Below are 57671 nucleotides of genomic sequence, written 5' to 3'. Positions count from 1 at the left end.
CCAGCGGCCCTTGTGCATGCGGGCCAGATTCTCGGCCAGTTCCTTGAGGACGCGCTCATGCACGGCTTCGCCATGACGCTCACGACCGCCACCGGCGTACCAGTGTTCGATTTCCTCGAAGCCGTCCAGGGACTTGGTGACCAGCAACGCACGCCATTTATGTACAGGGTCGCGCTGGGCGCCGCAGAACACCATTTCCGGCACACGAACGCCGAGCGCCGTCAGACCGATGAGCGCATCCTGCTCGCGCAATACGGTCGGTCGGCCGAAAGGGTGCAACCAGCTGCGGTAGATATGCCCGGTCTGACGCTTGGCATACAGCAGTTGCCCATCGCTGCTCCTGACGCGCTGCACGCCACTTTCCCCACCGCGACGGACGTTGGGTTCTTCTACCCATTCACCGCGCTGATTCCAGAAATAGTCGAAGCGGTCCTGGGAAGCGACTTCCGTTTCTGCTGCACATTGCACTGCCATCCTGTTACCTCTTGCGTAATACGTAAACTCGCCACATGGCATAGAGCGGTAAAAAGTCCAGTTGTTCCTGGATACGGAACCCCGCCTGTTCGAACTCCTTTTCAACCGTGGCGGCCGGTAACACAAAGCGATTTTGGTAACCTTCCTGCCCGCGCGCTTTCTCGGCACGCTTGCGTTTCCAGGCCTTGAAATTGCCGTCCACCCACAGCGAAATGATCACGCTGTCACGGGTGACACGCTCGAATTCGCGCAGGATGGCCAGTCGGTGCTCGGCTTCCCCGATGTGATGGAGCAATCGCATGCAGAAAATGCTGTCGACGGCGTTATCGGGCAAGGCAATGTCGAACGCAGAAGTGTGCAAGGGTTGTACCCGTTTTACCACTTCGGCTGGCTGCGACTGGGTCGCAATTTTCAACATTGACTCGGAGTTGTCGGCTCCGATGATCACCCGATTGGGTTTTTCCGCCAATAACGGCCAGAAACGCCCGGCGCCGCTGGGTAAATCGAGGACCAACCCGGGCTCACCGGCCAGGGTCAGCGCCTTGCGTGCCAATTGCTCGTCTCGCCAATGAGACAATCGACGACCGAGACCGTCCTGGTGCTTGCGCAGGTACTTTTGCGCGTGTTGATCGTCGTACTTTTCCGAAAAATCCAGTTTGATCGGGCCTGCCATCTCAAAGTCTCCTGAATTGCTGATGACAACCACCTTAGGTAGCGTCGTGTCAGCGTCAGGTCATGACTTTGTGAAAACTTCGTTGTGTACAATCGTGAAGTATTTCAGGGTTTTACAAGGATTGGATAGTGGCGCGGGGCCACCGCCGTTCAATCAGACCCGCGGCTTACCCAATTCCACTTCAAAACGGCAGCCATTCGGTTCCATGGTGGTCAGCCTGACTGTCCAGCCCTGGTTCTCACAAATCCGCTGCACCAGCGACAAGCCCAGGCCCAAGCCTTCGCCGCGATTCTCGCTGCCGCGCACAAAGGGCTCGAACATCGCCTCGCGCTTTTCCTCGGGAATACCGACGCCACTGTCCTCGACAATAAACCCGGTGTCCGTGAGGGTGAGGCGAATGAAGCCGGTTTCGGTGTAGTGCAGCGCATTACGCAACAAGTTACCCATCACCGCTTGCAGCAGGGTCGCGTTGTAGCGGTTGTTCAGCGCATTACCTGGCTCGAACTGCAGGGCCAGCCCTTTGTACGCGATCGGCTCACGCCAGAGATTGAGCAGCCCGTCGGCCACCTGGCTGAGCGTCTGCTGCGGGGACATGCTGGCGTCTTCATGCTGGGCGCGGGCCAGCATCAGGAAGGTTTGCACCAGTTCGCGCATTTCCTCACAGGCCCGGGCGATACGCTCGACCTGGGAACGACCGCGCTGGTCGATGCCAGGGTTTTCCAGCAGTAGTTCGCAGGAACTGGCCAGGACCATCAGCGGGGTGCGCAATTCATGACTGACGTCACTGGTGAACAGGCGCTCACGGGTCAAGGCCTGGCGCAGGCGCCCGAGCGTGGCGTCGAAGGCCACCGCCAGCTCGCCCACTTCGTCCGCGGCATAGTCGGGCGCCAAGGGCGGCGCCAAACCCAATAACTGATCGCGGTGGCGTACTTGCCGAGCTAGCCGTACCACGGGTGCCATGACCTTGCGCGCCAGGATCCAGCCGAGAAACACCGCCAATGCCAGGCTCAGGACGAATCCCACCAGGACCACGGCAAACAGCACTCGCTCCCGCTCTTCGAAATCACTCTGATCCTGCAACAGCACATAACGCCGGCCGTCGACGACTTCGACCATCGCGTGATACGACAGCTGTTCGCGAAAGACTTCGTGAAAGCCGGGTTCCAGGTGACGCAGGTCCTTGGGCAACTCGAAGTCCCCTGGCCCGCCGCTGAAATAGAACAGTTGGTCTGGCTCCGGGCGGTGGCTCCAGTCCGACACGCTGTCCATCAGCAACAGCCGTTGCAAGTCGCCACCCAGGCCGGCCGAAATCAGTTTCTCTTCCACCAGGTGCACGGTCGCCACGATGCCCATGGCGAAGGCCCCGGCCACCAGCGCGCTCATCAGCGCAAAGGCAATGATGATTCGTTGAGCAAGGCTCTGCTTAAACTCCATCTCGGCCCTCGGCCAAGCGGTAACCCACGCCGTGCACGGTTTGCAGCAAAGGCTTGGCAAAAGGCTTGTCGATCACCTGGCGCAGTTGATGAACATGGCTGCGCAGGCTGTCGCTGTCCGGGCAATCATCGCCCCACAGGGCTTCTTCGAGGATTTCACGCCGCAGCACATGGGGGCTTTTCTGCATCAGTACCGCCAGCAACTTGAGGCCGACCGGGTTGAGTTTCAGCAGGCGGCCTTCGCGGGTCACTTCCAGGGTATCGAGGTCGTAGCTCAGGTCACCGACCTGCAACGCACGGCGCCCGCCGCCCTGGGCCCGGCGCATGACCGCTTCAATGCGCGCTGCCAGTTCGGACAGGGCGAAAGGCTTGATCAGGTAGTCATCGGCGCCGGACTTGAAGCCCTGCAAACGGTCATCCAGCTGATCCCGGGCGGTGAGCATGATCACCGGTGTGTCGCGACGGGCGTCTTCACGCAGGCGCTTGCACAGGGTGTAGCCGTCAATGCCGGGCAGCATGATGTCGAGCACGATCAGGTCGTAATGCTCGGTGGCCGCCAGGTGCAGCCCCGACAAGCCGTCCTGCGCGCAATCCACGGTGTAGCCCTTGAGCCCCAGGTAATCGGCCAGATTGGCGAGGATATCGCGGTTGTCTTCAACCAATAGAATTCGCATGGGCACTCCTCCGTACACAGTAACGGCCGTCTTCGGCTCGCGCAGCTTACGGCCAAGTGTGGCTCACGGCTAGGGTTGTGTGGCCCTGTCCTTTCATCATTCTACCGACCGATGTTTTAACGAGTTTTTCACTCTCGATTCACAAGGCCACAACAGGATCGGGCGCAGACTCCGCGCGACTGCGCCCCTCAGAACTTGCTCACTGCTCAAGGAATTGCCATGGTTTCGACCTCTGCCCGCCCCGCCTCCCGCCCACTCAATTTCTGGGTATGTCTCGGGGTTCCCGCCATTGCGGCGATCGTTCTGGTGTTGCTCGAACTGACCGATCTGGACATGAATCTGGCTCGGTACTTTTATGATCCGGCGGCCGGTGATTTCATTGGCCGGCACAGTTATTTCCTCGAAGACATCCTGCATGACCGGGCTAAACAAGTGGTCATCGCTTTCTCGGTGTTTGCGGTGATCGGTTTTATCTGCGCGTTTTTTGTCGAGAAGCTCAAACCGTTCAAACGGGAGCTGGGTTGCCTGGTGTTGTCGTTGGGCTTGGCCACTTCATTTGTCACGCCGGTGAAAGTGGTGACGGCGGTGCAATGCCCCTGGAGCCTGGAACAGTTCGGTGGCCATGAAACCTACAGCGAACTGCTGAGCCCGCGTCCGCACACCGATAAGCCGGGCCGGTGCTGGCCGGGCGGTCATGCGGCCACCGGTTTTACCTTGTTTGCGCTGTTCTTTGTGCTGCGCGACCGTCGTCCTCGACTGGCGCGCAAGGCGTTTATCTTCGCTGCCGCTTTGGGCACGGTGTTTTCCATCAGCCGGATGATGCAGGGCGCGCACTTCTTCTCGCATAACGTGTGGACGGCGATTTTCTGCTGGCTGATTTGCCTGGGGTCGTATTACTACATCCTGTATCGACCGGCTTCCAAGGTTGAGCGGGTTGGCAAGGCAAAGCCGGTCAGCGTCTGAGCTGACGTCTGCACGGGCAATAAAAAACCCCGCCTGCTTAGCGCAGGCGGGGTTTTTATGTACGGGGTAAGGCTGGCTTACATCATGCCGCCCATGCCACCCATACCGCCCATGTCTGGCATACCGCCGCCAGCCGAGCCTTCTTCCTTGATCTCGGCGATCATGGCTTCGGTGGTGATCATCAGGCTGGCGATGGAAGCCGCTGCCTGAAGAGCCGAACGAGTCACTTTAGCCGGGTCCAGGATGCCCATTTCGATCATGTCGCCGTATTCGCCGGTAGCAGCGTTGTAACCGTAGTTACCCGAACCCTGCTTGACCTTGTCGACAACGACGCTTGGCTCGTCGCCGGAGTTGGCAACGATCTGGCGCAGTGGCGCTTCAACAGCGCGACGCAGCAATTGGATACCAACGTCCTGATCGGCGTTGTCGCCTTTCAGTTCGGAGATAGCCTGCAGAGCGCGAACCAGTGCCACGCCGCCGCCAGGTACCACGCCTTCTTCAACGGCAGCACGGGTAGCGTGCAGGGCGTCTTCAACGCGGGCTTTCTTCTCTTTCATTTCTACTTCGGAACCAGCGCCAACCTTGATCACTGCAACGCCGCCGGACAGCTTGGCCAGACGCTCTTGCAGTTTTTCACGGTCGTAGTCGGACGAAGTGTCAGCCACTTGCTGACGGATTTGCAGAACGCGAGCCTGAATATCAGTCTCAACGCCGGCGCCGTCGATCACGGTGGTGTTTTCTTTGGACAGGATCACGCGCTTGGCATTACCCAGGTGTTCCAGGGTAGTGCTTTCCAGGCTCAGACCGATCTCTTCGGAGATAACGGTACCGCCAGTCAGGACGGCGATGTCCTGCAGCATGGCCTTGCGACGGTCGCCGAAGCCTGGAGCCTTGACGGCTGCGACTTTAACGATGCCACGCATGTTGTTCACAACCAGAGTCGCCAAGGCTTCGCCTTCAACGTCTTCGGCCACGATCAGCAGTGGACGGCCGGCTTTGGCAACGGCTTCCAGTACTGGCAACATTTCGCGGATGTTGGAGATCTTTTTGTCGACCAGCAGAATCAGCGGACCGTCGAGCTCGGCAGTCATGGTTTCTGGCTTGTTGACGAAGTACGGGGACAGGTAGCCACGGTCGAACTGCATGCCTTCAACAACCGACAGTTCGTTTTCCAGGCCCGAGCCTTCTTCAACGGTGATCACGCCTTCTTTACCGACTTTTTCCATGGCTTCGGCAATGATGTCGCCGATGGAGTTGTCGGAGTTGGCCGAGATGGTGCCGACCTGAGCGATCGCCTTGGTGTCAGCGCAAGGCTTGGACAGGGCTTTGAGCTCTTTGACGATAGCGATGGTCGCTTTGTCGATACCGCGCTTCAGGTCCATCGGGTTCATGCCGGCAGCGACGGCTTTCAGGCCTTCGTTGACGATCGATTGAGCCAGAACGGTAGCGGTGGTGGTGCCGTCGCCTGCGTCATCGTTGGCACGGGAGGCAACGTCTTTGACCAGCTGCGCGCCCATGTTTTCGAAACGGTCTTTCAGTTCGATTTCTTTGGCTACGGAAACGCCGTCCTTGGTGATGGTCGGAGCGCCGAAGCTCTTCTCGATGATCACGTTACGGCCTTTAGGGCCCAGGGTCGCTTTTACTGCGTCAGCCAGGACGTTTACACCGGCGAGCATTTTCTTGCGGGCGGAATCGCCGAATTTAACTTCTTTAGCAGCCATGATCGATATTCCTTAAATACTTTGTAGTAGCGGGAAAATGAGCGGGGAATCAGCCTTCGACAACGGCGAGGATTTCGCTCTCGCCAATTACCAACAGGTCTTCGCCGTCGACTTTCACAGTGTTGCTGCCGGAGTAAGGGCCGAACACAACCTTGTCACCCACTTTCACGGACAGCGCACGCACTTCACCGTTGTCCAGCACTTTGCCTGGGCCTACAGCGAGGACTTCGCCCTGGTTTGGCTTTTCAGCAGCCGAACCTGGCAGGACGATACCGCCAGCGGTTTTCTTTTCTTCTTCGCTGCGACGGACGACGACGCGGTCATGCAGAGGACGAAGCTTCATTGTCGATCTCTCCTAATTGTGGTTTTCATCGGCCGGTGTATTCCCGGCGGGTTTAACAAATCCGGCGGTGCCGGGTGCGGTTCGTCGAGCGAACCGCGGAAGTCTGTCTGGCGTGATCGCCAGAAACCTTGCGGTGACCGTTACATAAGGGCGCATAAGCTTATTACAAGGGCGGGCAAGCAAATTTTTTCATGTTGTGGCCCGCAAACGAACACGGCACCCGAAGGTGCCGTGCAGCTGAAACGCTTTACTTGGGATCGTGGTGTTCGAACTCGCCTTCGATCACATCGGGCTCGCGGCCCAACGGCTGACGCGGGGCAGGACCGCCCCGCGGTTGCAGGTCATCGGCGAAGGCACGCTGACGGATCGCCGCCTCTTCAGCGCGCTGGCGCATCTTGTTCGCCAGCAAGCGGCGAGACAGCGGCAGCAGCATGATCAGGCCCAGCACGTCGGTGACGAAGCCGGGCAGGATCAACAGACCACCAGCCAAAGCCAGCATCAGGCCTTCGAGCATGGTCTGGGCCGGCAGCTCGCCACGGTTCAGGCTTTCACGGGCACGCAGTGCAGTGGCCAGACCGGCGATCCGCAGCACGAACACGCCGAGCATCGAGCCGAGAATGATCAGCAGCAGGGCCGGGAAAAACCCGATGGCCCCGCTGACCTTGACGAATACGAACAGCTCCAACACCGGAAACAGTACAAAGAGCAATAAAAAAGGGCGCATCAAATGGTTCCTCAACGCAAGAATGCCTTGCCAGTAAGCCTTAGATGACGTCGCCACTTCGTGAATTCAAGCGTCGGCGACTTCATTTTTCGGCCAATGCTCGGCGTGAGCCAGGAAAACCAAGGCTTCCCGGACTTGTGTCGGCGTATTACACGGCGCTTGAAACGGCAACCAGTACAGCCCCTGGCCGATGCGCAAGTGCATGCCTTCGGTGTCGATGCCAGCCAGTTGCGCCGGGGCTGTCGTCGGCAAACCGGCCAGCTCGACGTAGTGCGCGATGGCCTTGGCGTGGTCGGCATTCATGTGCTCGACCATGCTCACTTCCGCCTTGCCGGCGAACGGGTTGGCCAGGGTCAGTTGATCGACCCAATGAATCGCGCCGAAACCGCCGATGTAGCGATGACGGACCGGCTTGAGCACCCAGAAATCGAAATCGTGAGCCTTGTGGTAACTCTGGGAGTCCGGGAAGTACCGGTAATAACGCTCGGCCGCCGCTTCGACAGCCGCCTCATCCTCAAGCTTTTCCGCCTCGGCCAGGTAGGTCAGGCGACCAACGGCTTGCGCGTCTTCCGCCCCACGCTCGCCGACGAACAGTGAGCATTTCGGATCTTTCTGCAGGTTGTGGGTGTGCTGGGCGATGCGGCTGATCAGGATCAGCGGCCGGCCCTGCTCGTCCAGGCAGTACGGAACCACCGAGCCAAAGGGGAAACCGGGCATGGCCTTGGAGTGTGTCGAAAGCACTCCGCGGTATTCCTTGAGAAGCAATTCTCGGGCATTCTTGGCCGCTTCAACGCTCAATTTATGACTCCTTATATAGAATCCGTCGAAAAAACGGACAGGCGCCTGGGGATAAGTATTCCAGCACGCCATCGGGGCAGTTCTCATGTGCAGCCAGGCCACATCAGGTGCAGATCGAGAGGCCCTCTAGAAGGAAACCACTTTCTGACCTGCTATTGGGGCATGCGAATGCAACTCACTGACAAAGTAATCATTATCACTGGCGGTTGCCAGGGTTTAGGCCGTTCGATGGCCGAGTATTTCGCAGGTAAAGGCGCGAAGCTGGCGCTGGTCGATCTGAACCAGGAAAAGCTCGATGACACCGTCGCCGCATGCAAGGCCAAGGGCGTCGAGGCCCGCGCCTATCTGTGCAACGTCGCCAATGAAGAACAAGTGACGCACATGGTCGCCCAGGTGGCCGAAGATTTCGGCGCGATCCATGGCTTGATCAACAACGCCGGGATTCTGCGCGATGGCCTGCTGATCAAGGTCAAGGACGGCGAAATGACCAAGATGAGCCTGGCCCAGTGGCAGGCGGTGATCGACGTCAACCTGACCGGCGTGTTCCTGTGCACCCGTGAAGTGGCGGCGAAAATGGTCGAGCTGAAAAACAGCGGCGCGATCATCAATATCTCGTCGATTTCCCGTGCCGGCAACGTCGGCCAGACCAACTACTCCGCCGCCAAGGCCGGTGTCGCCGCAGCGACCGTGACCTGGGCCAAGGAACTGGCGCGCTACGGCATTCGCGTGGCAGGCATTGCGCCGGGCTTTATCGAAACCGAGATGACGCTGGGCATGAAGCCGGAAGCGTTGGAGAAGATGACGGCCGGGATCCCGCTCAAGCGCATGGGCAAGCCGGACGAGATCGCCCATTCGGCGGCGTACATTTTCGAGAACGACTATTACACCGGTCGGATTCTGGAGATGGATGGCGGGTTGCGTATCTAAAGCGAGATCAACCCCTGTAGCAGCTGCCGAGGCACGAGGCTACGTTACGTGTCCGCAGGACCGCCCTCGGGGGCCGCTGCGCAGCCCATCGCAGCCTCGTGCCTCGGCAGCTGCTACAGAGAAACGAGGCTGCGATCTTTTAACAGGTGACGCAGATTAATCGTCGCTGACGGTGATATTCGGCATCGCCGGTGTCGCCGCTTCCTGCAACACGATCCGCGCGCCGACATGGCGGGCCAGTTCCTGATACACCATCGCAATCGGGCTGTCCGGCTCGGCGATCACCGTTGGCTTGCCGCCATCGGCCTGTTCGCGGATGGCCATCGCCAGCGGCAACGATGCCAGCAGTTCGACGCCGTACTGGGTGGCCAATTTCACACCACCGCCCTCACCGAACAGATGCTCGGCATGTCCGCAGTTGGAGCAGATGTGCACGGCCATGTTTTCCACCACGCCCAACACCGGAATGTTGACCTTGCGGAACATTTCCACGCCCTTGCGCGCGTCCAGCAGGGCCAGGTCTTGCGGCGTCGTAACGATGACAGCACCGGCCACCGGGACTTTCTGCGCCAGGGTCAGCTGGATGTCGCCGGTGCCAGGCGGCATGTCGATGACCAGGTAATCAAGGTCGCCCCACGCGGTCTGGGTCACCAGTTGCAACAGCGCACCGGAGACCATCGGGCCGCGCCAGACCATCGGCGTGTTGTCGTCGGTCAGGAAGGCCATGGACATCACTTCCACGCCATGGGACTGAATCGGGATGAACCACTTCTGATCCTTGACCTGCGGCCGGGTGCCTTCCGGGATGCCAAACATGATGCCTTGGCTCGGGCCGTAGATGTCGGCGTCGAGAATCCCGACCTTGGCGCCTTCACGGGCCAGCGCCAGGGCGAGGTTGGCGGCGGTGGTGGACTTGCCCACGCCACCCTTGCCGGAGGCTACGGCCACCACGTTCTTGACGTTGGCCAGGCCCGGGATCTGTGCCTGGGCCTTGTGCGCGGCGATCACGCTGGTGATCTCGACACGGGCGGTGACCACCCCGTCCAGCCCTTCGATAGCCATTTGCAGCAACTGCGCCCAGCCACTCTTGAACAGACCGGCGGCATAACCCAGTTCCAGCTGGACGCTGACGCGATCGCCCTGGATGTCGATGCCGCGCACGCACCCGGCGCTGACCGGATCCTGGTTCAGGTAAGGGTCGGTGTATTGGCGAAGGACGGCTTCCACCGCTGCGCGATTGAGGGCGCTCATGGGCAACTCCGATAGCAAGACTGGAAAATCAGGCGGGTATCGTACCTGTTCTGATCGTTTCGCGGGATGCCGAGAAAAGATCGCACCACCGATTCAATCATCGGAGGAAACAACCTCACGGGGTGAAAAATATGCGCCAGCGCTTTATAGTGGCCGACCTCCGTTTCATCAAGTAGCCGAGCCCCATGTCCGAGCCACGCAAGATCCTCGTCACCAGCGCCCTGCCCTATGCCAATGGTTCGATCCATCTTGGCCACATGCTGGAATATATCCAGACCGACATGTGGGTGCGCTTCCAGAAGCACCGCGGCAATCAATGCATCTATGTCTGCGCCGACGACGCCCACGGTTCGGCCATCATGCTGCGCGCGGAAAAGGAAGGCATCACCCCGGAACAACTGATCGCCAACGTCCAGGCTGAACATAGCGCCGACTTTGCCGAGTTCCTGGTGGACTTCGACAACTTCCACTCCACTCATTCCGAAGAAAACCGTGAGCTGTCGAGCCAGATCTACCTGAAGCTGCGCGACGCCGGGCACATTGCCCAACGCTCGATCACGCAGTACTTCGACCCGGAAAAGAAAATGTTCCTGGCCGACCGCTTCATTAAGGGCACCTGCCCGAAATGCGGCACCGAAGACCAGTACGGCGACAACTGCGAAAAATGCGGTGCGACCTACGCTCCCACCGACCTGAAGGATCCGAAGTCGGCGATCTCTGGCGCCACCCCGGTGCTCAAGGATTCCCAGCACTTCTTCTTCAAGCTGCCGGACTTCCAGGAAATGCTGCAAGTCTGGACCCGCAGCGGCACCCTGCAAGACGCCGTCGCCAACAAAATCGCCGAGTGGCTGGATGCCGGCCTGCAACAGTGGGACATCTCCCGCGATGCGCCGTACTTCGGTTTCGAGATTCCGGGCGAGCCGGGCAAGTACTTCTACGTGTGGCTGGACGCGCCTATCGGCTACATGGCCAGCTTCAAGAACCTGTGCGCCCGTCGTCCAGACCTGGATTTCGATGCGTTCTGGTCCAAGGATTCCACCGCCGAGCTGTACCACTTCATCGGCAAGGACATCGTCAATTTCCACGCGCTGTTCTGGCCAGCGATGCTTGAAGGTGCGGGTTTGCGCAAGCCAACCGGCATCAACGTACACGGCTACCTGACCGTCAACGGTCAGAAAATGTCCAAGTCCCGTGGCACCTTCGTCAAGGCCCGGACCTACCTGGACCACCTGTCGCCGGAATACCTGCGCTACTACTACGCGGCCAAGCTTGGCCGTGGCGTCGACGACCTGGACCTGAACCTCGAAGACTTTGTGCAGAAGGTCAACTCCGACCTGGTGGGCAAAGTCGTCAACATCGCCAGCCGTTGCGCCGGTTTCATCCAGAAAGGTAACGCCGGTGTATTGGTGGCGGGTAACGCCGCGCCGGAACTGACCGACGCCTTCCTCGCCGCCGCGCCAGGCATCGCCGAGGCCTACGAGGCTCGCGACTTCGCCCGCGCCATGCGCGAGATCATGGGCCTGGCCGACCGTGCCAACGCCTGGATCGCCGACAAGGCGCCGTGGTCGCTGAACAAGCAGGAAGGCAAGCACGACGAAGTCCAGGCCATCTGCGCCTTGGGCATCAACCTGTTCCGCCAACTGGTGATCTTCCTTAAACCGGTGCTGCCACTACTGGCCGCCGATGCCGAGGCGTTCCTCAATGTCGCGCCGCTGACCTGGAACGACCACGCCACGCTGCTGAGCAATCATCAGCTGAACGAATTCAAACCGTTGATGACCCGCATCGACCCGGTAAAAGTGCAAGCCATGACCGACGCCTCGAAAGAAGACCTGACTGCCAGCGCCACCGATACCGGTGAAACTGCACCGGCCGGCAATGGCGAATTGGTCAAAGAGCCGCTGTCGCCGGAAATCGAGTTCGACGCCTTTGCCGCCGTCGACCTGCGCGTGGCACTGATCCTCAAGGCCGAACATGTGGAAGGGGCCGACAAACTGCTGCGCCTGACCCTGGACATCGGTGATGAGCAACGCAACGTGTTCTCCGGAATCAAGAGTGCTTACCCGGATCCGTCCAAGCTCAATGGTCGCCTGACCATGATGATCGCCAACCTCAAGCCGCGGAAAATGAAGTTCGGGATCTCCGAAGGCATGGTGATGGCGGCCGGCCCTGGCGGTGAAGAAATCTACCTGCTGAGCCCCGACAGCGGCGCCAAGCCGGGGCAGCGCATCAAGTAAACTTCGATTTGCAAAACCGATCCCACAGTCGTGCCTGGCATGCCTGTGGGATTTTCATATCTGGCCCACCCTCCGTCCTTGCCGGATAATGCCTAACCTTGTTAGACAGGCCTCCTTCTGCCGGCACGATCATGACCGAACTGCTTCTTACGCTTATCAGCGCCGCCCTGATCAACAACCTCGTGTTGCAGTGGCCGCTGGGCGTCGATCCGCTGTTGGCTGCCGAACAACGGCAGGTCCATGCACTGGGCATTGCCACGGCAGCCCTGATGCTGATCGTCGGCATGACCGGCTACGCGCTCTTCCACTGGCTATTGGTGCCACTGGAACTGACGAGCCTGCGCCTGTTCGTGTTCCTGCCATTGAGCGTTCTGTTGATCGCCCCGCTGCTGACGTTACTGTCGCGATTATTTGCAAAACTTTCGTTCGAAGGCCTGTGGCCCTTGCTGCTCGGCAATGCCGGCGTGCTCGGGCTGACCTTGCTCAACGCCCAGGACGACAAGGGCTTTTTCCATGCCAGCGCCCTGAGCCTCGGTGCCGGACTGGGCTTCTGGCTGGTGCTGATGCTGTTCAGCGACTTGAGCCAGCGCACACGTGACAATGATGTTCCCCTGCCCTTTCGTGGCTTGCCGATCCAGTTGATCGGTGCCGGACTGATCGCAGTGGCTTTTCTCGGATTCAGTGGACTGATCAAAACATGAGTCTGATTCAACGCATCGACGCCCTCTTGCCCCAGACCCAATGCGGCAAGTGCGGCCACCCCGGATGCAAGCCTTACGCCGAAGGCATCGCCGACGGCGAGTCGATCAACAAGTGCCCGCCGGGCGGCAGCGAAACCATCGCCGCCCTGGCCGACTTGCTGAAAGTACCGGTGCTGGAACTCGACATCAGTCGCGGTTCGGCACCGGCGCAGATTGCCTACATCCGCGAAGCCGAATGCATCGGCTGCACCAAGTGCATCCAGGCCTGCCCGGTGGACGCGATCGTCGGCGCGGCAAAACTGATGCATACGGTGATCGTCGATGAATGCACCGGTTGCGACCTGTGCGTGGCGCCGTGCCCGGTGGACTGCATAGAGATGCGCCCACTGCCGCTGGCCACGGTGCTGCCGATTGTCGGCGGCCTGGCGTTCAGCCTTGAAGAACAACGGGCCCGGGCCAGCAAGCGCAATCGGGCGCGGCGTCGTTTCGAACAACGCAACGCTCGGTTACAACGTGAAGAACAACAGAAAATTGCCGAGCGCCAGGCCCGCGCCCAACGTGCCGCGCAACCCAGTGAAGTGACGGTCAATCCGGTGCAGGCCGCCCTTGAACGGGTCCGCGCGCAAAAAACCGCAACGGCTGACGCGGCGTTGAAAAAGGCCAAGATCGATCTGGCGATGAGTCGGGCGCAATTGAACAAATCGCTCAAGGCCTTCGGCCATCCACCGACCTTCGAGCAACAATCGCAACTGATCGTCCTGCAACAGCAGTTCGAAGCCGCCGAGCAGGCGCTGGCGCAACTGGAAAGCACCGCGCCACCCGCCCCGGCACTGGTTGCCCCGGCAAAAGACGCCGAGCTGAAACGGGCGAAAATCCAGCTAGCCATGCGCCGCGCCGAGCTGAAAAAAGCGCAGACCAGTGAAGCGCCGGCGCAGCAGATCGAAGCGTTGGAGCGGGCGTTGAAAAATGCCGAACAGGCGTTGCACGAGGCTGAAGCGGTCAGTGATCAACCGTTGCCTGACCTGATGCGCGTCGAAAAACGCCCGATCGACAGCCAGCTTCGACAGCTGAAAACCGAATTGGCCTACGCTCGCGCCGATGTCAGCAAGCTTGAACGACGGCTGGATACGCCGACAGAGATGATGGACAAGGCGCGCGCCCGACTCCTGGAAGCCGAACGCCTGGTGGAGGCCTATGTCGCCCCTTGAATCGGTGGACGAACGCCTTCAGCAGGCCATGAAGCTGGTATTGCTGGCCACGGTGCCGGGGATGCTGGCAATGTTTTGGCTGTATGGCTGGGGCGTCTTGATCAACCTGATTCTGACGGCCTTGACGGCGCTGGCGATAGAGGCCGCGGTGCTGAAGTTGCGCAAGCGCCCGCTCAAGCCGACCTTGAGCGACGGCAGTGCCTTGGTCACAGCGACGCTGCTGGCGCTGGCCTTGCCGCCGTATTGCCCGTGGTGGCTGACGGTCAGTGCTGCCGCCGCCGCGTTGCTGTTCGGCAAACATCTGTATGGCGGTGTCGGCAAGAACCCGTTCAACCCGGCCATGCTCGGTTTCGCCTTGATGCTGGTGACCTTTCCGCAACTGATGACGCACTGGCCGTCATCCCATGGCATGGACCTGCTCGGCGGTCTGTCGCAGGTGTTCGGCTTCAGTTTTAGCCAGACGCCGGATGCGTGGGTCCAGGCCACAGCGCTGGACAGCCTGCGCATCAATAAAAGCCTGACCATGGATGAGCTGTTCGCCGGCAACCCGGCGTTCGGTCATTTTGGCGGTCGCGGTGTGGAATGGGTCAACCTAGCGTTTCTGGCCGGTGGTGCTTTTCTGCTTCAGCAACGGGTGTTCAGCTGGCATGCGCCGGTCGGCATGCTCGCCAGCCTGTTCATCATCAGCCTGTTGTGCTGGAACGGCTCGGGGTCCGATTCCCATGGCTCGCCGCTGTTTCATCTGCTCACGGGCGCGAGCATGCTGGGTGCATTCTTTATCGTCACGGAGCCGGTGTCCGGCGCAAAAAGCCCCACGGCCCGACTGCTGTTCGGCGCGGGGGTCGGGCTGCTGACCTACCTGATTCGGACCTGGGGCGGCTATCCGGATGGCGTAGCGTTTGCCGTGCTGCTGATGAACCTCTGTGTGCCGGCGCTGGAACGGTTTGCCGCCGCCCCCCAGGAGCGAACCGCGCCATGAACCGGGCGACCAGCGTTGTGATCCTGGCGTTATTGGCCGGCCTTGGAACAGGCGTGACCTATCTTGTGCAACACACCAGCGCGACGCGCATTGCCACTGAACAGCGCCTGATCGACAGTCGCACGCTGCTGGATATGCTGCCGTCCGACAGCTACGACAACCAGCCGCTGGAACAACCTCTGCCCCTCGAAAACATCCCGTTGAGCAACAGCACGTTGCTGGGGGGTTACCGGGCGACGAAGTCTGGCCAGCCCAGCGCGGTGTTGCTGCGCAGCCAGACCCTGGGTTACACCAGCGCCATCGAATTGCTGATCGCCATCGACGCCAATGGAAAATTGCTCGGGGTCAAAACCCTCAAACAGGCAGAAACACCGGGCCTGGGTGGTCGCCTCGCTGATTGGCCGAATGCCTGGCTGCACCTCTTTACCGGCAAGTCGCGCACCGATCCCGCGGACAATGGTTGGGCGTTGAAAAAGGATCAAGGGCAATTCGATCAAATGGCCGGGGCGACCACGACCTCAAGAGCCGCGATCAACACGATCCATGATGCGTTGCGCTATTTCGATGAGCATCGGCAACAACTGATGGGGAGCGACGCCCATGAATAAGGCGTCTGTACAGAACTCACTGATGCTGGCGCCACTGATCGGCGTCACCGGCTCCCTGATGACCGCTCTGGGACTGTGGCTGATGTTCGTGGTGGTGATTGCGGTCTATGACGTCGGGATGGGTCCTTTGCGCGCCAGACTCGTGCCGTGGGCACGCTTGCCGGCCGGCGTCCTGCTGGCGGCCACGCTGACCAGTTGCGCCGAACTCGCCGGGCAAGCTTGGTCGCTGCAATGGCAGCAACATCTGGGGTTGTATGCCGGGCTCATCGCCTTGCAATGTGTGGTGCTGGATAACAATGGCTTTTTCCAGAGCCCCTGGCGTGATCGCTTGCGCCTGTGTGGCCTGTTCGGCGCGCTGATGGCAAGCCTGGGCCTGCTGCGCGAACTTATCGGTCAAGGCACCGTTGGTGCTCATCTGTCCTGGCTGACCGGCGGGGTGGATTGGCCCGGTATCGTTCTGACTGCCGACGGCGGCCTGCGCCTGGCCACCCTCGCTCCCGGCGGATTCATCCTGCTGGGGCTGTTGATCGCCGGGTGGCAGGCCTGGCCTCGCCCAACGCCTTCTAATTGACCGCTTTCGAGGAAATGCATCACCCATGAATGCCGCAAAACGTTACGAAATCTTTCGCAGGCTGCACGAAGACAACCCGGAGCCGAAGACTGAACTGGCCTATTCCTCAGCATTCGAACTGCTGATCGCGGTGATTCTGTCGGCGCAGTCCACCGATGTCGGCGTCAACAAGGCCACGGCCAAACTCTATCCGGTGGCCAATACCCCGGCGGCGATTTATGCCCTGGGCGTCGAAGGTCTGTCGGCGTACATCAAGACCATCGGCCTGTTCAACAGCAAGGCCAGGAACGTGATCGAAACCTGTCGCTTGCTGGTGGAGCGCCATGGCGGCGAAGTACCGCAGACCCGCGAGGAGCTGGAAGCGCTACCCGGCGTTGGCCGCAAGACCGCCAACGTGGTGCTCAATACCGCATTCCGCCAGCTGACCATGGCCGTGGACACTCATATTTTCCGGGTCAGCAACCGTACCGGCATTGCACCTGGCAAAAATGTGGTCGAGGTGGAAAACAAGCTGATGAAGTTCGTGCCCAAGGAGTTTCTGCTCGACTCCCATCACTGGCTGATCCTCCACGGGCGCTACGTATGCCTGGCCCGAAAGCCCCGTTGCGGCAGTTGCCGGATCGAAGACTTGTGCGAATACAAGCAAAAGACCTCGGACGATTGAGGCGCTATTAGAATTATTGATTTATCGATTGAAAAAATCTTTTTTACCCGCCGGGAGAATGTCGATATAAGGAGCGCCAAAGGCAGTCTTAGCCTGGAGTAACAAAATGAGCACTGGCAAAGAGCAATTGGACGTAGAAGACGACTTCACCCCCGTTGAAGCCGATGACGCTGAACCGGTGGTCGAGGTAGCGAAAACCAACCTGAGCAAGCGCCGCACCATCGACAATCTGCTGGAGGAGCGCCGACTGCAAAAGCAATTGGCCGATTACGATTTTGATGTATGACACCTAAAAGCCTCCCGAAACGGAGGCTTTTTACTAGGTGTCGTCACACCAGGCCATTTCGCTGGGCCAGTTCGATCAAGTCCACCAGCGAGCGAGCATTGAGCTTCAATAACAAACGGGTCTTGTAAGTACTGACGGTCTTGTTGCTGAGGAACATTCCATCGGCTATCTCTTTGTTGGTCTTCCCTCGAGCCAGTTGTTGCAACACCATCATTTCCCGCCCCGACAAGCGATCCACCATATCGGCTTCACTGGCATTACCCAGACTGGACCGTACTGTATGCAAGGCTTGATTAGGAAAGTAACTGTAGCCTGACAACACAGCCTTTATTGCGCTGAGTAATTCAGTGAGGTCTTGTTGCTTGCACACATAACCGGCGGCACCTGATTGCATGCAGCGCATCGAAAAATGCCCCGGCGCCTGAGACGTCAGCACCAACACTTTCAAAGGTAACGCCACTGACGTCAGACGCGCGATGACTTCCAGCCCATCCAGTTTCGGTATTCCAATATCCAGAATGACAATATCCGGTAAATGTTCACGAGCAAGTTGCAATGCATCTACACCATTGTCTGTTTCTGCGATGACTTCGTAGCCATGACGTTCCATTAGCAAACGCACCGCGAGACGAATGACAGGGTGATCATCCACGATCAGCACTTTATTCATGGGCAAGTCCAATTTTCGCTGTTCGAATTTTTAGAGCCCGCACAATAGCCTAGTCGTTTCATCCGTGGCATGCCGTCCCCCCCAGGTACCCACACCGAGAGACATCCCCTACAAGTAACGCGGATTATTCCTACAAAAAAACCTCGAAGGTAATGCGCGTGAAAACGTAAAAATCCAGGAGCACTCAGCAACAGCCGCTTTTTTTTGTATCGCCTTACAAACAATACCGCACATAACCGACAACTGTACAACCCAGCCAGCCTCTTCTGCCTACAACGACAAGCTGATACCAAGCAACGCTACCCGCCTGAAAAACGAACACAGCACCCAATAAAACTTTTGATACAAGAACACCCAACATATAAAAATCATGAGCACTACAGTTACTCGATATCGCCACAACCCTTTACCAAGAACGGACTCTAATTAAAAAACAAACCTCAATAAATCAAAAAAGCAAACCATCAACAACTCCTTTATTCACACGAGAAAAAGACATCATCTTATGAGCAAAAAATATGAAAAAACTCCAAAAAAAGATCTCCAACCCAATGACCATTATCGCCATTTTTGCAGCGATCTCAGAAACATCTGCCGCTGTCTCTCTGCCTTTTCTTGATAACGCCGAAAGAGAAATCTATATCTGGTTTTTGATCAGCTTCCCGTTCTACTTACTCTTTCTTTTTTTCCTCACACTCAACTTCAACTATCGATCATTGTATGCCCCCTCTGATTTCGAGAAGGATAAGTACTTCGTAAAAGTCATGGATGACGCCGAGCGCTTGGAAAACAGAAAAAACCCGCGCTCAGGCGACTTGGTTGGAAAACCGAAAACCGCTGCTGTCGCTTCGACATCGGAACGTCCCCCGCCAGGCTTTTCGACCCACCGCAGAGGATTTAGCTGGTTCCAGACCGCACAGGATCCGCCGGCACACCTCAACCTGCAAACCAGTATCCGGGTTCAACACAGCGTCAATTTGCCGGGATCGCTGAAGGATCTGAGCATCATCGATGCTCGCGGTATGCACGCGCAGGAGGACGTCATAACCCTGATGGAAAGAATCCGCCGACCACGCAACCATCCCACGAAAGTGATCGTGTTTCTTGCTTGCAGCCAATCGGAGAAGTTACTGAAGGAAGGCGCACTCAAGTATTCGACACACAGAAAAAAAGGCGCTTGCGAGGCCTTCTGCGTTGTCTACAACTTGAACTCACAGGGCGTGACAGTGCTGGATCAAACGCTGAATGGGTAACCAGGAAAAGACGATAGCCGGATTAGATATGAGATGGGCGCTGGCAACATGTGCGAGGCAGAACAACCTTTTTTCAGCTGCTGACCCTGTCGACGACAGGGCCAGCACCTCAGTTACCGCTACAACGATCTCAGAACAACTTGCGACCCTTGTTGGCTGCAATGCGCATGCGCAAGGCGTTGAGCTTGATGAAGCCCGCCGCGTCAGCCTGGTTGTAGGCGCCGCCATCTTCTTCGAAGGTGGCAATGTTGGCGTCGAACAACGATTCATCGGACTTGCGGCCGGTGACGATCACGTTGCCCTTGTACAGCTTCAGGCGCACAACGCCGTTCACGTGGGCCTGGGACGCATCGATCATCTGTTGCAGCATCAGACGCTCAGGGCTCCACCAGTAACCGGTGTAGATCAGGCTGGCGTATTTCGGCATCAGCTCGTCTTTGAGGTGAGCCACTTCGCGGTCCAGGGTGATCGATTCGATCGCACGGTGCGCGCGCAGCATGATGGTGCCGCCTGGGGTTTCGTAGCAGCCACGGGACTTCATGCCCACGTAGCGGTTTTCGACGATGTCCAGACGGCCGATGCCGTGTTCGCCACCGATCTTGTTCAGCGTCGCCAGCACGGTGGCCGGGGTCATTTCGACACCGTCCAGTGCGACGATGTCGCCGTTGCGGTAGGTTAGTTCCAGGTACTGCGCTTTATCAGGAGCCTTCTCCGGGGAGACGGTCCATTTCCACATGTCTTCTTCGTGCTCGGTCCAGGTGTCTTCCAGCACGCCGCCTTCATAGGAGATGTGCAGCAGGTTGGCATCCATCGAGTACGGGGATTTTTTCTTGCCGTGACGCTCGATCGGGATGTTGTGCTTTTCAGCATAATCCATCAGCTTTTCACGGGAGAGCAGGTCCCACTCGCGCCAAGGGGCGATCACTTTCACGCCTGGCTTGAGTGCATAGGCGCCGAGCTCGAAACGCACCTGGTCGTTACCCTTGCCGGTGGCGCCATGGGAAATGGCGTCAGCGCCGGTTTCGTTGGCGATTTCGATCAGGCGTTTGGCGATCAACGGACGAGCGATGGAAGTACCCAGCAGGTACTCGCCTTCGTAAACGGTGTTGGCGCGGAACATCGGGAACACGAAGTCACGCACGAATTCTTCGCGCAGATCGTCGATGTAGATTTCTTTGACGCCCATGGCCTGAGCCTTGGCGCGGGCCGGTTCGACCTCTTCGCCCTGCCCCAGGTCAGCGGTGAAGGTCACCACCTCACAGTTATAAGTATCCTGCAGCCACTTGAGGATCACCGAAGTGTCCAGGCCGCCGGAATACGCCAGAACGACCTTGTTTACGTCCGCCATGCCATCACTCCACGGGGTTTACGGAAAGCCGTGAAGTCTACCGCTCATACGAAATAATTTACAGTACCGCGACAGCTTATGACGACGAAGCGACAGATTCTTACGCGGGCGCGACGATGACCGCCGAGTCAGGATGTGGCCGCAGCACTCGCGGCAGAGGCTGATTGCGGAGCCGGTTTCTCGGTGGGCGCCACGCGTTCGAGGCGTACCGCGACCCGGCGGTTCTTCGCCCGGTTGGACGCATTGGTGTTCGGCACCAGCGGGTAGCGCTCACCGTGGAAACGCATGGTGATCTGTGATTCCTGGAAGCCGTTGGCCTTGAAGAAGTCCATCACTGCCAGTGCCCGGCGGCGTGACAGTTCGCGATTGGTCAGACGATTGCCGCTGTTGTCGGAATGGCCGTCGAGTTCGATGTGATTAACCGTCGGATCGGCTTTCATGAACTCCAGCATCACCTGCAACTTGGCCTTGGCCGCCGGATCCAGATCGACACCTTCGCCGGGGAAACCGACTTCGGATTGCTTCACCTGCTCGAAATTCTGCGGCAGCAACTTGGCCACGCAACCCTGGTAGTCGTTGAACGCCTTATTGAACTTGACCGGCAGCAGGCGCACTTCAGACACCCGACCATCGCCCGAAGCGCGGCGAATGACCGGGCTGCGGCCGTCCATCAAACCGTTGATAAGACGCCCGGCCTGCACTTGCGAACTGTTGAACAGTACGTTGCCGCTGCCGATATTGACCGAACCCAGGTTAATGTCACCACGCCCCGGTTGCCACGGCGCAGCGGCCGCGAGCAAGGTCGCGGAACCGCCGCCGATCACCGAGTTGTAGGCCTTGAGACGAAAGATCGCCTGCTCGCCGGCACGACGCACGAATTCACCGGAACCGAAGTCGGTGATCGGCTGGGTCAGGCGGCATTCGAATTTGTCACCTTCGACCGTCCACTCAATGCTCTCCAGACGGGTCTGGAAAGTGAGCGCCATCGCGGGAAGGCTGGCAAACACACTGAGCAAGGCTAAATAACGCTGGCGCACGGGAGGCTCCACTGGCTTCTACAACAAAAAGACCGACACACACATGTTTACGGCATACCTAGTTCATATCGGTACGTTCCTGCAAAACTTGATAGCGAGTGCCTGAGAGAGTCTTTTCCGGTAGCATTCCCCTCAGTTTGACCCGCCTGGAATCCCCTCATGTCCGACCGCCTGACCCTGCTGCGTCCCGACGACTGGCATATTCATCTTCGCGATGGTGCTGTTTTGTCCAATACCGTTGCGGATGTCGCGCGCACCTTTGGTCGCGCCATCATCATGCCCAACCTGGTACCTCCGGTGCGCAACGCCGCTGAAGCCGACGGCTATCGCCAGCGGATTCTCGCTGCACGCCCGGCCGGCAGTCGTTTCGAACCGCTGATGGTGCTGTACCTGACCGACCGCACCCAGCCCGAAGAAATTCGTGAGGCCAAGGCCAGCGGTTTCGTTCACGCCGCCAAGCTGTACCCGGCCGGCGCCACCACTAACTCGGATTCTGGCGTCACCAGCATCGACAAGATCTTCCCGGCGATCGAGGCCATGGCCGAAGTCGGGATGCCGTTGTTGATTCACGGTGAAGTCACCCGTGGCGATGTCGACGTGTTCGACCGCGAAAAAATCTTCATCGATGAACACATGCGGCGCGTGGTCGAGCGTTTCCCGACGCTCAAAGTGGTGTTCGAACACATCACCACGGCTGATGCCGTGCAGTTCGTCAACGCGGCTCCGGCCAACGTCGGCGCAACCATCACCGCTCATCACCTGCTGTACAACCGCAACCACATGCTGGTAGGCGGGATTCGGCCGCACTTCTATTGCCTGCCGATTCTCAAGCGCAACACCCACCAGGAAGCCCTGCTCGACGCCGCCACCAGCGGCAGCGCGAAGTTCTTCCTCGGCACCGACTCGGCGCCGCATGCCCAGCACGCCAAGGAAGCCGCTTGCGGCTGTGCCGGTTGCTACACCGCTTATGCCGCGATCGAGATGTACGCTGAAGCCTTCGAACAGCGCAATGCGCTGGACAAGCTCGAAGCGTTCGCCAGCCTCAACGGCCCGCGCTTCTATGGCCTGCCGGTGAACACCGATCGCATTACCCTGGTCCGCGAAGAGTGGACCGCCCCAACCAGCCTGCCATTTGGCGAGCTGACCGTAATCCCGCTGCGCGCCGGTGAAAAACTGCGCTGGCGCCTGCTGGAGGAACACGCGTGAGTGAAGACCATTTCGACGACGAACAGGACGGTCAAGGCGGTGGAGGCGGTCCTCGTCATCCCATGGCGGCCCGATTCCGTGGTTACCTGCCGGTTGTCGTCGACGTAGAAACCGGTGGCTTCAACTCGGCCACCGACGCCCTGCTGGAGATCGCGGCGACCACCATCGCCATGGACGAAAAAGGCTTCGTGTATCCCGATCACACCTATTTCTTCCGCGTCGAGCCGTTTGAAGGCGCGAACATCGAAGCCGCTGCCCTGGAATTCACCGGGATCAAGCTTGATCATCCGTTGCGCATGGCGGTGAGTGAAGAAACCGCGCTGACCGATATTTTCCGCGGCATCCGCAAGGCCCTCAAAGCCAACGGCTGCAAACGGGCGATCCTGGTCGGGCACAACAGCAGCTTCGACCTGGGCTTCCTCAACGCCGCTGTCGCGCGCCTGGACATGAAACGTAACCCGTTTCATCCGTTCTCCAGCTTCGACACAGCCACCCTCGCCGGTCTGGCTTACGGCCAGACCGTATTGGCCAAGGCCTGTCAGGCGGCCGATATCGACTTCGACGGTCGTGAGGCCCACTCGGCTCGCTACGACACCGAGAAGACGGCCGAGCTGTTCTGCGGCATCGTCAATCGCTGGAAACAAATGGGCGGCTGGGAAGACTTCAACGACTGATCCAGTCGCCGGATTTATTCCGCCCACAAAAAAACCGGCCTCACGGCCGGTTTTTTTATGCCTGACGCTTGGGCTTACAGGGCCGCAGCGTGCTCGGTCAGGTAAGCCGCAACACCTTCGGTGGAAGCGGTCATGCCTTTGTCGCCTTTTTTCCAGTTGGCAGGGCAAACTTCGCCGTGCTCTTCGTGGAATTGCAGAGCGTCGACCAGACGGATCAGCTCTTCCATGTTACGGCCCAGTGGCAGGTCGTTGATGATCTGCGAACGGACAACGCCTTTGTCGTCGATCAGGAACGCACCACGGAAAGCAACGCCGTCAGCGGACTGAACGTCGTAGGCCTTCATGATTTCCTGCTTGATGTCGGCAGCCATGGTGTAGCGAACCTGGCCGATACCGCCATTGTTCACTGGAGTGTTACGCCATGCGTTGTGGGTGAAATGCGAGTCGATCGACACGGCAACCACTTCAACATTGCGGGCCTTGAAGTCAGCCATGCGGTTGTCCAGAGCGATCAGCTCGGACGGGCAAACGAAGGTGAAGTCCAGTGGGTAGAAGAACACCAGGCCGTATTTGCCTTTGATGGCCGACGACAGAGTGAAGCTGTCTACGATCTCGCCGTTGCCGAGAACGGCCGGTACGGTGAAGTCTGGGGCTTGTTTGCCTACGAGTACGCTCATTGGATATCTCCTGGTCTGAATAACGTGAAGAACTGGGTCCGCGTCAGCCTGCCACCCGCAAGCGACATCCCTGTGACACGAACCGCCTTCGCAAGGACCGACCATCATACACGGCGTTTTTGAGCTGTCCTTAACGGTTTTTTAAATTCGGACTCGTGCCGTTACTGTCGCAATGCCATGTCGGAAACCGTTCGTCAGTCATCAACGGTTGTTGCACAACGATTACAGAAACCACTTTGACAATCATTCTCGTTAACATTAAGATCCATCGCAATTGAGTCACAACCAGCGACGGTTCTCACTTATGTATGTCTGCCTCTGCACTGGCGTCACCGACGGTCAAATCCGCGATGCAATCTATGAAGGTTGCTGCAGCTATAAGGAAGTCCGTCAGGCCACCGGCGTAGCGAGTCAATGCGGTAAATGTGCCTGCCTTGCCAAGGAAGTGGTGCGCGAAACCCTGACCAAGCTGCAAACCGCCCAAGCCGCGATTCCATTTCCTGTTGAATTTACTGCCGCATAATTACCGTATTTCAAAGAACCGGACTCATGTCCGGTTTTTTTATGCCCGCAAATCAACCGCTTAGGTTCCAGACGCGGAACACAAACATTCTTATTCCGATTAATTTTCATATAACTTTCAATAACTTAGGTTTGACACTCTTAATTACGCGGCTCAAACTCTGCCTTATAGTCAGTTAATACAGGGCAGGACCCCATCATGAAAGGCGACATTACAGTCATCCAGCATCTCAACAAGATCCTTGCCAATGAGCTGGTCGCGATCAATCAATACTTTCTGCATGCGCGCATGTACGAAGATTGGGGCCTGAACAAGCTCGGCAAGCATGAGTACAAAGAATCCATCGACGAGATGAAGCACGCGGACAAGCTGATCAAGCGAATCCTGTTCCTTGAAGGCCTGCCGAACGTCCAGGACCTGGGCAAGCTGCAGATCGGCGAGCACACCAAGGAAATGCTTGAGTGCGACCTGCGTATTGAGCGCACCGGTCATGCGGACCTCAAGGTTGCGATTGCACACTGCGAAACCGTCGGTGACTTCGGCAGCCGTGAACTGCTTGAAGATATCCTCGAATCCGAAGAAGAACATATCGACTGGCTGGAAACCCAACTGGGCCTGATCGATAAAGTCGGTCTTGAGAACTATCTGCAATCGCAGATGGGCGAAGAGTAAATAAGCTTTCGCTAAACTCGAGACACTAAAAAGCCCCGCCCTCTTATGAGGTGCGGGGCTTTTTATTGCATGGGGTTCAGGCTTGCCTGACACCCATGCAGAAGCGGATCAGGCTTCGGTCTTGGCAGCAGCCGCTTTTTCAACAGCCGCTTTGATCGTGGCCTGCAACGAACCGTCAGCAGCCATTTCGGTCATGATGTCGCTACCGCCGACCAGCTCACCGCCGACCCACAGTTGCGGGAAAGTTGGCCAGTTGGCGTACTTTGGCAGGTTGGCGCGAATTTCCGGGTTCTGCAGGATGTCCACGTACGCGAACTTCTCACCACACGCCATGACGGACTGCGCGGCTTTTGCGGAGAAGCCACACTGCGGGGCATTCGGCGAGCCTTTCATGTAAAGCAGAATGGTGTTGTTAGCAATCTGCTCTTTAATCGTTTCGATGATATCCATGGAGCACCTCGGCTGAACTTTCCGACTCAAGGGTCGGCACGGTGGCGCATTGTAACGGAAACCCGAGCGCCATGCTCGGTCTCCCCGACAGACATGCTCAAGCCGCCGCCACGGTCACCGGCACGCCGTTCAACGCCGCATTCCCCGACAACTCATCGAGCTGACACTCGTCAGTCAGGTCATTGGCGCTGGACCCCGGCTGGCTGCTGGCAATCGTCATCTGCACCCCAGGCCGCGCATGGCCCCAACCGTGCGGCAGGCTGACCACGCCTTTCATCATATCCAGACTGCCGAGCACTTCAACTTCGATCATGCCAACCCGCGAGCTGACCCGTACCCGCTGCCCGTCGGTCAACCCACGGCTGGCCAGGTCATCCGGATGCATCAGTAATTGGTGGCGCGGCTTGCCCTTCACCAGACGATGATAGTTGTGCATCCACGAGTTGTTGCTGCGCACATGTCGGCGGCCAATCATCAACAGTTCATCGGCGGCCGGGGCCTGCAAGGCGGAGAAACGTGCCAGGTCGGCAAGGATCGCTGCGGGAGCGGCTTGCACATGCTGGTTAGCGGTCTTGAGCCGCGGCGCCAGATTGGTTTTGAGTGCACCCAGATCCACGCCATGGGGATGATCGAACAAGGTCGCCAACGACAACTTGTGCTCTGAAGCATCACCATACAATCCCATGCGCAAGCCATAGTCGATCATTTGCGCCGGGGCGATGGTCGGCTTGAGCTCTTTGCCGGTCTTCGCCGCAAACGCCTTGGCCAGACCGACGAATATCTCCCAGTCGTGCAACGCGCCTTCCGGCTTGGCCAGGATCGCGCGGTTGAAGCGCGAGACATTGCGCACGGCAAACATATTGAACGTGGTGTCGTAGTGATCGTTTTCCAGGGCCGAGGTGGACGGTAGGATCAGGTCGGCGTAGCGGGTGGTTTCGTTGATATAGAGGTCGATGCTGACCATGAACTCCAACCCGTCCAGCGCTTGCTCCAGTTGCCGGCCGTTGGGCGTGGACAACACCGGATTGCCGGCCACGGTGATCAGCGCGCGAACCTGCCCTTCCCCGCCGGTGAGCATCTCTTCGGCCAGCGCCGACACCGGCAGCTCGCCGCTGTACTCCGGACGCCCGGACACCCGGCTCTGCCAGCGATTGAAATGCCCGCCCGAAGTGGACGCCACCAAATCCACTGCCGGTTCGGTGCACAAGGCACCGCCCACACGGTCGAGGTTGCCGGTGACCAGATTGATCAACTGCACCACCCAATGACACAACGTACCGAAGGCCTGCGTCGAGACACCCATGCGCCCGTAGCACACCGCTGTCGGCGCAGCGGCAAAGTCCCGGGCCAGTTGGCGGATCTGCTCGGCAGGCACGGCGCACAGTGGGCTCATGGCCTCGGCGGTGAAACCCGCGACCGACTCACGCACTTCATCCAGGCCATCCACCGGCAAATGACTGTCGCGAGTCAGCCCTTCAGCGAACAACGTATTGAGCAACCCGAACAACAGCGCCGCATCGCCGCCAGGACGCACGAACAGGTGCTGATCGGCAATCGCCGCCGTTTCACTGCGGCGCGGATCGACCACCACCACTTTGCCGCCCCGGGCCTGGATCGCCTTCAGGCGTTTCTCCACGTCGGGCACGGTCATGATGCTGCCGTTGGAGGCCAGGGGATTACCGCCCAGGATCAGCATGAAATCGGTGTGATCGATGTCCGGGATCGGCAACAGCAAGCCGTGGCCGTACATCAGATGGCTGGTCAGGTGATGGGGCAACTGATCGACCGAGGTCGCGGAAAACCGGTTACGGGTTTTCAGCAGCCCGAGAAAGTAATTGCTGTGGGTCATCAGTCCATAGTTGTGCACGCTGGGGTTGCCCTGATAAACCGCCACCGCGTTCTGCCCGTGACGCTCCTGGATGTCTGCCAGGCGTTCGGCTACGAGGTTGAAGGCGTCTTCCCACGCAATGGGTTGCCATTCGCTGCCCACGCGCCGCATCGGCTGGTGCAGACGGTCGGGGTCGTTCTGGATGTCTTGCAGGGCCACGGCCTTGGGGCAGATATGTCCGCGACTGAACGTATCCTGGGGGTCACCCTTGATCGAGGTGATCTGCACCCGGCCTTCGGCCTCGGTGGTTTCAATGGTCAGGCCGCAAATGGCTTCGCACAGGTGGCAGGCACGGTGATGAAGAGTCTTGGTCATGGCCAGTCTCTGTTTTGTTCTGGGCGGGCGTTATCAGCCGCGGGAACAAAACTATGGCGCGCGAACCGTCGCTGCGCCAGCGACGTTCGTCTTGTGAATCGGTGGCCATCAGGCCAGCCGATGGCGGTGCGGACTCAGTTCGGCGGCAGCCGGGGCGGCGCCTGCAACTGGATTTCCTGGATGGTTTCAATCTGCTCGTGGGCGACATGCACGCCGGTGAGTTCGCCAATCAGCCGCCAGTGCTCGTCAAGCCCGCTGCTGATGGTGGCCATGCGGTCGATCATGCGTCGACCTGCAGCCTTGGTCACTTCGTCTTCACTGCGCATCAACTCAAAGGACATTGAGGTCATGGACGCGGTGAGATGGGTCAGGGAGCGGGCTGTGAGGCCGAGTAATTCCATTAACTGCTGTTCTTTCGATTCCATTCCGGAGGCTTCCTGCGTCGCTCGAGACTTAGTTATAACCCAGCACTTTGCTTTAGCAAATGTTTCAGACGAGACACATCGCCACTACACGGCAAGAATCACAGGTCAGAAACCGACTATCGCCGTGCCGTCCCCGCCCCGTTTGATTGCAATGCCCGGCGGGCACGGTGTACAAATGACGGGCTGCTATCCGGAAACAGGCTTCAAAAGCGCTACTGCGTCACCCCGTAGCCCCTCTGAAATCCCCTAAACACCGTAGCCTATTGGAAAAACGCGACATTTAATGTCAAGATCGCGCCTTCCCCTATTTCGTCGCCCCGTGCGGCTTACGCCGCAGGTCTCGCCCGTTTTTCAGTTAAACAAGGCTTTGAGTATCTGCGGTCTGTTGCAAAAAGGTAGTCAATGATGAGCGCAAGGCACTTTCTCTCCCTGATGGATTGCACGCCCGAAGAGCTGGTCAGCGTGATCCGTCGAGGCGTTGAGCTCAAGGACCTGCGTAACCGCGGCGTACTGTTCGAGCCTCTGAAAAACCGCGTCCTGGGGATGATTTTCGAGAAATCCTCGACCCGCACCCGTATCTCGTTCGAAGCCGGCATGATCCAGCTCGGCGGCCAGGCGATCTTCCTTTCGCCCCGCGATACCCAGTTGGGTCGTGGCGAGCCGATCGGCGACTGCGCTATTGTCATGTCGAGCATGCTCGACGCGGTGATGATCCGTACCTTTGCCCACAGCACCCTCACCGAATTTGCCGCCAATTCTCGCGTACCGGTGATCAATGGCCTGTCCGATGACTTGCACCCGTGCCAGTTGCTGGCCGACATGCAAACCTTCCTTGAACACCGTGGTTCGATCCAGGGCAAGACCGTGGCCTGGATCGGCGACGGCAACAACATGTGCAACAGCTATATAGAAGCGGCGATCCAGTTTGATTTCCAGCTGCGCATTGCCTGCCCGGAAGGTTACGAGCCAAACCCTGAATTCGTGGCCAAGGCCGGCGATCGTGTGACCATCGTCCGCGATCCACAGGATGCCGTGCGCGGCGCGCACCTGGTCAGCACTGACGTCTGGACCTCCATGGGCCAGGAAGAAGAAACCGCCAAGCGGCTGAAGTTGTTCGCGCCGTTCCAGGTCAATCGTGCGCTGCTCGACCAGGCCGCCACCGACGTGCTGTTCATGCATTGCCTGCCGGCCCACCGTGGCGAAGAAATCAGCCTCGACCTGCTGGACGATCCGCGCTCAGTAGCCTGGGACCAGGCGGAAAACCGTCTGCACGCGCAAAAGGCCTTGCTCGAGTTTCTCGTCACACCGGCGTATCACCACGCATGAGCCAGCCATTACTGCTCAACCTGCGCAACCTTGCCTGCGGCTATCAAGACCAGCGGGTCGTGCAGAACCTCAACCTGCATTTGAATGCCGGCGACATCGGTTGTCTGCTGGGCTCTTCGGGCTGCGGCAAGACCACCACCCTGCGGGCCATTGCCGGTTTCGAACCGGTGCACGAAGGTGAAATCCAGCTCGGTGGCGAAACCATTTCCAGCGCCGGTTTCACCCTTGCTCCGGAGAAGCGCCGGATCGGCATGGTCTTTCAGGACTACGCCCTGTTCCCGCATCTGAGCGTGGCCGAGAACATCGCCTTCGGCATCCGCAAGCATCCACAAAAGGATCGGGTGACCGAAGAGTTGCTGGAACTGGTCAACCTGAAAAACCTCGGCAAGCGTTTTCCCCATGAGCTGTCCGGCGGTCAGCAGCAACGTGTCGCCCTGGCCCGCGCCCTGGCGCCCGAGCCACAACTGTTGTTGCTCGACGAACCGTTCTCCAACCTCGATGGCGAACTGCGGCGCAAACTCAGCCATGAAGTGCGCGACATCCTCAAGGCCCGTGGCACCAGCGCGATTCTGGTCACCCACGACCAGGAAGAAGCCTTCGCTGTCAGCGATCATGTCGGGGTGTTCAAGGAAGGTCGCCTGGAGCAGTGGGACACGCCCTACAACCTGTATCACGAACCGCTGACCCCGTTTGTGGCCAGTTTCATTGGCCAGGGCTACTTCATTCGCGGCCAATTGAGCAGCCCGGAGTCGGTGCAGACCGAGCTCGGCGAGTTACGCGGCAATCGCGCCTACACCTGGCCGATTGGCAGTGCCGTCGATGTTTTGCTGCGCCCGGACGATATCGTTTATGCGCCGGACAGCGCCTTGAAAGCCCGCATCGTCGGCAAGACCTTCCTGGGTGCTACGACGTTGTATCGCCTGCAGTTGCCGACGGGGGCTCAGCTGGAATCGGTCTTCCCGAGCCATGCCGATCATGAAGTGGGCGCACAAGTGGGGATTCGGGTGGTGGCCGAGCATCTGGTGCTGTTCCAGGCATCCGGCAGTACGGCGGCGCAGATTCCGGTGGTTGAATCCGGTGTTCGCCGGTACAGCACCGCCCACTGACACCGAAACCTGTAGGAGCGAGGCTTGCCCGCGAAAGCGTCGTGTCCGTCGACGTCATTATTGGCAGGTCTGACGCCTTCGCGGGCAAGCCTCGCTCCTACAGAGACATCATCCGAGCAATAACCTGCCGCTCGCTACAAGCGTCGCCTTCCCGCCAATCTTCACCCGCTCTCCTTCCAGCCGACAAAACAACTCTCCACCCCGGGCAGAACACTGATACGCCGTCAAACTCGACTTGCCCAAGCGCTTCGACCAGTACGGAATCAAGCTGCAATGGGTCGAGCCAGTCACCGGGTCTTCATTGATGCCAATCGCCGGCGCGAAGTACCGGGAAACAAAATCATGCTTGCCGCCCTTGGCCGTGACGATTGCGCCCGGCCACGGCAGTTTCGCCAGGGCCGCCATGTCGGGCTTGCAATCGAGCACTGCCTCCTCGGACTCCAGCACCACCAACAATTCATTCGAACCCAGCACATCCACCGCTTCCACACCCAGGGCACGCTCGACATCCAGGGTCACGCCGACTTCCGACGGCACGATCGCCGGGAAGTCCAGCCACAGCCGTCCGCCTTCCCGGCTGACGCTCAACGGGCCTGACTTGCAGATGAAATCCAGGCGCTCGGCCGGTTCTTTATAGATTTCAAACAGCACATAAGCGCTGGCCAGGGTCGCATGCCCGCACAACGGTACTTCAGTCGTCGGGGTAAACCAGCGGATATGCCACGCCACGCCTTCGCGGACCACGAAGGCGGTTTCGGCGAGGTTGTGCTCGGCGGCAATCTTCTGCATCAATTCATCGGCGAGCCAGGCATCGAGCCGGTAAACCATCGCCGGGTTGCCACTGAACGGCCGATCACTGAACGCATCGACCTGATGATATTCCAGCTGCATAACCTTCTCCCTGAGTCAGACGCGACCGATATCCGCAAACTTGGCCTGAGTATGTTCGGCCAGTATCGCAGGCGCCAATTCCACTTCCAGCCCGCGCCGCCCGGCACTGACAAAAATGCTGGCGAACGGCTGCGCCGAAGTATCGATAAAGGTGCGCAGACGCTTCTTCTGCCCCAGCGGACTGATGCCACCCAACAGGTAACCGGTCGCTCGTTGTGCGGCCGCCGGATCGGCCATTTCGACTTTTTTCACCCCGGCCGCGTGCGCCAGGTGCTTTAAATCAAGACTTCCGACGACCGGCACCACCGCCACCAGCAATTCACCTTTCTCACTGGCCGCCAGCAAGGTCTTAAACACCTGCGCCGGGTCCAAGCCCAGTTTTTCCGCCGCCTCCAGCCCATAGGACGCCGCTTTCGGATCATGTTCGTAACTGTGCACACGATGTTCGGCGCGAACTTTTTTCAACAAATCCAATGCGGGCGTCATGGCAGCTCCAGGCTTGGCGGCAGAAGAAAAACACTGCGCCAGATTCTAGGTCATTGATCAACAAAAGGCTCTATTGCGGCGCTATTTCAAAGGCTTGGCGCGGCCCAGCTTCATGGGTTTGCAGCCCGCTTCCCAAGCCACCAACACGATCATTCACACGGCGAATAGTTTAAATGTGACTGACGGTTCACTTTCGACCTTTGACAGCAGCGTTTCTTGTCTATATTTTTTCGAATGCGAATACTGTAGGAATGATCGCGAAGTCGTACTCGGCAGTAAACCAAGATCAGGATGGGGATCCTGACTCGGTGAAAATCGCGCTTTGACCAAGATGACAAAGCGCCAGACAACAACAAAAATGAGGTTTTCGATGACAACTGCTTTGAAACAACCGCCACTCTCGAGTCAATGCATGGCCGAGTTCCTGGGAACTGCGCTGTTGATCTTTTTCGGGACGGGGTGTGTTGCCGCGCTCAAGGTCGCGGGTGCCAGCTTTGGCCTTTGGGAAATCAGCATCATCTGGGGCGTTGGCGTCAGCATGGCGATCTACCTGACCGCCGGGGTTTCCGGAGCTCACCTCAATCCCGCCGTGAGTATCGCGCTGAGTATTTTCACTGACTTCGAAAAGCGCAAACTGCCCTTCTACATCATCGCCCAGGTCGCCGGCGCGTTCTGCGGAGCGTTGTTGGTTTACACGCTTTACAGCAATCTCTTCTTCGATTACGAACAAACTCACCATATGGTTCGTGGCACCCAGGCCAGCCTTGAACTGGCGTCAGTGTTCTCCACCTTCCCGCACCCGGCCTTGTCCACGGCCCAGGCGTTCCTGGTTGAAGTGGTCATCACCGCGATCCTGATGGGCGTGATCATGTCCCTGACCGACGATAACAACGGCCTGCCCAAGGGTCCGCTGGCGCCGCTGCTGATTGGCCTGCTGATTGCGGTGATTGGCAGTTCGATGGGACCGCTGACCGGTTTCGCCATGAACCCTGCGCGTGATTTCGGTCCTAAGCTGATGACTTTCTTTACTGGCTGGGGTGAAATTTCCTTCACTGGCGGGCGCGATATCCCGTATTTCCTGATTCCGATTTTTGCACCGATTGTCGGTGCCTGCCTCGGCGCTGCAGCCTATCGCGGGCTGATTGCCCGTCATCTGCCCAGCACCGAACCTGCTACAAAGGACGCAACACCGGCCATTGACGGCAAACCAAGAACTTCTTGATACCGTTGGCGCGTGATCCTGCCCCTTTGATCCCGCGCCTGACCTCACTCCCTTATTTCGTCCAAGGCAATCGACATGACCGATATTCAGAATAAGAACTACATCATTGCCCTTGATCAGGGTACGACCAGCTCCCGCGCGATCATTTTCGACCGTGATGCGAACGTGGTCTGCACCGCCCAGCGCGAATTCGTGCAGCATTACCCGCAAGCCGGCTGGGTCGAACATGACCCGATGGAAATCTTCGCGACCCAAAGCGCCGTGATGGTCGAGGCCCTGGCACAAGCCGGCCTGCACCACGACCAGGTCGCCGCCATCGGCATCACCAACCAGCGCGAAACCACCGTGGTCTGGGACAAAACCACCGGCCGCCCGATCTACAACGCGATCGTCTGGCAGTGCCGCCGCAGCACCGAGATCTGCCAGCAGCTCAAGCGCGATGGCCACGAGCAATACATCAGCGACACCACTGGCTTGGTGACTGACCCGTACTTCTCCGGCACCAAGCTCAAGTGGATCCTCGACAACGTCGAAGGCAGCCGTGAACGCGCGCGCAACGGCGAACTGCTGTTCGGCACCGTGGACAGCTGGCTGATCTGGAAATTTACCGGCGGCAAAGTCCACGTCACCGACTACACCAACGCCTCGCGCACCATGCTCTTCAACATCCACTCGCTGGAGTGGGACGCGAAGATGCTGGAGATCCTCGACATCCCGCGGGAGATGTTGCCGGAAGTGAAGTCGTCCTCCGAAATCTACGGCCACACCAAAAGCGGCATCGCTATCGGCGGTATCGCCGGCGACCAGCAGGCCGCCCTGTTCGGCCAGATGTGCGTCGAGCCAGGCCAGGCGAAAAACACCTACGGCACTGGCTGCTTCCTGCTGATGAACACTGGCGACAAAGCCGTGAAATCCAAGCACGGCATGCTGACCACCATTGCTTGCGGCCCGAAAGGCGAAGTGGCTTATGCGCTGGAAGGCGCGGTGTTCAATGGCGGTTCCACTGTGCAATGGCTGCGTGATGAACTGAAGATCATCGCCGATGCCACCGACACCGAATACTTCGCCAGCAAGGTCAAGGACAGCAATGGCGTGTACCTGGTACCTGCGTTCACCGGCCTGGGCGCTCCTTACTGGGACCCGTATGCCCGTGGCGCGCTGTTCGGCCTGACCCGCGGCGTGCGCGTGGATCACATCATCCGCGCTGCGCTGGAGTCGATTGCCTACCAGACCCGCGACGTGCTGGACGCCATGCAACAGGACTCCGGCGAACGCCTCAAGTCCCTGCGTGTGGACGGCGGTGCGGTGGCGAACAACTTCCTGATGCAGTTCCAGGCCGACATCCTCGGCACCCAGGTCGAGCGTCCGCAAATGCGCGAGACCACCGCACTGGGCGCCGCTTACCTGGCCGGCCTGGCGTGCGGCTTCTGGGGCAGCCTGGACGAGTTGCGTGGCAAAGCCGTCATCGAACGCGAGTTCGAACCGGCCCTGGAAGAATCGGCGAAGGAAAAACTCTACGCCGGCTGGAAGAAGGCGGTCAGCCGCACTCGCGATTGGGAACCACACGAAGGCGCTGAATAAGCCAACAACAGGATCCGAATAGGGTTCTAACTGGTCGGGAGCAGATTCCTGCGGCATCATGGGCAAATTTTGCACGGCAGCCCAAAGGAAGCCCCATGAATCTGCCTCCCCGTCAGCAGCAAATCCTCGAACTGGTCCGCGAACGCGGCTATGTCAGCATCGAGGAAATGGCTACGCTGTTCGTCGTTACACCGCAAACCATCCGCCGCGACATCAATCAGCTCGCGGAAGCCAATTTGTTGCGTCGCTATCACGGCGGCGCGGCCTACGATTCCAGTGTCGAAAACACCGCCTACGCCATGCGTGCCGACCAGATGCGCGATGAAAAGCAGCGTATCGGTGAAGCCATTGCGGCCCAGATCCCCGATCACGCCTCACTGTTCATCAACATCGGTACGACTACCGAATCGATTGCCCGAGCCCTGCTCAACCACAATCACCTGAAGATCATCACCAACAACCTGCATGTCGCCTCAATGCTCAGCGCCAAGGACGATTTCGATGTCCTGCTGACCGGCGGTAACGTGCGGCGCGACGGTGGCGTGGTCGGTCAGGCGAGTGTCGATTTCATTAACCAGTTCAAGGTGGATTTTGCCTTGGTCGGCATCAGTGGCATCGATGAAGACGGCAGTCTGCTGGATTTCGATTATCAGGAAGTGCGGGTGTCCCAGGCGATCATCGCCAACGCGCGGCAGGTGATTCTGGCGGCGGACTCCAGCAAATTCGGGCGCAACGCCATGATTCGCCTGGGGCCGATCAGCCTGATTGATTGCCTGGTGACCGATCAGCAGCCGGTGCCGGCGTTGGCGCAGTTGTTGAGTCAGCACAAGATTCGGCTGGAAGTCGTTTAACCCCCTCCATACAGCGCGTTCCCACGCTCCGCGTGGGAACGCCGCCTGGGACGCTCCGCGTCCCGCCTCAAGTGCCGACGCAGAGCGTCTATTGATGCATTCCCACGCAGAGCGTGGGAACGATCTGTGCCTGAATGTTCGAAAATTTTCCTTTCTCTGCCCTTCGATCAGTATTTTCAATCGAAGTTGACTGGCTGTGGGCGGCTTTATGGGCTACCATTTTCGCAAATGAACATTAATGTTCGAATTCCAATATCGAAAATCATAAAAGCCCGAGGCCAGCCGATGCCCACTTCTACCTTGCCTACGCCCCCTCTCGCCGAGGTCTACGATATCGCCGTCATCGGTGGTGGGATCAATGGCGTGGGGATCGCAGCGGATGCCGCCGGTCGCGGCCTCTCGGTGTTCCTTTGTGAAAAAGACGACCTGGCCAGCCACACGTCGTCGGCCAGCAGCAAGCTGATCCACGGCGGCCTGCGTTATCTCGAACATTACGAATTCCGCCTGGTGCGCGAAGCCCTGGCCGAACGCGAAGTGCTGCTGGCCAAGGCGCCGCACATCGTCAAGCAGATGCGTTTCGTGTTGCCGCACCGCCCGCACCTGCGTCCAGCGTGGATGATCCGTGCCGGCCTGTTCCTTTATGACCACCTCGGCAAGCGGGAGAAACTGGAAGGCTCGAAAAGCCTGAAGTTCGGCCCGGACAGCCCGCTGAAAAGCGAAATCACCAAAGGCTTCGAATACTCCGATTGCTGGGTCGATGACGCTCGCCTCGTCGTGCTGAACGCCATGGCCGCCCGGGAAAAAGGCGCCCACGTTCACACCCAGACCCGTTGTGTCAGCGCCCGTCGCACCAAGGGCCTGTGGCACCTGCACCTGGAACGCGCCGATGGCAGCCTGTTCTCGATCCGCGCCAAAGCGCTGGTGAACGCCGCCGGCCCATGGGTCGCCAAGTTCATTCGTGACGACTTGAAGATGGATTCGCCGTACGGCATCCGCCTGATCCAGGGCAGCCACCTGATCGTGCCGAAACTGTACGAAGGCGAACACGCGCACATTCTGCAAAACGAAGATCAGCGCATCGTCTTCACCATTCCGTACCTGAACCACTTCACCCTGATCGGCACCACCGACCGCGAGTACACCGGCGACCCGGCCAAAGTGGCGATCACCGAAGGCGAAACCGATTACCTGCTGAAAGTGGTCAACGCCCACTTCAAGAAGCAAGTCAGCCGCGACGACATCCTGCACAGCTATTCCGGTGTGCGTCCGCTGTGCAACGATGAATCCGACAACCCGTCGGCAGTGACCCGCGACTACACCCTGGCGTTGTCCGGCAGTGGCGAAGAAGCCCCGCTGCTGTCGGTGTTCGGCGGCAAGCTGACCACCTACCGCAAACTGGCCGAGTCGGCGCTGGCGCAACTGGCCCCGTACTTCACGCAGATCAAACCGAGCTGGACCGCGACCGCGACCCTGCCCGGCGGCGAAGACATGACCACCCCGCAAGCCCTGTGCGCGAAGATCCGCGACCAGTTCGACTGGGTGCCAACCGAGATCGCCCGCCGCTGGGCCACTACCTACGGCAGCCGCACCTGGCGCATGCTCGAAGGCGTCCAGAGCCTCAGCGACCTGGGCGAACACATCGGCGGCGGTCTCTACACCCGCGAAGTCGATTACCTGTGCAGCGAAGAGTGGGCCACCACCGCCCACGACATCCTGTGGCGGCGCAGCAAGCTCGGGTTGTTCACCACCCCGGACGAGCAGCAGAAGCTGGCGGATTACCTGAGCAAGGTCGAGCAGAATCGCAGCAAGATCGAAGCGGCCTGATCGGCAATCCGCTTAAACGAAAGCCCCTGAATTGTGAGATTGAGGGGCTTTTTCGTGCCTGTAGGAGCGAGGCTTGCCCGCGAAGAGGGGGTGTCAGCCAACATTCATGCAGCTGACACACCGCTTTCGCGGGCAAGCCTCGCTCCTACAGGGTTACGCGCATTCGGTTTTCCGAACGCGACCCGCCGGTCGATTCGGATTACCGGATAGCCAAAGCGTAAATTCACCGCCACAAAAACTTAATACCCTTTTAAATCAACCATTTGATTCATGTCACCTGGCCTGGCACGAGTCATGCTCTACACTCTTGGACGAATGTTCTGTCGAGCCCACCGTTCAGGTGCCGCCACGCATTCGAAGCACAAAAGGGCCGACGAACTGGCTCCATAAAAAAAACAATGTCGAGGAAAATTTGATGCGCATCGTTCCCCATATCCTGGGCGCAGCCATTGCTGCCGCTCTGATTAGCACTCCAGTTTTCGCTGCCGAGCTCACCGGCACACTGAAGAAGATCAAAGAGTCCGGTGTGATCACCCTCGGGCATCGCGACGCTTCCATCCCGTTTTCCTACATCGCTGATGCTTCCGGCAAACCGATGGGCTACTCCCACGACATCCAGCTGAAGATCGTCGAAGCCATCAAGAAAGACCTCGACTTGCCAAACCTGCAGGTCAAATACAACCTGGTTACCTCGCAAACCCGTATCCCGCTGGTGCAGAACGGCACCGTGGACGTCGAGTGCGGCTCCACCACCAACAACGTGGAACGTCAGCAGCAAGTTGACTTCTCCGTCGGCATCTTCGAAATCGGTACCCGCCTGCTGTCCAAGAAAGGTTCGGCGTACAAAGACTTCGATGACCTGAAAGGCAAGAACGTCGTGACCACCGCGGGCACCACGTCCGAGCGCATCCTCAAGTCGATGAATGCCGACAAGCAAATGGGCATGAACGTTATCTCCGCCAAAGACCACGGCGAGTCCTTCCAGATGCTGGAATCGGGCCGCGCCGTTGCCTTCATGATGGACGACGCCCTGCTGGCCGGTGAAGCCGCCAAAGCCAAGAAGGCCGATGACTGGGCCGTTACCGGCACTCCACAGTCCTACGAAATCTACGGCTGCATGGTCCGCAAGGGCGACGAGCCGTTCAAGAAGGCTGTAGACGACGCCATCGTGGCGACCTACAAGTCGGGCGAGATCAACAAGATCTACGAAAAATGGTTCATGGCGCCTATCCCGCCTAAAGGTTTGAACCTGAACTTCCCGATGAGCGACGAGCTCAAGAAATTGATCGCCAGCCCGACCGATAAAGCGGCTGACGACAAGAAGTCCTGATTTCTGACTAACCTTATCTCCTGAGAGGGCCGCTGCCCTTTCAGGAGGTTGTCACTCCCTGCTGGCATATTTTGGAAACACTCGAACCGGTGGCTGTCGAGCCGATCGTGTGTGCCTGGCTTTCAAAGTCGGGCGGGAACGGAGCTTCCCCAGGCGGGCACTTGTACATTGATCGATCCGAGGGGAGACCCTAATGAATTACAACTGGGACTGGGGCGTGTTCTTCAAGTCCACCGGTGTGGGCAGCGAGACGTATCTCGACTGGTTCATCTCCGGGCTGGGCTGGACCATCGCCATCGCCGTCGTGGCCTGGATTATCGCGCTGTCGCTGGGCTCGATCCTGGGTGTCATGCGCACCGTGCCGAACCGCGTCGTATCGGGCATCGCGACCTGCTACGTCGAACTCTTCCGTAACGTACCGCTGCTGGTTCAACTGTTCATCTGGTACTTCCTGGTGCCCGACCTGCTGCCGCAAAACCTGCAGGACTGGTACAAGCAGGACCTGAACCCGACCACCTCGGCCTACCTCAGCGTCGTCGTCTGCCTGGGCCTGTTCACCGCCGCCCGGGTTTGCGAACAAGTGCGCACCGGCATCCAGGCCCTGCCCCGTGGCCAGGAATCCGCCGCTCGCGCCATGGGTTTCAAGCTGCCGCAGATCTACTGGAACGTGCTGCTGCCCCAGGCCTACCGCATCATTATTCCGCCGCTTACCTCGGAATTCCTGAACGTGTTCAAGAACTCGTCGGTGGCCTCGCTGATCGGCCTGATGGAGCTGCTCGCGCAGACCAAGCAGACCGCTGAGTTCTCCGCCAACCTGTTCGAAGCGTTCACCCTCGCTACGCTGATCTACTTCACCCTGAACATGAGCCTGATGCTGCTCATGCGCCTGGTCGAGAAGAAAGTCGCCGTTCCGGGCCTGATCTCCCTAGGGGGTAAATGATGGAATTCGATTTCTCGGGCATCGTTCCGTCCCTGCCGGGTTTGTGGAACGGCATGGTCATGACCCTGCAGCTGATGGCGCTGGGCGTCGTCGGCGGGATCATCCTCGGCACCCTCCTGGCGCTGATGCGCCTGTCCCACAACAAACTGCTGTCGAACCTCGCCGGCGCCTACGTTAACTACTTCCGTTCGATCCCGTTGCTGCTGGTCATCACCTGGTTCTACCTGGCGGTACCGTTCGTGCTGCGCTGGATCACGGGCGAAGACACGCCGATCGGCGCCTTCGCGTCCTGCATCGTGGCGTTCATGATGTTTGAAGCGGCGTACTTCTGCGAAATCGTCCGGGCTGGCGTGCAGTCGATTTCCAAGGGCCAGATGGGCGCCGCCCAGGCCCTGGGCATGACGTACGGCCAGATGATGCGGTTGATCATCCTGCCGCAAGCGTTTCGCAAAATGACCCCGCTGTTGCTGCAACAGAGCATCATCCTGTTCCAGGACACGTCGCTGGTGTACGCGGTCGGCCTGGTGGACTTCCTCAATGCCTCGCGTGCCAGTGGCGACATCATCGGTCGCTCCAACGAGTTCCTGATCTTCGCAGGGCTTACGTACTTCACAATCAGCTTTGCCGCCTCGCTGCTGGTCAAGCGTCTGCAAAAAAGGTTTGCCGTATGATCTCTATCAAGAACATCAACAAGTGGTATGGCGACTTCCAGGTACTGACTGATTGCAGCACCGAGGTCAAAAAAGGCGAAGTGATCGTGGTCTGCGGCCCGTCGGGCTCGGGCAAATCGACCCTGATCAAATGCGTGAACGCCCTGGAACCGTTCCAGAAAGGTGACGTGGTGGTCGATGGCACGTCCATCGCCGACCCGAAGACCGACCTGCCTAAACTGCGTTCGCGCGTTGGCATGGTGTTCCAGCATTTCGAGCTGTTCCCGCACCTGTCCATCACCGAAAACCTGACCATCGCGCAGATCAAGGTCTTGGGCCGCAGCAAGGAAGAAGCCACCAAGAAAGGCCTGCAACTGCTTGAGCGCGTCGGCTTGTCCGCCCACGCTCACAAGCATCCGGGCCAACTCTCCGGTGGTCAGCAACAGCGTGTGGCGATTGCCCGTGCGCTGGCCATGGACCCGATCGTCATGCTGTTCGACGAACCGACCTCGGCGCTTGACCCGGAAATGGTTAACGAAGTGCTCGACGTGATGGTGCAACTGGCCCACGAAGGCATGACCATGATGTGCGTGACCCACGAAATGGGCTTCGCCCGCAAAGTGGCCGACCGCGTGATCTTCATGGACCAGGGCAAGATCATCGAAGACTGCAAGAAAGAGGATTTCTTCGGCGACATCAGTCACCGCGCCGAGCGTACGCAGCACTTCCTCAACAAGATTCTGCAGCACTAAAAGCAATACACCGAACTCTGTGGCGAGGGAGCTTGCTCCCGCTGGGTCGCGCAGCGGCCCCAAAACCTGCCAATGCCTGCTGTCTGACACACCGCATTGGCCGGTGTAACGACTGCTTCGCAGCCGAGCGGGAGCAAGCTCCCTCGCCACAGGTCCGCGTTCGACTGGAAACCAGAGCAAGCCTGTTGCCACGCTGGTTGACCCAAGGCATCTGTGATGAAATGCGACCCCACTCTCTATCGCGCCGCGCCGCCATCACTCGCCGTGAAACCCCGTCTGATTCGCCATCTGTTCCTGCCGCCACTGGTCATCGCCCTGATGATCGGGTTGGGTTACATCGGCTTCTGGGTCAGTGAGCACTACGGGATTCGCAGCCTCAGCGAGAATGGTCAGCGTCAGCTTGAGCTGCACGCCCGCGCCGTCGAGAGCGAGATCAGCAAGTACACCTACCTGCCCAGCCTGCTGGAACTCGAATCCAGTGTTTCCAGACTGCTGGACGAACCGTCGCCGGAAACCCGGCAAACGGTCAACGAATACCTCGAAGGCCTGAACCGGCGCAGCCGCAGTCGGGCCATCTATGTGATGGACACCACCGGCCGTGTGCTGGCCACCAGTAACTGGCGCGACGTCGACAGTTACCTCGGTGAAGACCTGTCCTTCCGCGCCTATTTCCAGAACGCCGTGCGCGGTCAGCCGGGACGCTTTTACGGCATCGGCAGCACCAACGGCGAACCCGGTTATTACCTGGCCCACGGCCTCGAAGAGCACGGCAAGATCATTGGCGTCGCCGTGGTCAAGGTCCGGCTCGAAGCCATGGAAGAACGCTGGCAGCGCGCGCGCCTGGAAGCCTTCGTCAGCGACGAGAACGGCATCATCATTCTCTCCAGTGATCCGGCGCGGCGTCTGAAATCGGTGGTGCCGCTGAGCGACGAGACCAAGGAAAAACTCGCCCGCAGCCTGCAGTACTACTGGTTCCCGCTGAACGAACTGCAACCGCTGGCCCGGGAAACCCTGGCCGAAGGCGTTGAAAAACTGACCTTCCCCGCCAACAGCGAACTGGCCTCCGACGAACAGGACATCACCTACCTCGCTCAAACCCGCCCTCTTAGCGACACACCGTGGAATTTCACCCTGCTCACGCCGCTGGCGGATTTGCGCCGGGAAGCGATCAACCAGGGAATTCTGGTGGCGGTGGCGTTTGCCCTGGTAGCGTTCCTGCTGATCGCCTGGAACGAGCGGCGCAAGGTCATCGCCACCCGCCTCGCCGCCCGGGAAGCCTTGCAGGAAGCCAACAATCAACTGGAGCGTCGGATTACCGAACGCACCACCGACCTGCGCGCCAGCAACGAACGGCTCAAGGGCCAGATCCGCGAACGGCGCCAGGCCGAAGAGACGTTGCGCCGCGCCCAGGATGAACTGGTCCAGGCTGGTAAACTGGCGGCCATCGGCCAGATGTCGACCAGCATTGCTCATGAATTGAACCAGCCACTGGCGGCGCTGCGGACCTTGTCCGGTAACACCGTGCGCTTCCTCGAACGCGGTCAGTTGGACGTCGCCAGCACCAATCTGAAAACCATCAACGAACTGATCGATCGCATGGGCCGGATCACCGCCAGCCTGCGTTCCTTCGCCCGGCGTGGTGACGACAAGGGCCAGGCCAGCCTCGGCAAAGCCGTGGAAGCCGCCCTGCAACTGCTCGGCAGCCGCATGGAAAGTGCTCATCTGGATCTGCATCGCAACTTCAACGATGTGCAGGTGCAAATCGACCAGACGCGGCTGGAGCAAATCCTGGTCAACCTGATCGGCAACGCCCTCGATGCCATGCAGTCGCAACCCCTGCCCGCGCTGTGGCTGGAAGGCGAAGAACACGACGGCAAATATCGCCTGCGGGTACGCGACAATGGCCACGGCATCGACGCCGAAGCGCGCAAGCATTTGTTTGAACCCTTCTTCACCACCAAACCCGGCGAACAGGGCCTGGGCCTCGGCCTGACCCTTTCCGCCAGCCTGGCCGCGGCCACCGGTGGCCACTTGGGTGTCGAACACCCAGCCAGCGGCGGTACCACCTTCGTCCTCAGTTTACCGTTGGTAAGCCCCACTCCCGCCGAGCCAATATGAACAACGACCTTAGTGTGCTGATCGTCGAAGACGACCCCCATGTGCTGCTCGGCTGCCAGCAGGCGCTGACCCTGGAAGACATTCCCTGCGTGGGCGTGGGCAGCGCCGAAGAAGCCCTGGAGCGAGTCGGCGATAACTTTGCCGGGATCGTCATCAGCGACATTCGCCTGCCGGGCATCGATGGCCTGGAACTGCTGACCCGGCTCAAGGCCCGCGACCGCAGCCTGCCGGTGGTGCTGATTACCGGCCACGGCGACATCTCCATGGCCGTCGGGGCGATGCAGAAAGGCGCCTACGATTTCATGGAGAAACCCTTCTCCCCGGAACGTCTGGTGGATGTGGCGCGCCGCGCTCTCGAACAACGCAGTCTCGCTCGCGAAGTGTCTTCGTTGCGCCGGCAACTGGCGGAACGGGATTCCCTCGAAGGCCGGATCATCGGCCGCTCGCCGGCCATGCAGAATCTGCGTGAACTGATCGCCAACGTCGCCGACACCTCGGCCAACGTGCTGATCGAGGGCGAGACCGGCACAGGTAAGGAACTGGTCGCCCGTTGCCTGCATGATTTCAGTCGCCGCCACACCCAACAATTCGTCGCGCTGAATTGCGGCGGCTTGCCGGAAAACCTGTTCGAAAGCGAAATCTTCGGCCACGAAGCCAACGCCTTTACCGGCGCCGGCAAACGGCGGATTGGCAAGATCGAACACGCCGACAACGGCACGCTGTTCCTCGACGAAGTGGAAAGCATGCCGCTGCCGTTGCAGATCAAACTGCTGCGGGTGTTGCAGGAGCGCACCCTCGAACGCCTCGGCTCGAACCAGAGCGTGGCGGTGGATTGCCGGGTGATTGCGGCGACCAAGTCCGACCTGGATGAGTCGAGCAAAAAGGGCGAATTCCGCAGCGACCTGTATTACCGCCTCAACGTGGTAACGCTGGAATTGCCGCCGCTGCGCGAACGCCGCGAAGACATCCTGCAACTGTTCGAACACTTCCTGCAGCAGTCATCCCTGCGCTTCGACCGCGCGGTGCCGGAGCTGGACAACCAGACCTTGTCCAACCTGATGAGCCACGAATGGCCGGGTAACGTGCGCGAACTGCGCAACGTCGCCGAGCGTTACGCCCTCGGTTTGCCAGCGTTCAAGAAGTCCGGCGCCAGCGGCAGCAATCAGGGCCTGGCCTTCGCCGAAGCGGTGGAAGCCTTCGAGCGCAACCTGCTCAACGACGCTTTGCAGCGCAGCGGCGGCAACCTGACCCAGGCCAGCCTGGAACTGGGAATGGCCAAGACCACACTATTCGACAAAGTGAAAAAGTACGGGCTGAGCCACTGATGGACCTGATTCTCAAAGCGGCACTGGGCGCGGCGGTGGTGCTGATCCTCGCCGCACTGGCCAAGACCAGAAACTATTACATCGCCGGCCTGGTGCCGTTGTTTCCGACCTTCGCGCTGATCGCCCATTACATCGTCGGCAAGGGTCGGTCGCTGGACGATTTGAAGACCACCATCGTGTTTGGCATGTGGTCGATCATTCCGTACTTCGTCTATTTGGCGACGTTGTACGTGATGGTCGACCGCATGCGCCTGGAGGCGTCACTGGCCGTGGCGGCGGTGGCCTGGCTGATCGCGGCGACCGTGCTGGTGTCGGTGTGGGTCAGGTTGCACGGCTGACAATCATCGGCTTCAGAACAACGATTCGAAATACTGGATCGCCAACGGCTCGCCTATCGGGCCGCGCCAGATCGGATCAACCGTCGCGCCGGTACTGGCCAGTTTCTGCTGCCACTTCAAGCCCAGGTTGCGCTGCTCGGGGGTTTTCAGATGTGCCTTGTCGAACCGGTTGAACACCGGTTTGGCCGAACCGTAATGAAAATGTGCGTACCACAACGGCGTGGGCGTGGGCCGGGTCAAGTCGAGCACCTCATACTCTTGCAGGAAGTCGGGCCGGCCATCGGCGCGCCGGCCCAGGTCCACCAAGGTGCCGACCTTGCGGATTTCAACGAGGGGCTGGTCGGGTGTCGCCAGTTGATGCAGGTCATCCAGATAGCCTTCGGTGGGCGTCTTGCTGTTCAGTATTTGTGCAATCCGCAATTCGCGCCCGGCCTCGATGAGCCTCTCAGCCTTCGTGTTCAACTGCGCGATGATCGGCTCCTGCGCCGACACCCGGGCGATACGTCGGGCGCGCAAACGCAGTTCCGCCGCCTCGCTGGTCATCATGTAATCCAGATCGGCCGGCCGCATGTTTTGCCGGGCATAACCGTCGACCTTCAGCCGGTAGTTGTCCTGGGCCGCCAAGCGTTGTCGGGCCTCGGTCAACAGCACTTTGCGGTCGACAACGGCATCGGGCAGCAAGGGCTCCGACGGCACCTGACGTCGATACTGACCGGCGCTGGCGGGCAGCCAGTTTTCAACGCGTCCGTCTTCGCCGGGCATGATGAATCGGGTCTGGCGGGTCGCCGGGTCCACCGCTTTGGTGCCGATCAACAGGCGATTGCCATCGGTTTCAAAGATTTCCTTGCCACTGTCTTTCGCGTTCGGGGCCTGCTTGATGCCGTGCTTGATGCCGTGACGGGCATGGTTGCTCATCTTCTCCAGAAGCCCCTGCAACGGGGCCACCCAGGGTAGATCGAGGTGTTGCCCATAACCGGCGACCCACACGTTGAGGTCGCGACCAAACTGCTCGTACACCTCCAGGCACTCGCCCAGAATCTGATTGCGCCGATGCACATTGGCAATGACCTCCGGCAGGCTGTTTTGCGTATTCAACGCGTCATACACTTTGGTCCGCGCCCGCCCCATCCGCCCATGCAGGTACATCCAGGCAGGGTCGAGAATCCGGTCGTAGTGGGTGAGCAAGGGCAGATGGTTGAGGGTCTTGAGGTAATCGCGCCTGACTTCGGACAGTGCCGTGTCAATACGCTCCAGATCCTCGGCCACGCTCGCCTTGTCCGCGCGCACTTGAAGGCGCCGACGCCACAGATCGAGTTGTTCCAGATTGGCGTCGATCCCTTGCAGTTCATGGATCAGCTTCATGCGCAGCTGGCGCATTTGCCGGGTCAGGTGCAAGGAGCGCTGGATACTGCCGCTCGGCAGCTTGAGCAGCTGTTCGGTAATGCCAGCGATATCGTCCAGGTAATACAGACAGCGATCCCTGGCCAGGTCGACGCGGTGAATGGTCCTTTCGACCACCACCAGCGCTGACTGGCTTAACAGCTCCTGAGTCTGTTGCCGTCGATTGCCATGACTCAAGGGCAGCATTTCGCGGGTACGCTGGTAGCGCTGGGTAGCCAGTTCAATATCGCTGACACATCCAGCGTCCACCGCATCCAGGGTCAAGCGACGGGTGGCGTCATCGCTGGCGGCGTATTGCTGCAGGGCCGCGTTTTGAGTTCGGTGCCGGGTGTCGAGTTGCCGCGACAAGGCATCGATGGTGTTGCCCAATCGGCGCTGGCGATCCGCCCCACGGTCAATCAACCAGCGCGGCAGCCATCGACGAATAGCCGCCGGCCAGATCGGTTCAAGACCATCGGCCAGATGCCCGACCAGGTTACCGCCGCCCCACAGCCCTTGGTTGTACAACGTACCGTGTACTGCGAAATAGGTGTCCCAGTGCCCCACCGTTTCATCGAAGGCGATCGGCTGTTGATAAGCCCTGCGCCGAGTGCCGAACAGACGTAATGTCCGATCCAGCAGCCGCACCTGATAAACACGGCCCTGATGAATGATGAAGTCGCCGAGGGCGTGCCGGTACACGTTGCGATAGAGGCCCTCGCTACCCGGTTGCAGGCCGGCCAGGGAAATCGCCCCTTCATATTCGTAACCCTCGAACCGATCCATCAGCCTCCGGGCCTTGCGCAATGAGCCGCGATTGAACCTCGCGGCACCCTTGGCCAAGGCGTACGACTGACGTTGCCGGGTCAACGTATGCGCCGACACACTGGGCAAGATGTCCATGGCCGCATCGATCAGCGACAACAGCACCGACTCCAGTTGCGCCAGACCATGCCCGACTTCGCCGCGCAAGAAGGCGGCAACCGCCAGATTGGCGCTGTCCCAGGCGTCATATAGCGCAATCGCACTGCCCACAAACGGCACCATGCCCATGGCCATTTTCAGGTAGTTGAACATCACGCCGCCCTGCAACGCGTAGCGCTCAAGGGACAACGCGGTGTTGGAGCGTGACGTCGCGCGGTGCGCTTCGATCAACCGCCCCATATGGGCGTTGAGCAGATGGGCGGCCAGCGAGGTGTTCGCCGGCCAAGGCATGCCGACCCCGATCAAGGCATCGAAATTGCGCTGGCGCGCCTGATTGATCCGGCTCAGATGACGACTGTAATCGCCCTCCAAGGCGCGCCCCGCCAGGTAGTCGACCATGGTCGGGCGCAGGCACAGGTCGAACAACAACTGGCGCGCCAGTTCCAGCGTGGCGCGCTGGTAGAAAAAGCGGCCATCGGGGCTGTCGGGCAAGTAGAGCAGTGTCACGCCGCTGATTTGTTCCTCGATAAAGGTGACGCCCGACAACCCGGTTGCGCCGTCCTCGGTATCCGCCCCGCCGACCGTCAGGCTGGCCGGCTGCAATACAATGCGTTGGCCATTGGCAGTCTTGGCGTCGATGGCGCTGCTCAGGATGTTCCAACCGTCCTGGTCGATCTGTTTTTGCAGCAGGGCCGAGTCGCCGCGCATTTTCAGCATCAGGCGAAACGGTTCGACCAGGCATTCACGGCGATGGGCGTTATCGAACGCGGTCGCCGACGACGAGCCCATGAAGGCCCGGACAATCAGCCCCTCGTAATGCCCGGCCAGGTCCAGCTCGGTGATCAGGGTGCGCAGGTACGACGAGGTCAGTCCCTGAATCAGTGTGTCGCGCTCGGTGGCTGACTCCGCGCTGACCTCGACCTTCATCAGCGACATTCGCCACCACAGCGCCTGATCGATATTGATGTGCGCCAGTTGCGCGATCGACAACCTGCTGCGTTGCTCACTGGCGATCAGCACATTCTTTTGCGGCGTGCCCGGCGCCGCCCCTTCCAGCAAGGTTTTTTGCCAGGTGGTGGAATCCGGCAGGTCCAGGGTGACGCTGAAACCTTGTGTAAGTGCGAAGTCCCGGCGCAAGCACTCATCGACCCGCTTGTGGCTGAAATCATCCCGGTGCGGCAGGTCCCGTTCGATCAGCCTATGGGAACGCTTCATCGCCGCGATGAAAGCCGTGATCGACGCCTTGAGCCGCGCTCGCTCGGCATCAGATGACCGGCCAAGCCACTGCGGCAGGTGTCCGGCCAGGGTGTGGGTCTGTTGTTGTTCGAGGATGTCCGCGTACGCCTGCTCGCGGGCTTCATGCACCGGCACGCCGAGGCCGTCGACGGTTTCCAGTACGCGTTTTTCCAGTTCGACCCGGCGCTGTTCCTGATGGCGCGGCACCGGGTAGTCGGCCAGCAACGTGGCAACGTGCTGTTCACAGGCATACAGCTGGCTCTGCAACCCGTAGTCAAAGGGATCGCCAGCCACGGGCGTGAGGTGCAAGGTCAGGCCGGTGTCGATGGCGTGCAGTTTGAACACCGCCTGTTCCAGCGCCTGACGCGAATCAAAGCGCTGCAACCCGCCCGCGCTGCCGGGCCAGTAAAGCAGCAGGCTGTGGCCGGGTGCTTCAGGGGTGATGACCAGCGACCCATCCAGTGTCGCCGTTTCACTGAGCGACAGACTCAAACGGGCTGCCATCACCTCCAGTGTTCGGTCGGCGCGTTTGGGGTTATCCAGCACGGCTTCGAGCCAACGGTGTTCTTCGTCAGAGATGTGCTGCAACAGCCGTTGCACCGCGGCTTCGGCCCGCAAGCCGGCGAGACGCGCCTGATACAACGCGTCGTACTGGGCGTTCGGCCGCTGACGCAGTTCCAGCAGGCGCGTGGCCGGGCTTCGATCCAGCAATGCGACGGCTGCGGTGCGGGCGTTTTCTTCCGCGCGGGTCAATGCGTCGAGCTGTTCCTGAAGCGCCAGCAGACGGGTCGCGTCCGGCACCCCTTGGGCATCATCGAGCAAGGTTTCGATGGCCTGCCGTTGCTGCTGCAACGCTCGGCGACGATCACTTAAAGGCAGTTCGGCAGTCAGCGAGCCGAACAGCGGAGTGACTTCTTCCGCTTTCTCGATCTCGTTGAACTCAGGTGGCGTGGCAAAAAGCGTAAACGCGCTGTGCTGGACTTCGACGTAATGCTCACGCCATCGGCTGAGGGCCGCCAACAATGGATCATGCTGCGGGCTGTCGGCGAGGATGGACAATTGCTCGCGGCTCAAGTGGTCTTCAAGCGCCGAGCGCTGCTTGAACGGCAGAAAGGCCGGTTGCCGCGCGGGCAGGTAGAGCACCGGTCCGCTGGCGGCCGTGATCACCAGCGCGGCAGTCCATCCGCCCTCGTGCAGCACCGGCGGGCCACCTAGCCGCTCGGTGGTCACTGCGGCCGGATCCCCGGGGTTTTGCGCCGGATCCACCGACGCTTGCAGGGTTTTCAGTTGCTCGACGTCGAGTAGCCCTTGCGCGAAAGTCACCTGCGCGGCCGCATCGAAGTGCGCGCGAAACAATTGGGTCGCCCGCGTCCATCGGGACACCGCCGTGCCCGGCGCCCGCTCCGCCCACCAGGCGTCCCAGTGATCCTTGGGGGCATCCGCCATGAGTTCAATAAATGCTTGGCGACAGTCCTCCCAGCGCGCCGACGCCGCCAGAAACAGGCGTTCATCACGGCGCGGTCGGGCGCTGAGGGCATCGAAGTGAAGGTCGAGGGTTTCTGCGTGTTCGTTGGGTAGTCTGTCCATCCGGGGCCTGATCGTGCTGTCGGTGAGGCCGATCCTCACCGCTGTCGGCCGCATTAGAAGGACTTGGTGACAACGCCGGGCGGTACATAGTTATCGCATCGGCAACCTGATGTGTCGGCTGGCCCGGCGCTTGCATTTGCCCCCGCAGCCTTCTCGGCCGGCCGTCATGTCCGATGACGCCGGTGTCCGGAAGCGTCCGCCATAGGGTGAATCCTGACCGTGCACATCTTAGATCCCGAGCTGACCGTCACCGTCATCCTGCTGGTCGCCTTTTCCATCGTGCTGGACGTCGTCGGCCAGCTCTGTTTCAAGCTCGGCCTGGACCGCTTGCCGGAACTCGACGGCGGCTTTCGGCTGAATGCATTCTGGGGTCAGGTGTTCAATGCGCCGCTGCTGTGGTGCGGGATCGGCGCTTATACGCTGGAGTTTTTCGTCTGGCTGGAAGCCTTGTCCCGAGCGCCCCTGAGCCTGTTGTTCCCGGCCGGGGCCCTGGCCTATTGCGGCGTGGTGCTGGCGGGCAAGGTTGTGCTGGGTGAAACCGTCAGCCGCCGACGCTGGCTCGCGACCCTGGTGATTACGGTGGGCGTGATGCTTGTGTGTGCCGGCCATGCGTGAGTCGAAATCGGTGGCTTGGCTGCACGGGCGACTGGGCACGGTGGTGCTGTGGGCGCTGCTGATTGTGCTGGAAAGTGCCGGGCAGATTGCGACCAAGGTCGGCGGCGATCAGTTGGGCCAGATGACCTTTACCCTGCACTGGCTACAGGCCGTGGTGGTCGACCCCGGTGTGCTGTTTGCGGTGGGCTGCGGCATCGGCGCGTTCTTCGTGTGGATGCTGATTTTGCGGCGCAGCAGTTTGTCCCTGGCGTTTCCGCTGAGTTCGTTGGTGTTTGTCGGGGTGTTGCTCGGTTCGTGGTTAGGACTGGGCGAGCAGATCAGCCTGCTGCACTGGGTGGGCGTGGCGGTGATTATTGGCGGGATTGCGTTGTTGGCGGAGGGCGAACAAACCTGAACCAGATCGTTCCCACGCTCCGCGTGGGAATGCAGCCCGTGACGCTCCGCGTCACAGGACGCAGAGCGTCCCTAGAGGCATTCCCACGCAGAGCGTGGGAACGATCAAGGGGTGCGCGGATGCAGAAATCAATCGAACTTATAAGCCACCGCCGCCTGCACTTCCCCCTGATCGGCCTGCCCTACCTGCTTGACAATGCTGCTGTCCGCCGCCGAACCGGTCAGGTGAATCCAACTGGCGCTGGTCAACAACGACCAATGGGGCGCCAGAGGAAACTCGAAGCTCTGGGTCAAGGCCACGTTCTGCAACCCGCCCCCGGCGTTGTACCGGGCAATGCCCGAGGCCTGGGACTCAGCGCCACTCACCCCGAAAAACGCCTGGTTCTGCTGCCCATCGGCAAAGTGTGCGGTCAGGTTGCTGCTGCCGATCACCCCGCCACCCAATGGGTAACCGATCTCGCCACCTAACCGTCCGACCACGCCGTCAGGCCCGCCAACCGCTTCGCCCACAGACGCAAACACCCGCCAGAAATCAGCCGGCGCGTACTGCACGAAACCACCGACGACGCCCATGTCCGGCACATCGTGCAAGCCTTGCAAACTGCCGTTGGCGGTGCGTCCCGGCAGGTAATTGAGGAACGGCCCGGCGCTGAAACCGTTGCTCTTCAAGGCGCTCCAGGTCAGCCCATCGTCGGTACTGAGGCTGACATCGCCCCAGTCCAGATCGAAGTACGGCACCGGGCGGATTTCATGGCGGCTGCCGGTCGGGTCGTGGGGTTGAGAGCTCAACCCCGCGCCTGCTTCACCGGTGATGCCGTCGGCCATGGCGTTGGCTGACAAGCACGTCAGCGCTGCAAACAGAGCAACGGTAATCCTCGACATGAGGTCTTTCCTTAACAAGATATGCGCGCATCAATCCTCTTTTCGCCGCCCCTGCGCAAGCACTCATGTTGTTTGTAGCAACCTACAAAAATTGTAGCTTCGCCGACACATGCACCTGGCAAAACCCCGTAGATACGGGGCCGAATCCGATTGGCACAGTCCCTGCTCTACCCCTTTGGCAAGCGCAGACAGCGCGTCATGCCCAATAGGTACAACAGATGAATGACTGGCACATCGTGTGTGATTTCGACGGGACCATCACCCGCACCGACGTGATCGACAGCATCCTCCAGCGCTTCGCCGACCCGAGCTGGGAAGCGATCGAAAACGAGTGGCTGCAAGGCGACATCGGTTCCCGTGAATGCCTCAGCCGCCAGCTCTCGCTGGTCAAGGCCACGCCGAGCGAACTGCTCGCGTTCTTCGACACGATCGACATCGACCCGGACTTCCCCGACTTCGTCGACCACGTGATCGGCCTCGGTGCCTCCCTGGAAGTGGTCAGCGATGGCATCGAGCAAGGCATCGCACGAATCCTTGCGCGCAACTACGTCAGCCTGCTGCCGATCCTCGCCAACCGCTTGCGCCAACTCGGCCACGACAGCTGGCGCATCGACTTCCCGTATTCCAGCGACGCCTGCCGCGCCGCGTCCGGCAACTGCAAATGCAAGTCCACACCCAAGAGCAAACGGGTGCTGGTGATCGGCGATGGCCAGTCGGACATGTGCGTGGCGTCCACCGCCGATTTCGTGTTCGCCAAAGATCGCCTGGCCGAGCACTGCGAGCGCAACGGCATCGCCTATGCGCGCTTCGACAGTTTCGCCGAACTCCCGGCCCTGCTGGCCAGATTGCCCGCCGCCAGCGCCGCCAACACCAGCCCTTTCAACGTCGAAACACAGGAACTCTTCCATCATGTCTGATATTCGAATCGCGACCGCCGAAGACCAGATCCTTCTGGATAAAGAAGCCAAATACTGCTCCTACGGCGACACCGTTCACTACATCGACCCGCCGCGCATCTTCAGCCGCTGCGAAGGCTCCTACGTGTGGGACACCGAAGACCAGGCCTACCTCGACCTGCAAATGTGGTACTCGGCGGTCAACTTCGGTTACGCCAACCCGCGCCTGAACAACGCGCTGAAACAGCAGATCGACACCCTGCCGCAGATCGCCAGCCAATACCTGCACAAAGGCAAGATCGAGCTCTCGGAAATGATCGCGGTCGATGCCAAGAAGAAATTCGGCCTCGACGGTCGCGTGCATTTCAACGTCGGCGGTTCGCAGTCCATCGAGGACTCGCTCAAAGTGGTGCGCAACGCCACCAACGGCAAGAGCCTGATGTTCGCCTTCGAAGGCGGCTACCACGGCCGCACCCTCGGCGCCTCGTCGATCACCTCCAGCTTCCGCTATCGTCGCCGCTACGGCCACTTCGGCGAACGCGCCAATTTCATCCCGTTCCCGTACCATTTCCGCGGCCCGAAAGGCATGACCAAGGAAGAATACGGCAGCGAGTGCGTGAAGAATTTCGCTCGCCTGTTCGAGACCGAATACAACGGTGTCTGGGATCCGAAAACCAACCAGTGCGAATACGCCGCGTTCTACGTCGAGCCGATCCAGGGCACCGGCGGCTACGTGATTCCGCCGATGAACTTCTACAGCGAACTCAAGCATGTGCTGGATCAGCACGGCATCCTGATGGTGGTCGATGAAATCCAGATGGGCTTCTGGCGCACCGGCAAGCTGTGGTCGATCGAACACTTCGACGTCAAACCGGACGTCATCGTCTTCGGTAAAGCGCTGACCAACGGCCTCAACCCGTTGGGCGGCATCTGGGCCAAGGAAGAGCTGATCAACCCGAAAATCTTCCCGCCGGGTTCGACTCACTCGACCTTCGCCTCCAACCCATTGGGCACGGCGGTGGGCCTGGAAATGTTCAAGATGACCAGCGAAGTCGATTACGGCGCGATGGTCATGGCCAAGGGCAAATACTTCCTCGAAGGCCTGAAAGACCTGCAAAAACGCTACCCGATCATCGGCGACGTCGATGGCATGGGCCTGGCCCTGCGCTGCGAAATCTGCGGCCCGGACGGCTTCACCCCGGACAAGGCCACCCTCGACTTCATGGTCGACGAAGGCATGAAGGGCGACATCGAAATCGACGGCAAACGCCTGGGCCTGATCCTCGACGTGGGCGGCTACTACAAGAACGTGATCACCCTCGCGCCGTCGCTGGAAATCAGCTACCCGGAAATCGACCTCGGTATCGCCCTGCTCGACCGTCTGCTGCATCGGGCCATGAAAAGATGAATGACGTAGAGATCGACATGGGCGAAGGCAGCGCCGGTTTCGTTCTCGGCTCGGGCGAGGTCGCGGTGGTGTTGATCCACGGCCTCACCGGCACCCCGACGGAGTTGCGTCGGGTGGCCATGGGCCTGGCGAAAGCCGGGCACACGGTTTACGTGCCGACCCTGGCCGGGCACTGCGGGGGCAACGCCGAGCTGCAAGCCACTGGCTGGCGCGACTGGTACGAAAGCGCGCGCAACACCTTCGTCGGCGTGCGGCGCAAGCACGAGCGCGTTTTCGTCGGTGGCTTGTCCATGGGCGCGGTGCTGTCGATGTATTTGGCGGCCGAACATCCGGGGCAGATCGAAGGCTTGCTGCTGTACTCCACGACCCTGCGCTACGACGGCTGGAGCATCAACAAACTGGCGTTCCTCACGCCGTTGCTGATGCGAATCCCGTTCGGCGTGCACCTGTGCAGCTTCGAAGAAAAGCCGCCCTATGGCATCAAGAATGAACGCCTGCGCAGCATCGTCGAACGCCAGATGAAGGCCGGCGAAAGTAGCGCGGCCGGTTTGCTGACCATGGAAGGCGTGACTGTACGCGAACTGCATCGGCTCAACGCCGAGGTGAAAAAACGCATGCCCGAGATCACCACGCCAACGCTGGTCCTGCACTCTCTGGAAGACGACATCACCAGCCGCTGGAACGCCGATTACGTCGAGCGCAAACTCGGCGGGCCGGTGGTCAAGGTGTTGCTGGACGACTGCTATCACATGATCACCGTCGACCTGCAATACCACCGGGTAATTGAACTGAGCGTGGACTTCATCCATCAGCGCTTCATCCAGCAACGTTCCGTGCCACAACCGCTGCGCCGGGAGTATCGGCAGCTGGCCTGAGCCGATGGCGACCCCGGTTGCAGACGGGTCGCCACTGGCGGGGCAATGTCGGCTACTGTATTGAACCAGGCAACACAATTGATCCTGCCATGGCTTTCGACAAGCGAAACCCGATGACCAAACGACCCGCCAACGCCCGACCCTTCGCCCTCTCCGGCTGGAGCCTGCAACGCAAACTGGTGCTGGCCTTCTGGCTGGTCAGCGTGATCCCGACCATGATCGCCGCCGAGCTGGCGGCCACCACGCTGTCGCAGATTTTCGACAGCAACGTGCGCATCTGGCTGCAGGAATCGACCAAGATCGTCGAGGACGAGATCAGCGAAATCCTGCGGGACAACGCCCGGGCCGCGCAGCTGTTCCTGCGTTATACCCGCCCGCCTGTTGATAAGTTGTCGGTGCGCCACGACCGGTTGACCACCGACATCGCCGATTCCATGGGCATCGACGTCGTCGCCCTGGTGCGCGACAGCGATCACAAAGTGGTGTTCAGCACCGCCGCCGATGACATCGTGCGCCAGATCAGCACCGCGCCCAAAGCCGTGTTGCAAACCTTGCAGATCGGCGGCGTGGCGACCGGCACCGTGGTCTCGACCTTTGAGACAGAGCAGGACGGCGTCGATTACAAACTGGTGATTGCCACTTATCTCGACAACAGCTTCCTGACCAGTGTCTCCGATGTGCACTCGCTGGATTTGCGCTTGTACCTGGCCAAGGGCGATGACTTTTCCGAGATCTTTTCCAGTCAACGTTTCGAGGATCACCCGGCGGCCGTGCCGGAGAACATCGAACAGGTCCTGCGCACCACCAAGCTGCCGACCGAACAATTCACCAGTCGCTACAGTGGTATCTACCGGCCGATTCTCAACGAAAACGGCGACCTGCAAGGCGTGATTTTCAGCGGTTTGCTGCGCCATACCAGCCTCGTGGGGCTGGTAAACCAAAGTAACCTGTTCATCCTGATCTTCCTGCTCAGTTCGGCGGCGTCCCTGGCGGTTGGCTGGCTGGTGTCCCAGCGTCTGACCAAGCCATTGCGCGGGCTGTCCAACGGCGTACAAGCGGTGATTGCCGGGGATTATCGCCAGCGTTTACCGGTGACCGGCGGCGATGAACTGGCCGAACTGAGCAGCACCTTCAACCACATGAGCGAGCGCCTCGGCGAGTTGCAGCACTTGGAATCGCAGCTGCGCCGCCGCGACCGATTGCACGCGCTGGGCGAAGTCGCCATGGGCCTGGCCCATGAAATCCGCAACCCGTTGGGCATCATCAAAACTGCCACGCAACTGCTGCACCGGCGCGCCGATTTGCCCGAGACCGACAAGCGTCACCTCGAGTATGTGGTCAGCGAAGTCAGTCGGATCAACGACCTGATTACCGATTTCCTCGACTTCGCCAAACCCAGCGCGCCGCTGCGCACCACCCAAGCCGCGCGGCCGTTGGTGGATGAGTTGGTAGGGTTCTGTGCCCCGGAACTGACGAGCCACAATATCGAGGTGTTGATTGACGATCAGGCCCCGGGCGCAACCCTGTATGCCGATGCGCGCCAGCTCAAGCAGGCCGGGCTGAACCTGATCGTCAATGCCATCGACGCCATGCCCGACGGCGGACGGCTGACCCTCACGATCAGCCGTGATACCAGCCACACCATCCTCCGCGTGGCGGACACCGGCCAGGGCATCGAACCGGACATGCTCGAACGGATCTTCACGCCGTTTGTGACCACCAAGGCTTCGGGCACCGGCCTGGGCCTGGCCAAGGTGTTTTCGATCATGGAAAACCATGGCGGGCACATCGAATGCACCTGTGAAAAAGATGCCGGGGCGACCTTCAGCCTGTACATTCCGGCCCATGGCGACGACTTCGACGAGGCGAGCGATGACACATAACGTACTGGTGGTCGATGACGAGCCCAAGCTCTGCGACCTGCTGGCCTCGGCCCTGAGTCAGAACGAAATCACCGTGTTCACCGCCGGCAACGGCCTGCACGCGCTCAAAGTGCTGGAGTGCGAGGACATCGATCTGGTGATCAGCGACTGGCGCATGCCCGGCATGGACGGCCCGCAGTTGCTGGCAGAAATCAAAAGCCGTTTTCCGCAGCTGCCGGTGATCGTGATGACCGCCTACAGCACCGTGAAAAACGCCGTGCAGTCGATGCGCAACGGCGCCTTCGACTACATCGCCAAGCCGTTCGACATCGACGAACTGGACATCACCGTCAGCAAGGCCCTGCAATTTCGCGACATCCTCAAAGACAACCAGCGCATGCGCGCCGAACTCGACGAACACCAGCAGATCGACAGCCTGGTGGGCGACAGCCCGAGTTTCCGTCGGGTGCTGCAAGCGATCGATTCGGTGCGGGAAAGCA

At 59.8% G+C, this 57671-nt stretch carries 54 protein-coding genes and 1 pseudogene (2 of these 55 cut by a window edge); 35 read left to right on the top strand and 20 right to left on the bottom strand.

Annotation, left to right across the window (positions count from 1 at the left end; translation table 11 throughout):
• The 4 genes from HKK53_RS27370 to colR form a co-directional block, all read right to left on the bottom strand.
• Positions 1–474, bottom strand: partial view of a lipopolysaccharide kinase InaA family protein gene (locus HKK53_RS27370; protein WP_169373333.1) — the 5' portion only. Its footprint begins 240 nt before the window's first position; only the first 474 of its 714 coding nucleotides appear in the window; its start codon is at positions 472–474; the stop codon falls past the left edge of the window.
• A 4-nt stretch (positions 475–478) separates the two neighbouring features.
• Entirely contained in the window at positions 479–1147 is a 669-nt protein-coding gene (locus HKK53_RS27365) for a class I SAM-dependent methyltransferase (protein ID WP_169373332.1), read from the bottom strand.
• 153 nt (positions 1148–1300) lie between these two features.
• The gene (locus HKK53_RS27360; protein ID WP_169373331.1) at positions 1301–2581 is read right to left on the bottom strand and encodes a sensor histidine kinase; all 1281 of its coding nucleotides are present in this window, start codon (positions 2579–2581) and stop codon (positions 1301–1303) included.
• Positions 2571–3254, bottom strand: a complete 684-nt coding sequence (colR, locus tag HKK53_RS27355; RefSeq protein WP_054045155.1) for a two-component system response regulator ColR — start codon at positions 3252–3254, stop codon at positions 2571–2573. Before colR ends, HKK53_RS27360 begins: the two co-directional genes overlap by 11 nt.
• Positions 3255–3473: 219 nt before the next feature.
• Here colR and HKK53_RS27350 point away from each other — a divergent pair, with 219 nt between their 5' ends.
• A complete protein-coding gene (locus HKK53_RS27350) occupies positions 3474–4217 on the top strand; it encodes a phosphatase PAP2 family protein (RefSeq protein ID WP_169373330.1) in 744 nt (247 codons plus the stop codon).
• Positions 4218–4294: 77 nt separating this feature from the next.
• Here HKK53_RS27350 and groL read toward each other — a convergent pair whose 3' ends face one another.
• The 4 genes from groL to HKK53_RS27330 all read right to left on the bottom strand — a co-directional run bounded on the left by groL (position 4295) and on the right by HKK53_RS27330 (position 7803).
• A complete protein-coding gene (gene groL, locus HKK53_RS27345) occupies positions 4295–5938 on the bottom strand; it encodes a chaperonin GroEL (protein WP_092278663.1) in 1644 nt (547 codons plus the stop codon).
• Between the two features lie 49 nt (positions 5939–5987).
• Complete coding sequence (locus HKK53_RS27340) at positions 5988–6281, bottom strand: co-chaperone GroES (protein WP_007948593.1); 294 nt, start codon at positions 6279–6281, stop codon at positions 5988–5990.
• 247 nt (positions 6282–6528) lie between these two features.
• Complete coding sequence (locus tag HKK53_RS27335) at positions 6529–7005, bottom strand: FxsA family protein (RefSeq protein WP_149657970.1); 477 nt, start codon at positions 7003–7005, stop codon at positions 6529–6531.
• 66 nt (positions 7006–7071) lie between these two features.
• Positions 7072–7803 (bottom strand): HugZ family pyridoxamine 5'-phosphate oxidase, encoded by a 732-nt coding sequence (locus HKK53_RS27330; protein WP_169373329.1) that lies wholly within the window; start codon positions 7801–7803, stop codon positions 7072–7074.
• Between the two features lie 168 nt (positions 7804–7971).
• On the opposite strand from HKK53_RS27330, the gene HKK53_RS27325 reads away from it, so the two are divergent.
• Complete coding sequence (locus HKK53_RS27325; RefSeq protein WP_123515064.1) at positions 7972–8730, top strand: SDR family oxidoreductase; 759 nt, start codon at positions 7972–7974, stop codon at positions 8728–8730.
• Between the two features lie 156 nt (positions 8731–8886).
• On the opposite strand, the gene apbC is transcribed toward HKK53_RS27325, so the two are convergent.
• Positions 8887–9981, bottom strand: a complete 1095-nt coding sequence (gene apbC, locus HKK53_RS27320; RefSeq protein ID WP_169373328.1) for an iron-sulfur cluster carrier protein ApbC — start codon at positions 9979–9981, stop codon at positions 8887–8889.
• Between the two features lie 185 nt (positions 9982–10166).
• Here apbC and metG point away from each other — a divergent pair, with 185 nt between their 5' ends.
• The 8 genes and pseudogenes from metG (at position 10167) to HKK53_RS27280 (ending at position 17235) form a co-directional block, all read left to right on the top strand.
• On the top strand, positions 10167–12218 hold the full coding sequence (gene metG, locus HKK53_RS27315) for a methionine--tRNA ligase (RefSeq protein ID WP_169373327.1): 2052 nt from the start codon (positions 10167–10169) through the stop codon (positions 12216–12218).
• Between the two features lie 131 nt (positions 12219–12349).
• Positions 12350–12919, top strand: a complete 570-nt coding sequence (locus HKK53_RS27310) for an Rnf-Nqr domain containing protein (protein WP_169373326.1) — start codon at positions 12350–12352, stop codon at positions 12917–12919.
• Between the two features lie 17 nt (positions 12920–12936).
• A pseudogene (rsxB, locus tag HKK53_RS33080) lies at positions 12937–13311 on the top strand (electron transport complex subunit RsxB); the annotation flags it as partial.
• An 802-nt stretch (positions 13312–14113) separates the two neighbouring features.
• Complete coding sequence (locus tag HKK53_RS27300; RefSeq protein ID WP_169373324.1) at positions 14114–15106, top strand: RnfABCDGE type electron transport complex subunit D; 993 nt, start codon at positions 14114–14116, stop codon at positions 15104–15106.
• Positions 15103–15714, top strand: coding sequence for an RnfABCDGE type electron transport complex subunit G (locus HKK53_RS27295; protein WP_169373323.1), 612 nt, complete (start codon positions 15103–15105; stop codon positions 15712–15714). Before HKK53_RS27300 ends, HKK53_RS27295 begins: the two co-directional genes overlap by 4 nt.
• Positions 15707–16285 (top strand): Rnf-Nqr domain containing protein, encoded by a 579-nt coding sequence (locus tag HKK53_RS27290; protein WP_169373322.1) that lies wholly within the window; start codon positions 15707–15709, stop codon positions 16283–16285. Before HKK53_RS27295 ends, HKK53_RS27290 begins: the two co-directional genes overlap by 8 nt.
• A gap of 25 nt (positions 16286–16310) precedes the next feature.
• Positions 16311–16949 carry an endonuclease III gene (gene nth, locus HKK53_RS27285; RefSeq protein ID WP_169373321.1) on the top strand — a complete coding sequence of 213 codons (639 nt, stop codon included), beginning with the start codon at positions 16311–16313 and terminating at the stop codon, positions 16947–16949.
• 106 nt (positions 16950–17055) lie between these two features.
• Positions 17056–17235, top strand: coding sequence for a PA3496 family putative envelope integrity protein (locus HKK53_RS27280; protein ID WP_169373320.1), 180 nt, complete (start codon positions 17056–17058; stop codon positions 17233–17235).
• Positions 17236–17278: 43 nt separating this feature from the next.
• Here the strand turns inward: HKK53_RS27280 and HKK53_RS27275 are convergent, their stop codons facing one another.
• The gene (locus HKK53_RS27275) at positions 17279–17905 is read right to left on the bottom strand and encodes a response regulator transcription factor (protein ID WP_169373319.1); all 627 of its coding nucleotides are present in this window, start codon (positions 17903–17905) and stop codon (positions 17279–17281) included.
• Between the two features lie 518 nt (positions 17906–18423).
• Here HKK53_RS27275 and HKK53_RS27270 point away from each other — a divergent pair.
• A complete protein-coding gene (locus HKK53_RS27270; protein ID WP_169373318.1) occupies positions 18424–19158 on the top strand; it encodes a hypothetical protein in 735 nt (244 codons plus the stop codon).
• 130 nt (positions 19159–19288) lie between these two features.
• Here HKK53_RS27270 and HKK53_RS27265 read toward each other — a convergent pair whose 3' ends face one another.
• Both HKK53_RS27265 and HKK53_RS27260 read right to left on the bottom strand, forming a co-directional pair.
• The gene (locus tag HKK53_RS27265; RefSeq protein WP_008155574.1) at positions 19289–20506 is read right to left on the bottom strand and encodes an argininosuccinate synthase; all 1218 of its coding nucleotides are present in this window, start codon (positions 20504–20506) and stop codon (positions 19289–19291) included.
• 128 nt (positions 20507–20634) lie between these two features.
• The gene (locus tag HKK53_RS27260; RefSeq protein WP_169373317.1) at positions 20635–21543 is read right to left on the bottom strand and encodes a flagellar protein MotY; all 909 of its coding nucleotides are present in this window, start codon (positions 21541–21543) and stop codon (positions 20635–20637) included.
• Positions 21544–21702: 159 nt separating this feature from the next.
• Between HKK53_RS27260 and pyrC the strand changes: the two genes are divergently transcribed.
• Together pyrC and rnt are read left to right on the top strand one after the other, a co-directional pair.
• Entirely contained in the window at positions 21703–22749 is a 1047-nt protein-coding gene (gene pyrC / locus HKK53_RS27255) for a dihydroorotase (protein ID WP_169373316.1), read from the top strand.
• Positions 22746–23423, top strand: coding sequence for a ribonuclease T (gene rnt, locus HKK53_RS27250; RefSeq protein ID WP_054045196.1), 678 nt, complete (start codon positions 22746–22748; stop codon positions 23421–23423). Before pyrC ends, rnt begins: the two co-directional genes overlap by 4 nt.
• A 74-nt stretch (positions 23424–23497) precedes the next feature.
• On the opposite strand, the gene HKK53_RS27245 is transcribed toward rnt, so the two are convergent.
• Positions 23498–24100 carry a peroxiredoxin gene (locus tag HKK53_RS27245; RefSeq protein ID WP_054045198.1) on the bottom strand — a complete coding sequence of 201 codons (603 nt, stop codon included), beginning with the start codon at positions 24098–24100 and terminating at the stop codon, positions 23498–23500.
• Positions 24101–24404: 304 nt separating this feature from the next.
• Between HKK53_RS27245 and HKK53_RS27240 the strand changes: the two genes are divergently transcribed.
• Together HKK53_RS27240 and bfr are read left to right on the top strand one after the other, a co-directional pair.
• A complete protein-coding gene (locus HKK53_RS27240) occupies positions 24405–24623 on the top strand; it encodes a bacterioferritin-associated ferredoxin (protein ID WP_008057530.1) in 219 nt (72 codons plus the stop codon).
• A 198-nt stretch (positions 24624–24821) separates the two neighbouring features.
• On the top strand, positions 24822–25295 hold the full coding sequence (bfr, locus tag HKK53_RS27235; protein WP_169373315.1) for a bacterioferritin: 474 nt from the start codon (positions 24822–24824) through the stop codon (positions 25293–25295).
• A 108-nt stretch (positions 25296–25403) separates the two neighbouring features.
• Here bfr and grxD read toward each other — a convergent pair whose 3' ends face one another.
• From grxD to HKK53_RS27220, 3 genes are all read right to left on the bottom strand, one after another.
• Positions 25404–25745, bottom strand: a complete 342-nt coding sequence (gene grxD, locus HKK53_RS27230) for a Grx4 family monothiol glutaredoxin (protein WP_054045200.1) — start codon at positions 25743–25745, stop codon at positions 25404–25406.
• Between the two features lie 97 nt (positions 25746–25842).
• On the bottom strand, positions 25843–27948 hold the full coding sequence (locus tag HKK53_RS27225; RefSeq protein ID WP_169373314.1) for a molybdopterin oxidoreductase family protein: 2106 nt from the start codon (positions 27946–27948) through the stop codon (positions 25843–25845).
• A gap of 134 nt (positions 27949–28082) precedes the next feature.
• Complete coding sequence (locus HKK53_RS27220; protein ID WP_169373313.1) at positions 28083–28373, bottom strand: hypothetical protein; 291 nt, start codon at positions 28371–28373, stop codon at positions 28083–28085.
• A 405-nt stretch (positions 28374–28778) separates the two neighbouring features.
• On the opposite strand from HKK53_RS27220, the gene argF reads away from it, so the two are divergent.
• Positions 28779–29699: an ornithine carbamoyltransferase gene (gene argF, locus HKK53_RS27215; RefSeq protein ID WP_169373312.1), complete on the top strand. Its 921-nt coding sequence runs from the start codon at positions 28779–28781 to the stop codon at positions 29697–29699.
• A complete protein-coding gene (locus HKK53_RS27210; protein WP_169373311.1) occupies positions 29696–30805 on the top strand; it encodes an ABC transporter ATP-binding protein in 1110 nt (369 codons plus the stop codon). Before argF ends, HKK53_RS27210 begins: the two co-directional genes overlap by 4 nt.
• Before the next feature lie 108 nt (positions 30806–30913).
• On the opposite strand, the gene HKK53_RS27205 is transcribed toward HKK53_RS27210, so the two are convergent.
• Positions 30914–31696, bottom strand: coding sequence for a PhzF family phenazine biosynthesis protein (locus HKK53_RS27205; protein ID WP_169373310.1), 783 nt, complete (start codon positions 31694–31696; stop codon positions 30914–30916).
• A gap of 15 nt (positions 31697–31711) precedes the next feature.
• Complete coding sequence (gene ybaK / locus HKK53_RS27200; protein ID WP_169373309.1) at positions 31712–32182, bottom strand: Cys-tRNA(Pro) deacylase; 471 nt, start codon at positions 32180–32182, stop codon at positions 31712–31714.
• Positions 32183–32552: 370 nt separating this feature from the next.
• Between ybaK and HKK53_RS27195 the strand changes: the two genes are divergently transcribed.
• The 11 genes from HKK53_RS27195 to HKK53_RS27145 all read left to right on the top strand — a co-directional run bounded on the left by HKK53_RS27195 (position 32553) and on the right by HKK53_RS27145 (position 45113).
• Positions 32553–33404 carry an MIP/aquaporin family protein gene (locus tag HKK53_RS27195; RefSeq protein WP_169373308.1) on the top strand — a complete coding sequence of 284 codons (852 nt, stop codon included), beginning with the start codon at positions 32553–32555 and terminating at the stop codon, positions 33402–33404.
• Positions 33405–33479: 75 nt separating this feature from the next.
• Positions 33480–34985, top strand: coding sequence for a glycerol kinase GlpK (gene glpK, locus HKK53_RS27190; protein WP_054045219.1), 1506 nt, complete (start codon positions 33480–33482; stop codon positions 34983–34985).
• Between the two features lie 95 nt (positions 34986–35080).
• Positions 35081–35836 (top strand): DeoR/GlpR family transcriptional regulator, encoded by a 756-nt coding sequence (locus HKK53_RS27185; RefSeq protein ID WP_007916700.1) that lies wholly within the window; start codon positions 35081–35083, stop codon positions 35834–35836.
• Between the two features lie 285 nt (positions 35837–36121).
• A complete protein-coding gene (glpD, locus tag HKK53_RS27180) occupies positions 36122–37660 on the top strand; it encodes a glycerol-3-phosphate dehydrogenase (protein ID WP_169373307.1) in 1539 nt (512 codons plus the stop codon).
• Between the two features lie 415 nt (positions 37661–38075).
• Entirely contained in the window at positions 38076–38990 is a 915-nt protein-coding gene (locus HKK53_RS27175) for a glutamate/aspartate ABC transporter substrate-binding protein (RefSeq protein WP_169373306.1), read from the top strand.
• Between the two features lie 193 nt (positions 38991–39183).
• Positions 39184–39930: an amino acid ABC transporter permease gene (locus HKK53_RS27170; protein ID WP_054045225.1), complete on the top strand. Its 747-nt coding sequence runs from the start codon at positions 39184–39186 to the stop codon at positions 39928–39930.
• Positions 39930–40601, top strand: coding sequence for an amino acid ABC transporter permease (locus tag HKK53_RS27165; RefSeq protein ID WP_169373305.1), 672 nt, complete (start codon positions 39930–39932; stop codon positions 40599–40601). Before HKK53_RS27170 ends, HKK53_RS27165 begins: the two co-directional genes overlap by 1 nt.
• Positions 40598–41332 (top strand): amino acid ABC transporter ATP-binding protein, encoded by a 735-nt coding sequence (locus HKK53_RS27160; RefSeq protein WP_169373304.1) that lies wholly within the window; start codon positions 40598–40600, stop codon positions 41330–41332. Before HKK53_RS27165 ends, HKK53_RS27160 begins: the two co-directional genes overlap by 4 nt.
• 216 nt (positions 41333–41548) lie before the next feature.
• Entirely contained in the window at positions 41549–43450 is a 1902-nt protein-coding gene (locus tag HKK53_RS27155; protein ID WP_169373303.1) for a sensor histidine kinase, read from the top strand.
• Complete coding sequence (locus HKK53_RS27150; RefSeq protein ID WP_169373302.1) at positions 43447–44775, top strand: sigma-54-dependent transcriptional regulator; 1329 nt, start codon at positions 43447–43449, stop codon at positions 44773–44775. The genes HKK53_RS27155 and HKK53_RS27150 overlap by 4 nt, the downstream gene beginning before the upstream one ends.
• An 8-nt stretch (positions 44776–44783) precedes the next feature.
• The gene (locus HKK53_RS27145) at positions 44784–45113 is read left to right on the top strand and encodes a GlpM family protein (RefSeq protein ID WP_178117504.1); all 330 of its coding nucleotides are present in this window, start codon (positions 44784–44786) and stop codon (positions 45111–45113) included.
• A 12-nt stretch (positions 45114–45125) separates the two neighbouring features.
• Here HKK53_RS27145 and HKK53_RS27140 read toward each other — a convergent pair whose 3' ends face one another.
• Positions 45126–50240 carry a dermonecrotic toxin domain-containing protein gene (locus HKK53_RS27140; protein ID WP_178117468.1) on the bottom strand — a complete coding sequence of 1705 codons (5115 nt, stop codon included), beginning with the start codon at positions 50238–50240 and terminating at the stop codon, positions 45126–45128.
• 240 nt (positions 50241–50480) lie between these two features.
• Between HKK53_RS27140 and HKK53_RS27135 the strand changes: the two genes are divergently transcribed.
• Complete coding sequence (locus tag HKK53_RS27135; RefSeq protein ID WP_169374303.1) at positions 50481–50855, top strand: transporter; 375 nt, start codon at positions 50481–50483, stop codon at positions 50853–50855.
• Positions 50848–51249: an EamA family transporter gene (locus tag HKK53_RS27130; protein WP_169373300.1), complete on the top strand. Its 402-nt coding sequence runs from the start codon at positions 50848–50850 to the stop codon at positions 51247–51249. The genes HKK53_RS27135 and HKK53_RS27130 overlap by 8 nt, the downstream gene beginning before the upstream one ends.
• A gap of 128 nt (positions 51250–51377) precedes the next feature.
• Here the strand turns inward: HKK53_RS27130 and HKK53_RS27125 are convergent, their stop codons facing one another.
• Positions 51378–52130, bottom strand: coding sequence for a MipA/OmpV family protein (locus HKK53_RS27125; protein WP_169373299.1), 753 nt, complete (start codon positions 52128–52130; stop codon positions 51378–51380).
• 218 nt (positions 52131–52348) lie between these two features.
• Between HKK53_RS27125 and HKK53_RS27120 the strand changes: the two genes are divergently transcribed.
• From HKK53_RS27120 to HKK53_RS27100, 5 genes are all read left to right on the top strand, one after another.
• Positions 52349–53047 carry an HAD-IB family phosphatase gene (locus HKK53_RS27120; protein ID WP_169373298.1) on the top strand — a complete coding sequence of 233 codons (699 nt, stop codon included), beginning with the start codon at positions 52349–52351 and terminating at the stop codon, positions 53045–53047.
• Positions 53040–54434 (top strand): aspartate aminotransferase family protein, encoded by a 1395-nt coding sequence (locus tag HKK53_RS27115; RefSeq protein ID WP_169373297.1) that lies wholly within the window; start codon positions 53040–53042, stop codon positions 54432–54434. The genes HKK53_RS27120 and HKK53_RS27115 overlap by 8 nt, the downstream gene beginning before the upstream one ends.
• Complete coding sequence (locus HKK53_RS27110) at positions 54431–55309, top strand: alpha/beta hydrolase (RefSeq protein ID WP_169373296.1); 879 nt, start codon at positions 54431–54433, stop codon at positions 55307–55309. The genes HKK53_RS27115 and HKK53_RS27110 overlap by 4 nt, the downstream gene beginning before the upstream one ends.
• Before the next feature lie 113 nt (positions 55310–55422).
• Positions 55423–57192, top strand: coding sequence for a sensor histidine kinase (locus HKK53_RS27105; RefSeq protein WP_169373295.1), 1770 nt, complete (start codon positions 55423–55425; stop codon positions 57190–57192).
• Positions 57182–57671, top strand: partial view of a sigma-54-dependent transcriptional regulator gene (locus tag HKK53_RS27100; protein WP_169373294.1) — the 5' end (the start) only. Its footprint extends 899 nt past the window's final position; 490 of the gene's 1389 nt are visible here — the first part of the coding sequence; the start codon lies at positions 57182–57184; its stop codon lies beyond the right edge, outside the window. The genes HKK53_RS27105 and HKK53_RS27100 overlap by 11 nt, the downstream gene beginning before the upstream one ends.

It is taken from the genome of Pseudomonas sp. ADAK7 (assembly GCF_012935675.1).
In the GTDB taxonomy this organism is placed as follows: domain Bacteria; phylum Pseudomonadota; class Gammaproteobacteria; order Pseudomonadales; family Pseudomonadaceae; genus Aquipseudomonas.
The sequence above is the reverse complement of the archived record's forward strand: the minus strand, read 5'-3'. Positions and strand labels throughout refer to the sequence as shown.

Bases quoted from the DNA above. Each gene is read 5' to 3' on its own strand.
- argF (WP_169373312.1), top strand. From the start codon at position 28,779: ATGAGCGCAAGGCACTTTCTCTCCCTGATGGATTGCACGCCCGAAGAG.
- HKK53_RS27150 (WP_169373302.1), top strand. From the start codon at position 43,447: ATGAACAACGACCTTAGTGTGCTGATCGTCGAAGACGACCCCCATGTG.
- HKK53_RS27155 (WP_169373303.1), top strand. From the start codon at position 41,549: ATGAAATGCGACCCCACTCTCTATCGCGCCGCGCCGCCATCACTCGCC.
- apbC (WP_169373328.1), bottom strand. From the start codon at position 9,981: ATGAGCGCCCTCAATCGCGCAGCGGTGGAAGCCGTCCTTCGCCAATAC.
- HKK53_RS27170 (WP_054045225.1), top strand. From the start codon at position 39,184: ATGAATTACAACTGGGACTGGGGCGTGTTCTTCAAGTCCACCGGTGTG.
- HKK53_RS27210 (WP_169373311.1), top strand. From the start codon at position 29,696: ATGAGCCAGCCATTACTGCTCAACCTGCGCAACCTTGCCTGCGGCTAT.
- metG (WP_169373327.1), top strand. From the start codon at position 10,167: ATGTCCGAGCCACGCAAGATCCTCGTCACCAGCGCCCTGCCCTATGCC.
- HKK53_RS27365 (WP_169373332.1), bottom strand. From the start codon at position 1,147: ATGGCAGGCCCGATCAAACTGGATTTTTCGGAAAAGTACGACGATCAA.
- HKK53_RS27120 (WP_169373298.1), top strand. From the start codon at position 52,349: ATGAATGACTGGCACATCGTGTGTGATTTCGACGGGACCATCACCCGC.
- glpD (WP_169373307.1), top strand. From the start codon at position 36,122: ATGCCCACTTCTACCTTGCCTACGCCCCCTCTCGCCGAGGTCTACGAT.
- HKK53_RS27310 (WP_169373326.1), top strand. From the start codon at position 12,350: ATGACCGAACTGCTTCTTACGCTTATCAGCGCCGCCCTGATCAACAAC.
- HKK53_RS27105 (WP_169373295.1), top strand. From the start codon at position 55,423: ATGACCAAACGACCCGCCAACGCCCGACCCTTCGCCCTCTCCGGCTGG.
- HKK53_RS27335 (WP_149657970.1), bottom strand. From the start codon at position 7,005: ATGCGCCCTTTTTTATTGCTCTTTGTACTGTTTCCGGTGTTGGAGCTG.
- HKK53_RS27280 (WP_169373320.1), top strand. From the start codon at position 17,056: ATGAGCACTGGCAAAGAGCAATTGGACGTAGAAGACGACTTCACCCCC.
- HKK53_RS27240 (WP_008057530.1), top strand. From the start codon at position 24,405: ATGTATGTCTGCCTCTGCACTGGCGTCACCGACGGTCAAATCCGCGAT.
- nth (WP_169373321.1), top strand. From the start codon at position 16,311: ATGAATGCCGCAAAACGTTACGAAATCTTTCGCAGGCTGCACGAAGAC.
- HKK53_RS27205 (WP_169373310.1), bottom strand. From the start codon at position 31,696: ATGCAGCTGGAATATCATCAGGTCGATGCGTTCAGTGATCGGCCGTTC.
- HKK53_RS27270 (WP_169373318.1), top strand. From the start codon at position 18,424: ATGAAAAAACTCCAAAAAAAGATCTCCAACCCAATGACCATTATCGCC.
- bfr (WP_169373315.1), top strand. From the start codon at position 24,822: ATGAAAGGCGACATTACAGTCATCCAGCATCTCAACAAGATCCTTGCC.
- pyrC (WP_169373316.1), top strand. From the start codon at position 21,703: ATGTCCGACCGCCTGACCCTGCTGCGTCCCGACGACTGGCATATTCAT.
- HKK53_RS27275 (WP_169373319.1), bottom strand. From the start codon at position 17,905: ATGAATAAAGTGCTGATCGTGGATGATCACCCTGTCATTCGTCTCGCG.
- HKK53_RS27125 (WP_169373299.1), bottom strand. From the start codon at position 52,130: ATGTCGAGGATTACCGTTGCTCTGTTTGCAGCGCTGACGTGCTTGTCA.
- HKK53_RS27300 (WP_169373324.1), top strand. From the start codon at position 14,114: ATGTCGCCCCTTGAATCGGTGGACGAACGCCTTCAGCAGGCCATGAAG.
- HKK53_RS27225 (WP_169373314.1), bottom strand. From the start codon at position 27,948: ATGACCAAGACTCTTCATCACCGTGCCTGCCACCTGTGCGAAGCCATT.
- HKK53_RS27220 (WP_169373313.1), bottom strand. From the start codon at position 28,373: ATGGAATCGAAAGAACAGCAGTTAATGGAATTACTCGGCCTCACAGCC.
- HKK53_RS27325 (WP_123515064.1), top strand. From the start codon at position 7,972: ATGCAACTCACTGACAAAGTAATCATTATCACTGGCGGTTGCCAGGGT.
- HKK53_RS27140 (WP_178117468.1), bottom strand. From the start codon at position 50,240: ATGGACAGACTACCCAACGAACACGCAGAAACCCTCGACCTTCACTTC.
- HKK53_RS27175 (WP_169373306.1), top strand. From the start codon at position 38,076: ATGCGCATCGTTCCCCATATCCTGGGCGCAGCCATTGCTGCCGCTCTG.
- HKK53_RS27290 (WP_169373322.1), top strand. From the start codon at position 15,707: ATGAATAAGGCGTCTGTACAGAACTCACTGATGCTGGCGCCACTGATC.
- HKK53_RS27185 (WP_007916700.1), top strand. From the start codon at position 35,081: ATGAATCTGCCTCCCCGTCAGCAGCAAATCCTCGAACTGGTCCGCGAA.
- HKK53_RS27245 (WP_054045198.1), bottom strand. From the start codon at position 24,100: ATGAGCGTACTCGTAGGCAAACAAGCCCCAGACTTCACCGTACCGGCC.
- HKK53_RS27350 (WP_169373330.1), top strand. From the start codon at position 3,474: ATGGTTTCGACCTCTGCCCGCCCCGCCTCCCGCCCACTCAATTTCTGG.
- HKK53_RS27265 (WP_008155574.1), bottom strand. From the start codon at position 20,506: ATGGCGGACGTAAACAAGGTCGTTCTGGCGTATTCCGGCGGCCTGGAC.
- HKK53_RS27160 (WP_169373304.1), top strand. From the start codon at position 40,598: ATGATCTCTATCAAGAACATCAACAAGTGGTATGGCGACTTCCAGGTA.
- groL (WP_092278663.1), bottom strand. From the start codon at position 5,938: ATGGCTGCTAAAGAAGTTAAATTCGGCGATTCCGCCCGCAAGAAAATG.
- HKK53_RS27130 (WP_169373300.1), top strand. From the start codon at position 50,848: ATGCGTGAGTCGAAATCGGTGGCTTGGCTGCACGGGCGACTGGGCACG.
- colR (WP_054045155.1), bottom strand. From the start codon at position 3,254: ATGCGAATTCTATTGGTTGAAGACAACCGCGATATCCTCGCCAATCTG.
- glpK (WP_054045219.1), top strand. From the start codon at position 33,480: ATGACCGATATTCAGAATAAGAACTACATCATTGCCCTTGATCAGGGT.
- HKK53_RS27295 (WP_169373323.1), top strand. From the start codon at position 15,103: ATGAACCGGGCGACCAGCGTTGTGATCCTGGCGTTATTGGCCGGCCTT.
- grxD (WP_054045200.1), bottom strand. From the start codon at position 25,745: ATGGATATCATCGAAACGATTAAAGAGCAGATTGCTAACAACACCATT.
- HKK53_RS27340 (WP_007948593.1), bottom strand. From the start codon at position 6,281: ATGAAGCTTCGTCCTCTGCATGACCGCGTCGTCGTCCGTCGCAGCGAA.
- ybaK (WP_169373309.1), bottom strand. From the start codon at position 32,182: ATGACGCCCGCATTGGATTTGTTGAAAAAAGTTCGCGCCGAACATCGT.
- HKK53_RS27195 (WP_169373308.1), top strand. From the start codon at position 32,553: ATGACAACTGCTTTGAAACAACCGCCACTCTCGAGTCAATGCATGGCC.
- HKK53_RS27360 (WP_169373331.1), bottom strand. From the start codon at position 2,581: ATGGAGTTTAAGCAGAGCCTTGCTCAACGAATCATCATTGCCTTTGCG.
- HKK53_RS27110 (WP_169373296.1), top strand. From the start codon at position 54,431: ATGAATGACGTAGAGATCGACATGGGCGAAGGCAGCGCCGGTTTCGTT.
- HKK53_RS27115 (WP_169373297.1), top strand. From the start codon at position 53,040: ATGTCTGATATTCGAATCGCGACCGCCGAAGACCAGATCCTTCTGGAT.
- HKK53_RS27165 (WP_169373305.1), top strand. From the start codon at position 39,930: ATGGAATTCGATTTCTCGGGCATCGTTCCGTCCCTGCCGGGTTTGTGG.